The sequence below is a fragment of the Psychrobacillus soli genome (genome assembly GCF_006861775.1).
GTDB lineage: Bacteria > Bacillota > Bacilli > Bacillales_A > Planococcaceae > Psychrobacillus > Psychrobacillus soli.
This window is the reverse complement of record NZ_VDGG01000002.1, coordinates 1-57,671: the sequence shown is the minus strand read 5'-3', so window position 1 is coordinate 57,671 and position 57,671 is coordinate 1. Positions and strand designations below refer to the sequence as shown.

The window sequence follows — 57,671 nt, the reverse complement described above, 5'->3', positions numbered from 1 at the left end:
TCATTTATTTCCTAGCACGAGCAATAATATGTATGCAAAATTACATTTTTGGAGTGCTAATATAGGCCTACCATTAATGATGATAGCGCTTACAGTACTCGTTTTGAAAGGAGCAGAAGAGGCGACTGTATTTACTGCAATTGGTGGGGTCCTCGTCGTGTTTAGCGTAATAATACTCGCTATTAATGTGTTCAAGAACGTACGATCTACCAATTAATAAAATCGAATAAAATGCCGATCTGTTGTTCCATCGACGAATAGCGGAGCGGCTTTTTTGTATGTATGTATGTGTAAAATAGCTCTCAAGGCTTCCGTTAGAAAAAAAAAGAAGGCGTTCTATCATAAATGTATGCTTGATGGGCAAATATATCTAGAAAGAGGCATTCTCATGGAATCCATTTTTTCAAAAAGCTTTAAATGAAAATTATCGTTTCTGTTTATTCAGTATTAATAAAAGGAGAAAAATAGATAGAAATCCGTTTTGGGTATGTAGCCACTGCTATAGGTTTATGGGATGCAAGCCCTTCCAAAAATTTAACTTATGCTCGCTATTCAGCTCTTACTAAAAGTGAACGAATGGACAAGCTTATGTTGAAACTCATAGAAGAAATTGCTTCTATTAGGGGAGTCAAACGTACATCAGGCGGTGAGGTGGTGTGGTGAATGAGAGAATAACTAATTTGGAAAGAGGTGGAGAAAATGACGATAGTACGTCTCGGTTATGTAGCAATGAGCATGGAATTAAAAAATGCATCTCCCTCACAAACCATGACATTTACACAATTCCAGAAAATTGATGACAGAGAAGCTGCTATTCATAAATTGGAACGTATTTCGTTATCGAATTTAGAAAATACACTTAGAATTCTAAAGCATAATGCAGCATCTGATATCCATTTTTATCGTTTATCTTCTCGTCTAATTCCTCTGGCCAACCATGTAGACCTTTTTGATTGGAATTATCTGAAGCCTCTACATAATCTGCTGCGTGAGATTGGTGATTTTGCCAATAAACACGAAATAAGAATTGATTTTCATCCTGATCACTTTGTTCTCATTAATTCCATGAAAAAAGAAATTTTAGTAAATTCCATACAAACGTTGAAAATGCATTATTTATTATTAAAAAGGATGGGAATTGAGCCTACTCATCGGTGTGTCATGCATGTGGGAGGTAATTATAAGGAGACCGATGCATCGCTAGAACGTTTTATAGATAATTGGATGGTCGTCCCGAGATCGATTCAAAAAATGATTATGCTTGAAAATGACGATACTTCATTTACGCTAGAGGATACTCTTTATTTATGTGAAAAACTGGATATCCCTCTTGTATTCGATTACCATCATCATCTTGCTCACCATCGAAATGCTGAATGGGAAGTTCATTGGAACCGAATCATCCAAACGTGGAGGCATTCTCCTCTTCCTATAAAAATGCATATTTCCAGTCCAAAAAGCCAAAGTGCATTTCGCCATCATGCAGATTTTATTGATATAAATATGTTCTTTCAGTTTCTAAAAGAGATTAAGGGCAGCGTTTTGCAAATTGACTGCATGATTGAAGCGAAAAGTAAAGACGAAGCACTGTTTCATTTAATGGAGGAGATTAAAACTAGGGAAGATGTGGAAATCATTGATGGCTCTTCCTTTCATTTAAAATGATAGGAAGAGCTATCAATGATGTAATTTACTAATACTGTAACATTATGTACTCTTCATTGAACAAATCTAATCTAAGAGGTATCTTGCTGAAAAAGTTGAGTTGGGGGAAAACATGGGTCTGAGCGAAGAGAAGCTTGCTAAAAATACAGAGTTAGTTGCAAATTATCTCGCCAAACATGAAAATCCACGGAATAGAGAAGAGAAAATATTAATGGAACTTTGGAATTCCGGATCAAAAGAAGAACAACACGCACTATTTAGCAATCCCTTTAAATTCTTCAATAACCTTGTTAAATTTGGAGTGAGTTTCTGTAATCAGTTCTTGTAAATCATTAGTTATTTTACTAACTCTTTCTACTTCTCTTGTAATATTTTCAACATTAGAATTCACATTTTTAATAGCATCATCAACATTACCAGCCAATCTTCGTACTTCATCAGCTACAACTTTAAAACCTCGTCCTTGTTCTCCTACACGAGCTGCTTCGATAGCTGCGTTCAATGCAACCATATTCGTTTGCGAAGAAATGTTACGTATGCTTTTAGATGTCTCACTTATTAAATCAGTTTGTTTCTTTAATGATTCAACTGCTTGTAATTTTTCTCCAGAATTTTTAACAACCATATTCACTAATTCTAATGGCATATCTTTTAATTGATTAATAATTTTTGCTGTGTTCATTTCATGGTCTGTAATATCCATAATTTGTATGCTGATATCGTTTGTAGCAAAGTAGACCGTGAAGCTGGATTTACCATTTACTTAAAATGCCTCAATTCGTGCTTGCCTCATTGATCGAAGTTGATTGTTTATCATGTAAAAAAACCTAACCATTAATGTTAATGTGATTATGACATAACACAAAAAAGGTAAGATGGGCGAGTATTTGCCGCATATTTCGGAATAGCAAATGATAGGGATGGAAAAGCTTGTTGAAAACACATTAAAAAGTGACGGGAGTAGTGGTAAATGGAGAACAACCTTTCAAAATTAGATGAAATTAGTAATTCTTTAAATGCTAAGTTTTATGAGCGCGAAGCTGAGGTAGAAGCACTACTAATTGCGATATTATCACGACAACATATACTCATGATCGGTCCTTCAGGTACCGCGAAATCTGCACTAGCCGTGGAACTTGCAAAAATTATACAAGGCACTAAATATTTTCAATGGCTGCTAACGAGATTTAGTACACCTGAGGAGTTATTTGGTCCTTTATCGCTGAAGGCCCTGGAACAAGGCGTATACAAGCGGAATACAGAATCAAAAATGCCAGAAGTAAATTTAGTGTTTTTAGATGAAATTTTCAAGGCGAACAGTGCTATTCTAAACAGCTTACTAACCATCATTAATGAAAGAATTTTTTACAATAACGGGTCACCAGTACAAGTTCCTTTAATGTCTTTAATCGGAGCTTCAAATGAATATCCGGAAGAAGGTGAAGGACTTGAAGCGTTATTCGATCGTTTTTTACTTAGATATGAGGTTGAGTATATAGCAGATGATACGAATTTTATTTCTATGTTGAAAAATGCAGACCAACATGAGCAAATGCCAACCATGACAATGGAGGACTTGATACACTTTCAGTTCTTAACAGATATGGTAGTCATCCACGATGAAGTTTACAACGCCATTTCGAAGATTCGCAAAGATTTGCGTGATGAGGGAATTCGACCGTCAGATCGGAGGTTCAAACAGTCATTAAGTGTGCTGCAGGCGAGGGCGTTGATTCGCAAAAGACAAGTCGTGTTGGTAGAAGATATTGTAATTCTTGAAAATGCTCTTTGGGAAACGATTGATCAAAAAGATACAGTTTCATTCATTGTTCGTAGACATGCACAAGACACTACTATTCGGAAGCTCGATTCTATTCGAAATGAAGCAATTGAAGTGTTCAATTCAATAATGCAGGATAATTCGGTAGATTCTGGAATGGAAGCAACTCATAAAATGAAGGCTTTAGAGGCTGATTTGAATAAATTGAAAGGATGCTATGAAGGTTGTACTGTGGAAATCGATGCTTTACTTATTAAAGTGAAGTCGATGCATCAAGAAATTCTTAACGCTATTTTAGAACCGATGAATTTTGATGTGATAAATGACAAAAAGGAAAACGAGGAACCTTCCGGTATATTTTACAAAATGTGAAGGAAGTGCTCTAGTGAGAAGGAACAAAAACTACGAAGAATACTGTTCAGTATTAAATACAGATACATTTGATAAAAGGCGTTTTAAAGAAATTTTTGAAATGTCACAAGGGCTCCAAAAGCTCAGTGATAAGGCGGTATTACCTACGTTTGAACCTTTACTTTGTGATATTTGGGCTTCTATGTATAAGATGAAACCGGCAATAATAGCAAAGGATGTTGATAGCATCCTTTCGTTAAATAAATTACTTATAGAAGTCATCGTGGCGGATGAGAACTTTGCATCCTATCGAAATTTTACCCGATTAAATGATTTAGCATCTGCCATTAGTGCAATGAAGTACGGAGAAAAGACAAACCAATGGTTCGCCCAGCAACTAGAGAAAGATGAAGAACTTAAAGAACAGTCGCGGAAAATCCAACTAATACTAAGACAAACGCAAAAGCAAAAGCAGCAACTTCAAGAAGCTGATCGAAAAATCCATGAGAATACAATGATTGAATTGAATGGAAAATTACAGCAAATGATTCAAAGTAATAGCGAAAGCTTCTTGCAAGCCATGAACCAAGCCAGACAAGAATCTATGCAAGTGAGAGATGGGTTGAAATCATTGCTGGGAGGTATAAGTGCAGGAAATGCTGAGGCAGAATTAAAAAAAGTTCCTTTACGGGACAAAATTTTATTGGCAGAGAAAATTGCAACTTCTAAAAAGATGAAAGAAATAGCAGAATGGGCTGGGCGATTCAAAAAGATTGCTCGAAAAAAACAAAAGTCAAAACAGAGCCAGTCTGTTAGAAGAAATGGAGTTACAAATGGAAATGCCATTGAAAAATTGCTGCCAGTCGAGTTTATCTTCTATACACATCCGCTAACGAAAATAGATTTTCTACGTCGCTTTTCGGAAAGCCAAACTATGCAATTTGAACAGAAAAGGTCTGAGGTTTTGAAGAAGGGCCCAATTGTAATTTGTCTTGACCAATCGGATAGTATGAGCAGCCTTGACACCCAATCGAAAGGATTTACATTAGCCCTTATGTCCATTGCAAAGAAGCAGAGAAGAGATTTATGCTTAGTATTATTCTCTTCACATACTCAAGTTTTTAGATATGTAAAAGGGAAAATTGGAGCAACTGAAATGGTAAGGCTGTCACGGACCTTTTTAGGTGGAGGAACAAATTATGCACTTGCACTAGACGAAGCGGTGCATGTAATAAATGAAAGCCGTTTTAAACAAGCTGATATTATTTTTGTTACAGATGGCGAAAACCAAGTAACGGATTCGTTTCTAGAAGCATTCAATAAAAATAAACGAGAGAAAGCCTTCAATGTGCTTTCTCTCGTAATAGGTTGTAATAGAAATACAGTGGAACAGTTCACTGATAAGGTCATAGAAGTGATAGATTTTGATGACGAAGGGACTTTTACTGCATTCGAAGTGTAAGTACATTAAAAATACAAACTTAATGAGTCGATTCTAATTGTTGGTTTCTTCAAAAGTACTTTGGCAAGAGGAGACTGGTTATCAACCTGATGAAATTTCTATTTTTTTGGAAGGTATGACCACCTTCCTATTGTAAATACTTTATAGGGAATAACCCATAGGAGGAGATATCATGTTAAAATTGCAAACAGAATTAGAGGGACAAATAGCCTCTTTCGGCATTATGAACGATTGCATTCGAGACCTCGGTTATAATTTGGGAGGAAACTGGGATTATGATCGAGGGTGCTTTGATCACATCTTGTGCCAAGAAGGAGGAGAAACCATCTATATCCGCCTTCCTTTTTTCGTGATGGATGGCGAGCTGGACCATTATGAAGCAACCATTAAATTCGGAACACCTTACATTATCAAGCATGTTGTGCATGTCGGTCTGGATCGTGATGAAAACTCACTATTGGATGCAACTGGATTTAGTCAATTCCAGCAACCAATTGATACAGATGGAAAGATTATTGATAAAAATAGATGGATTCATGCAGGGGAAGTCGCCGTGGAGAATCTTTTGAACTGTATGCAGACGCAGCATTTGTTAAAAATCAGTTGAGTCATTTGGAAAAGTGGGTCCATAAATTTTTAAAAAAAGCAACCGACAAGAAAGTATCTTGTTAATTTTATGCTTAAGAATGGTATTTACTTTCATTTAACTAGAAACTAAATAGCCCTTCCTTGAGTTAACGGCTTATGGGATGGGTTATTTTTTCTATTCAATTTATAATAATGATATTATAAGCCTCAAGACTTAGATGTAATCACTGCTCCAGACCATTCCAATATTTTCTATGTACTATATAATAAGGTGCAACAAGTAATAGATTAAATGGAGGATGACTAGATGAGTTTCAAAAAGATTGCAATTATCTGTGTTTTTGTTTTACTAGCTGGAGCAGCAATAAATATTATTTTAAATGTCCAAGATACATTCGTAAACAAATCAGATGAAATTGCTGTGGAAAATACTAATTATTGCAATATTGGACTTTTAGCAGGTAATGCAGCTGTTGAATTACTGCCAACGAAAGAAAATAAAACGACAGTATCATTTACAGGTAAAATGAAGAAAAAATTGAACTATCATTTTAGTGCTGATGTTAAAGGGGATACCCTATATGTCGAGTTAAAAGAAAAGCGTTGGCAAATTATCCAGTTTGGTTTTTCTTCATTGAACAATAAAATCACTGTTCAAGTGCCTGAAAAGGAGTATGAAGAAATTAAAGCCGAAATCGATAATGGTCGAATAATTGTAAAAAACATGCAAGCTACAGTAGTGAATCTTGAATCAGATAATGGGCGGATAGATCTTACAGATGTTGCTGCCGAAAACGTACATGTTCAAACTGATAATGGAAAAATTCAACTTCATAACGTAGAGGGCTCTATAAACGCTGAGACAGATAATGGGCAAATATCATTAATAACGAACAACTTAGATCGAGCGATTACGTTAGAAACGAATAATGGACTTATTAGCATTCAAGCTGAACAGGAACCTACAAACGCAACGATTCATGCTAAAACAGACAATGGAAGAATAAGCATTTTTGGTAAATCAGCAGAGCAAACGACGTTTGGAAAAGGCAAAAATTTGATCAATCTATCAACGGATAACGGAATGATCACTGTAAAATAAGGTGATAATTTGTGAAGGATCAACAACTTCTATTGAATGGTATGATTTTCTTTGTTAAATTATTTCATATATCATTAGAAGAGAATATTCTTGTATATACAAGTAAACTCGTCCTAAATGGGCGAGTTTTTTTTGAAACAAATTGGAAGGGAGTATATGTATATGAAAAATTTAATCGTAATTGTGGGCTCCCTAATTATCGCCTTTGCATTTAATTTCTTTTTAGTCCCTCATGAAATACTAAGTAGTGGGGTAAGTGGGATTGCTATTTTACTTGGATTAATAACTCCATTTGATACCGGATTACTGAACTTCATCCTTAATTTACCTTTGCTTGTATTAGGTTATTTCAAGCTAGGGAAAAGAATTACGATGAATACACTCGTTTGTGTTATCTCCTTATCCGTTTTTTGTACTTCCTACCTGCACAATCCATCACAGACAATATATTGCTCTCATCTATATTAGGTGGAATAATAGGAGGCATCGGAATTGGGATTATTTTAAAATATTCAGGCACTTCAGGTGGAATGGATATTATTGCAATGATTATTTCTCGAAAAAGTAATATTCGTGTCGGTTTACTTTTAACAGGTATGAATGGAGTTATCGTACTCATTTCAGGAGCAGTATTTAACTGGGAAATTGCATTGTATACGTTGTTGTCCATCTACATGACTGGTAAAATGGTCGATACAATCCACACGAATCACGAAAAACTGACGATGCAAATTGTTACAACTTCTGGTGAAGAAATTCGGAAAGAACTACTTAGTTCGATTTACCGTGGATTGACCATTACAGATGGTTATGGTGGTTTTACTTTAGAAAAAAAGCAGATTTTAATGATGGTCGTTACCCGTTATGAAACGATGCAGATTAAACAAATCGTTCGTAAACATGATGAAAAAGCATTTATCAATATTTTTGAAACGGTTGAAGTCGTTGGTGAATTTTCTAAAAATTGAAAATTATTATTGTTTCTCATAAAATAGTCGATATTCCTATATTTAGGAATGCCGGCTTTTTTTCTTGATTTAAGGGATATTTTCGCATAATTTTGGACAAACTTAGTCAGTACTTACATAACTTTTAACAGTAAAAGAGGGATACTATGGGATTTTTTTATGAGAAAAAAAATAATCAGTTAAAATCCACAACTCCTTCCAAGAGTCAAAAGAAGGAGTCTAATAAAAAACAACCATTAAAAACTAGCCTTCAAGATAACATAAAAACCGTAAAGGATACGCTAGGTGAAAGCACGGATATTGTAATTCGAGAGATTCGAATCGGTAAAGGAGGAGTCCTTGAAGCAGCAATAATGTATACAGACGGTTTAAGCGATGCAGCATCTATACAAAATTTCATCATGGAATCGTTAATGCTAGATATTAAAGATAAAGAGGTAGAAAGCGAACTTACTCCAAATCCAAAACTAATGAGCACGTTAAAAGATTTTGTCATGACCGTAGGAGAAATAAAAGATGTGGACCTTTTTGAGGAGTTATTCACTGCCCTTTTATCAGGGGATGTAGTTCTTTTGATTGATGGGTATTCGGAAGGGTTTATCATTGGTAATAAGCGCTGGGCTGAACGTGGAGTTACAGAAAGTACGACCCAGACAGTAATAAGAGGTCCAAGGGAAGCATTCTCAGAAAATATACGTATAAATACCGCTTTGTTACGACGAAAAATAAAAGATCCGAAACTTTGGATGGAAAACAAAGTAATAGGAAAACGCACAAAAACGAACATAGCGGTAATGTATATCAAAGGCATTGCAAATGACGATATAGTGGAAGAACTTCGTTTGCGTTTGGATCGCATTGACATCGATGGAATACTCGAAAGTGGCAATATTGAGGAATTGATTCAAGATGCACAATTGTCCACTTTTCCAACTGTTTATAATTCGGAACGGCCTGATGTAGTAGCAGCTGCTCTCTTGGAAGGTAGAATAGCTATTATAATAGATGGTACACCATTTGTGTTAACCGTTCCTGCCTTATTTGTTGAATTCTTTCAATCTTCAGAAGACTATTATCAACGTGCTGATCTCACTAGTCTTGTTCGAATCCTTCGATTTTTTTCGTTTGTGATTGCATTACTTGCCCCTGCTTTATTTATTGCGGCTACTACTTTTCATCATGAAATGATACCGACTGCCCTCCTTATTAACCTGGCGGCCCAACGAGAGGGAGTCCCATTCCCTGCATTTATAGAGGCACTTATAATGGAGATCACCTTTGAAATTTTGCGAGAAGCTGGTTTAAGAATGCCAAGAGCTATCGGTTCAGCAATGTCCATAGTAGGGGCATTTGTTATTGGAACGGCAGCAGTAGAAGCAGGTATGATTTCTGCTGCGATGGTAATCGTCGTGTCTATTACAGCTATTGCTAGTTTTGTTTCTCCTACTTACGACATGGCGATGTCCGTCAGAATTTTGCGTTTTGTATTTATGGGACTTGCTGCTTCGTTTGGATTATTTGGAATCACTGTAGGTTTAATTGCGCTCATTTTGCATTTATGTAGTTTACGTTCGTTCGGCATTCCATATATGTACCCAATAGCCCCTTTTAATATTGATGGTCAAAAGGATACATTTATTCGTTTACCTATATGGAAAATGTTTACTCGGACTCATTTAATTAGTCAAGAAAATATAAAGAAACAGCAAAATCCAGCCTCTGCAAAGCCAGAGCCAGAAAAAGACCAATGAGATATAGTTAGGGGGATTAGTCAATGAAAAGAGGCATCTTCATATTACTAATTGTTAGCATCTTTCTCACGGGTTGTTGGAATCGAAGGGAATTAAACGAGCTAGCTATAACGCTGGCGATAGGAATTGATAAATCAGATGACGAATACTTAGTTTCAGCTCAAGTCGTAGTACCTTCAGAAGTCTCTATGAAAGGTGGTAAGGGAGGTTCTCCAGTAACCCTTATTCAAGGGCGAGGAGAAACAGTGTATGAAGCCATTCGAAAAATGACAAAGGGCTTGTCTAGAAAAATGTATCCTGGACATCTTCGGATGCTTGTAATAAGTGAATCATTAGCTAAAGAAGGAATTGGAGATCCCTTAGATTTGATATCAAGAGATTGGGAAATACGATCGGATTTCTACGTTGCTGTAGCTAAGGACACTACAGCAGAACAAATTTTGAACGTCCAAACTCCGTTAGAAACCATACCAGCCAATAAAATGTTTAGCACACTTAAAGTGTCGGAAGAAAACTGGGCAGCTACGGTAGGAGTTACATTAGATCAGCTGATAACAGATCTGCGAAGTGATGGAAAAGAAGCAGTGTTAACGGGGATTCTAGTGACAGGAAAGCCGGAAATAGGATCAAGCAAACAAAATGTGGAAACAATCACTCCAGCTGCAAGTATTAAGCTTGATGATTTAGCGGTATTTAAAGATGATAAACTAATTGGTTGGTTAACAGAAGATGAAAGTAGAGGCTATAATGGCATCATAAATCAAGTGAAAAACACGGTAGGTACAGTTTCATGCCCTGAAGGAGGAAAGGCAGATATAGAGGTCCTTCGTTTCAACACAAAAGTGAAAGGTAATGTTAAAAATGGAAGTCCGGAAGTGGCTGTCCAAGTTAAGATAGAGGCAAATATAGGTGCGATAGAATGTCCAATCGATATTACTAAACCTGAATCAATTGAAACTCTAGAGAAAGCTTACGAAAAAGCAGTGGAAGAGACGATTAACCATTCTATTAGCAACGTACAAGAAAAATATGAGACAGACATTTTTGGATTTGGTAATGCAATTCATCGATCAAATCCGAAAGAATGGAAAACGATGAAAAAGCATTGGGACCAGCAATTTACTGACTTGGTAGCAAACGTTAAAGTGGATGTAAAAATTCTGAAAACCGGTACAGTGAATAATTCTGTAGTAGAAAAAGGAAAGGACTAACTAATTATGCTGAAAAGCGTAGGAATACTCCTAGTAGCTGCTGTTATCCTATTTATTGAAGTTCCACCTCTATTGGAAAAAAAGTATAAAAAAGAGTTAATAGTGTTTTCGATCCTTCTTGCTTTTGGAGTTGGGTTAGGTATTGCTTATAGTTTTGGAAAATCTATTCCAAATCCAATTGATCTTCTAACTTTCATTTTTAAGCCATTACATGATGCAATAACTCGTTAGGTCAATTAGAACGTAAGGTGAGGTGGCATATTATAGGATGCAAAAAATTAAAATAAATTCGTACCAATTTCTAGTTTTAGTTATCTTTTTTACGGTTGGTACGAGCATCTTAATTGTACCATCAGCTTTAGCTAGCTTTGCGAAGCAGGACGCTTGGATTGCTGCAATAATTGGTACGGGCATTGGACTATTGATAGTATGGCTATTCACGAAAATAGGCCTTTGGTTTCCTAACCTCACCTTTATTCAAATGAATGAAACTCTTTTTGGAAAGTGGGTAGGTAAAGCTTTTTCTATTTTTTTTATTCATGACTCTTTTATTTACTGTTACTATTTTGCATCATTCTGGTTCATTTCTTACCACTCATGTGATGCCAAATACACAAATGGCAGCCACTAATATATTGATGGCGAGTATAGTGGTAATGGCAGTTCGTCTTGGAATAGAGACCATTGCTCGTTCTGCAGAAATTTTTATCGGCGTTTTCTTTCTACTTTTTATAATATTAGTGGTTTTTATAGCACCTGATATCGAATTCGAAAACATTCAACCTGTATTTGAGGCAGATATTAAAAGTTTAGCTCAATCATCGTTATCTTTGATCATTGTATCTTCCGTCAATGCTGTTAGTTTATTGATGATTTTCCCTGCATTTATTAACCAACCTAAATCTGCTAAGAAATCTTTTTTATTTGGAAATTTAATAGGGGGATTAGTTATGATTATCCTCACGTTTTTGTGTATTTCCGTATTAGGTGTTGATTTAACCGCAAGACAGGAGTTTCCTGGCTATGGTTTGGCCAAAATGATAAACATTGGGAATTTTATAAACCGAGTAGAGGCACTGATGGCTGCTCTTTGGATTATTTGTCTTTATTTTAAGATGGTTCTCTATTTCTACGCATCGGTCTATGGGTTAGCACAAATATTAAATTTGAAAGATTATCGTCCTTTAACGTATCCGTTAGGGATGATTGCCATTGTCCTATCACTCGTGGTTTTTCCTAACGTTATGGAACAACAAAAATTTGATACGACTATAAGTAAATACCTATCTTTAACGATTGGAATTCTTTTACCTCTTTTGATGGTAATTGTATATGCTATACGAAAAAAACAATGGAAAAAATCCTGATTACGCTTAGTTTAATTTGAGTAAATCTGAACGAACCAGAGTTGAGGTGGAGAAATTATATGTTGCCAACCGTTAAAATAAATTCGTACCAATTTTTAGTTTTAGTTATATTATTTACGATCGGTACTAGCATCTTAGTAATACCATCTGCTTTAGCTGCCAACGCGAAACAAGACGCTTGGATTGCCGCAATTCTTGGTATGGGGATTGGACTATTGATTGTATGGCTATTCACGAAAATAGGGCTCTGGTTCCCGAACCTTACTTATATTCAAGTGAATGAAACGCTTTTTGGAAAATGGATAGGTAACATCTTTTCTTTCTTATTTATCTTCATGACTTTTTTATATACTGCAATACTCTTGTATTATTCTGGTTCATTCCTGACGATCCATGTAATGCCAAATACGCCAATGGCAGCTACTAATATTCTTTTGGCTATCATATTAGTTATGGCGGTTCGACTGGGGCTTGAAACGGTTGCACGTTCTGCAGAAATATTTATTGTCATTTTCTTTATACTCTTTTTTATTTTGGTGGTTTTTATCGCCCCTGAAGTCGAATTTAAAAACATCCAGCCTGTTTTGGAGACAGATATAAATAAAATCTTTCAGTCATCGTTACCATTGATCGTTCTATCAGCTATGAATGCTATTAGTTTGTTAATGATTTTTCCAGCCTTTATTAACCGGCCTAGATCTGCTAAGAAATACTTTTTAATTGGAAATATAATTGGTGGACTAATTATCACTATTATCACCACCTTGTGTATTTTAGTATTGGGTAGTGATATGACCGCTTTCCAGAAGTTTCCGGGTTATGAACTGGCCAAAAAGATAAACATTGGAAATTTCGTAACACGTATAGAAGCAATGATGGCTGCACTTTGGATTATTTGTCTCTATTTTAAGATGGTTATTTATTTTTATGCAGCTGTAATTGGTTTGGCTCAAATGTTTCAATTGAAAGATTATCGTCCTCTAACATACCCGTTAGGCATGATTGTCGTCATCTTATCGCTCGTGATTTTCCCTAACATTTTAGAGCAAAGTGTTTATGACGCTACTATTGATATTTACTTTGCATTAACAGTTTGCCTTCTTTTACCTCTCTTAATGGTAGTTGTATATGCTATACGAAAAAAACAATTGAAAAAAAATTCTGATCACGCTTAAGTTAATTTAGATAAATATGGACTAGAGGTGAGGTGAAGAAATATATGTTGCCAACTGTTAAAATAAATTCGTATCAATTTCTAGTTTTAAGTATCTTATTTTCGATTGGTACGAGCATCTTAATTGTACCATCGGCTTTAGCTACCAACTCAAAGCAAGACGCTTGGATTGCTGCAATAATTGGAACAGGAATCGGACTGTTGATCGTATGGCTATACACGAAAATGGGTCTTTGGTTTCCTAACCTCACCTTTGTTCAGATGAATGAAACTCTTTTTGGAAAATGGGTAGGTAAAGCTTTTTCTTTCTTATTTGTATGTATGACTCTTCTATATACTGCTATTCTGTTGTATAATTCTGGGGCATTTCTTAACACGCATGGGATGTCAAGTACACCAATGGCAGCTACTAATATTTTGATGGCGATTATACTGGTAATGGCTGTTCGTCTTGGAATTGAGACGATCGCTCGTTCTGCAGAAATATTTATCGGCGTTTTCTTCCTACTTTTTATTATATTGGTAGTTTTTATTGCACCACAAATACAATTTGAAAATATTCAGCCGGTATTTGATGTAGATATTAAAAGTCTGGCACAATCATCATTAACATTGATCGTTGTTTCTTCTGTCAACGCTGTTAGTTTATTAATGATTTTCCCAGCCTTTATTAACAAACCTAAATCCGCTCAAAAATCCTTTTTCATTGGAAATTTAATAGCTGGACTAGTTATCATTATCATCACACTTTTGTGTATCCTCATATTAGGCGCTGATTTAACCGCCAGACAGATGTTTCCTGGCTATGGTTTGGCCAAAATGATAAACGTCGGAAATTTTATAAATCGAGTAGAAGCCATAATGGGAACACTATGGATTATTAGTCTCTATTTTAAGATGGTTCTTTATTTTTACGCATCCGTTTATGGGTTGGCGCAAATTTTGAATTTGAAAGATTATCGCCCTTTAACGTATCCGTTGGGAATGATTGTCATAGTCCTGTCGCTTGTGATCTATCCTAATGTAATGTATCAAAAAAAATTTGAGACTACGACAGGCCTTTATTTTTCATTAACGATCGGACTGCTTTTACCTCTTTTGATGGTGGGTGTATATGCTATAAGAAAAAAACAATTGAAAAAAGATGCTATTTCTTCGTAACTATTTATGAACTAAAAAACCCTGCCATTTTTAAAAGGGCAGGGTACATTTTTGTGCTTATTTCACTATTAATACAGGACAGTTGACTCTTTTCACTACTTTATGGCTTACGCTCCCAAGGACCATTTCTTGCAATGCATTCAATCCTCTCGAACCTATGACAACTAATTCAAAAGCATGCTCGTTTGCATATCTAATAATAGTTGGTCCAGGTTCACCTCGTAAAATGTTCGTGGTGTACGGAATATTTTTTGCCTGTAACAGTTCTTGTATTGGGATTAATTTTTGCCGACGTGAAAAATCGAGGGCTTCTTTTCCTTGCGTATGCAATATCTCATTCTTTGACTTAGCGAAATCTGCTACATATATAATATCTACTTTACATTCAGAATTCATAGAAGCAATTTTTATAGCTTCAACAGATGCACGGAGCGAGTTTTCCGAACCATCAGCTGCTAATAAGATCTTTTCATACATATTCAGCACCCCCAAAAAATTGACTAATTGGAAATTGTGTTCGTTTTTTTGTAAATAGCTAATTTTTCAACCATTTTTTCACTTGAAGAATCCAGTCCTTCAATTGTAACAATATTTTGACGTTCACGATACTTCAAAACTACCTTATCGATTGCACCGACTGCTGAATCGTCCCAAACATGTGATTCGGTGAAATCGATAATAATATTTCTATTTTCCACAGTATAGTTAAAAGCATCAATAAATTCTTCTACAGATGCGAAAAATAATTGACCTTCTATTACAAAATGGATAAAGTCATCACCCTGTTTTTCGATTACTCTAATTTTCGCTATTTTTGCAACGAAAAAGATAGTACTTAAAATTACTCCAGCAATTACGCCTTTCGATAAATCATGCGTTGCAACAACAATAATAACGGTAGTAAGCATTACAATTGCATCTGACCGGGGAGCTTTTCGTAAGTAAGAAAAAGACGACCAGTCAAATGTCCCAATGCATACCATGATCATAATACCAACTAATACTGGCATAGGAATTTGGACTACTAAATCTCCTAAAACGATGATTAAGAACATCAAAAGTAAACCTGCCACAAGTGTAGAAAGTCGTCCACGCCCACCTGATTTTACATTAATGACCGACTGACCAATCATCGCACAACCAGCCATTCCTCCAAAGAAACCAGTAATGATATTGGCAATACCTTGTCCTTTTGCTTCCTTATTCTTATTACTATCTGTCCCTGTCATATCATCCACGATAGATGCAGTTAGCAAGGATTCTAATAAACCAACAATTGCTAGGGCAATGGAGTAAGGGAAGATGATAGCGAGTGTTTCAAAAGTGAAGGGTATATTCGGAATAAAAAACTCAGGTAAAGATTTCGTGATTCCTCCTAAATCTCCAACGACTTTCATATCAATTCCGGCATACAAAGTAACTGCTGTAAGCGCAATAATTGCAATAAGTGGGGCAGGGATAGACTTTACAAATCGAGGAAGCACGTACACGATGACTAAAGTAATCGCTACAAAAATATATGTCACAGTGGACTCCCCTAGAATATGTGGAACTTGGGCTAAGAAAACTAAGATTGCTAAAGCATTTACAAAGCCAATCATGACAGCCCGAGGAATAAATTTCATCAGTTTCGCTATTTTAAAAACACCAAATAGGATTTGAATCACACCTGTTAACACAGTCGCTGCTAGTAAATAATCAAGTCCGTACTCCTTTACTAGTGGAACCATCAATAGAGCCATTGCTCCTGTTGCTGCAGAAATCATACCTGGACGGCCTCCAACAAATGCAATCGTAACTGCAATCAGAAACGAAGCATATAATCCGACCATCGGATCAACTCCGGCAATAATGGAGAAAGCAATTGCTTCTGGAATCAGTGCTAACGCAACTACAGCTCCAGCTAAGATGTCTGCTCTTACATTGGAAAACCATTCTTTCTTTATTTTTTCTAACACTAAATTGTTCACCTCATCTATCTTTCCATTTCATTTATTTTTATTCATCGTATCAGTTTAACATTGTTCCAACCAAAACAAAATATTTTTTGAAGGTAAAGGTGATACTGAACTGAAAAAACTTAACTTAGAATATAAATATATTGATAGGATTTGAAACGTGTACGATAATGAAATAAAATGAAATGCATTTAGATTAGGAACGTCTACTGAAAGCAACTGTCTCCATGTCCATGTTATATGCTTGTTGAGGAATAGAAGATAATGATTCTGATTGGGAAAATTCATATAGATGTGTACAGTTGCTTGAAGAGCAAAGAAGTCTTAATATATTGGATATTTGAGGGTTGAGCAATTGAAAGGATGGACAAGTAAATGAGTTTTACAGAACTTAATCATTTATCTGATTATGACAACGTGTTAGTTGTAGATGCGAATGGGATTACAACCTTTTATGATTTAGCTGATTTGCATATTTTAAAGCATATAGGTCTCAAGCCAGAAGAGTTTTTAAGAAAAAGTGTGACATCCTTTTATAAAAACTTATCGATAGAAGATAGTACTTTAATGACTGTATTAAGAACTGGTAAACCGTTATGGAATGCAGAGCAAGAACTAACATCTAATAATGGCTTCACATATACTTCAAGAAGTTCTACGTTTCCTATTCACAATGGAACTTCCATCGTAGGAGCTATAGAATTTTCAAAGCACTACTATCAAAAAGAAGATATACAATTACTCGATCAATTCGCAAGTCATAAAATGTATCGAAAAAATAATACCATTTATACAATTGACAATTTAATTTCACAAAGTTGTGTGATGGAAGAAATAAAGAATAAAATACGCAAAGTCTCTAGTACCGATTCGACTATCCTAATAAATGGTGAAACAGGAACCGGAAAAGAAATTGTTGCACAGTCCATTCATAATTTAAGTAATCGCTATACTCAACCATTTGTCTCGATAAATTGTGGGGAAATACCTTCCACTTTCATAGAACATATACTGTTCGGAACGGAGAAAGATACTTTAACAGCAACACCTGATATCCTTGGTATTTTAGAGCAAGCAAACGGAGGAACAATCTTTCTTGATGAAATTAGTGCTTTAGATATTAAGCTCCAAGCTAAATTATTGAAAGTAATTGAGGACAAACTCATCCGTCGTGTAGGTGGAAAACAGGATATTCACTTGAACATACGTGTAATAGCGGCTACCAACGAAAATCCTGATAAATTAATGAGAGAAAAACTATTACGTGAAGATTTGTATTACCGATTAAGTGTCTTTCAATTAGATTTACCACGATTATCTGACCGGAAAGAGGATATTACTGCACTTATTCATTATTTTATCGAATTTTATAATCGTCATATGCAAATCAAAATTGAAAGATTGGATAATCAGGTATTACTAGCTTTTCAACAATATAATTGGCCGGGTAATGTAAGAGAATTTAAGAATGCAATGGAAACCGCGTATAATAATGCAAGCTCAAAAGAGGTTAACATAAATGATATTCCAGCGAAAATAAGAAACTACTCAAGTGTGTTGGAGAAAACAACTTTTTCCGAAAATAACTTTAACCTAAAAGATAAAGTGGAGGAATATGAAAAAAATCTTATTGTGATAGAACTAAATAACACTGGAGGAAAACTTGCAGAAACCGCTAGAAGATTAGGTATTTCAAAACAATTATTAAAATATAAAATGGAAAAATACGACTTGAGGTAAAAATATTTTTACGAAGGGGGGTAAAAAATTTACCTCCTTTTTTTATTTGAAGATATTAATTAAGATAAAGGTAACTATTTGAAAATTAAAATATTGGCTTCTACATTTGGATGCATAGATAGTCATTTATTTTGTAAGGGTTTTCAATGGGGTATAGTTTGAGAAGAGGGGAACGAAATGAAAAAATCGATTCAACATAGCCTGATAGTGGGATTTGCATTATTTGCGATATTTTTTGGTGCTGGTAATTTAATATTCCCACCGTCCATTGGAAATGTTTCTGGAACTGAATGGGTATTCGCATTAATAGGCTTTTGTATCACGGGCATTGTTTTGCCACTTTTAGCAGTCATTGCAATTTTAAATGCAGGAGGAAAATTTGAAGATTTAACAAGACCGATTAGTCCATGGTTTTATAAAGTGTTTAATTTGTTATTAATGGTTGGCATTGGAATGTTCGTAACTATTCCACGTATGTCTGCAACAACGCATGAGTTAGGGGTTCACCAGCTGTTTCCGAAGGTTCCCTCCCTAGTCACGATTATTGTGTTTTTTGCCATTTGTTTTTATTTTGCTATGGATAAATCTAATGTAATAGACAAAATAGGTAAAATACTCACACCTGTGTTAGTAATTGCTCTTTTGCTTATTGTTGGAAAAGGTATTTTTGATCCAATCGGTGTACCAGTTGTTACAGAAATAAATAATGCTTTCTCCAATGCTTTTATAAGTGCTTATCAAACTGGAGATGTAGTAACTGGAATTTTTTGCGCACCTATCTTTATCGCTGCAATAGCTGCTTTTGGATATAAAGGAAGGCAAGCCCGTTCGATGGCTATAACCGGAACGCTTATCGCTGGTTTAGGGTTATTAGTTATATATGGGGGATTATTATTTCTTGGAGCTTCAGGTAGTGGTTTTTTCCAAGCTGGTATTGAAGACACTACTTTAGTATCCAACTTAATAGAATTATCACTTGGGAATTTTGGTTCTATTGCTCTAGCGGTAGCAATTGCATTAGCGTGTTTAACTTCCGCCATCGGAGTAATTGCTGTAATCGCTGAATTCTTGAATGACTTAACGAAAAACAAACTAAGCTATCGTTTATGGGTTGCTGTTGTCTGTATTGTTGGTATTGGAATAGGTTCTGCTGGCGTTGGAGCTATTGTCACTTTTGCAATGCCAATCTTCACAGCATTATATCCAGTGGCAATTGTATTAGTGATTTTAGGAACTTTCCGCAAATTCGTTCCAAATCCAGGATCTTACCAAGGAGCTATTTTATTGACGTTCATCGTAAGTCTGTTGGAAACTATAGCTTCATTAGGATTAACGATACCATTTTTGACTGACATTATTGCAAAACTACCTTTAAGTTCAGATGGTTTTAGTTGGTTAGTACCAGCAATTGTCGGATTTATTGTCGGAAGTATTCTTTATATATTTATTGGTCAAAAAAATAACCCTGCTGCTACTATTCATTCTGCAGAGGTTGAATAATCTCATTTTGAAATACAAAGGAGCTTTACATCATGGAAATGATAAGAGTAATGTTTATAAATGGTAAAATTTTTACGTCTAATATTGAAAAAAAAAATGCCAATGCGATGATTATTCAAAATGGTCATATTGAGTGGATAGGAAACCAAGAGGAAATTCAAGATTTTGAAGGAGTAGCCATTGATTTAAAAGGTCGCCGAGTTCTACCCGGGATTATTGACGCACATATGCATCCTTTACTACTGGCCAATTTTTCCAAACAAATTGCTTGTACTCCTCCGGTAGTATATTCCATAGTGGATATGATTCGTGAATTAACTACAATGGTTGAGGAAGATTGGATTGAAGGCTGGGGCTATGACGAAGGTAAGCTGAAAGAGGGTCGTGCACCAAATAGACAAGATTTAGATCAGGTTTCTATTGATAAGCCAATTGTCGTTACTCGTACATGTGGGCATATCATTTCTGTGAATAGTAAAGCACTTTCAATCGCTGGAATTAACAAAGATACACCTGACCCTGCTGGAGGAAAAATTGACCGAGATAAGAATGGCGAACCAACTGGTGTATTACGAGAAAGTGCTAGATTATTAGTGTTAAATAGAATGCCACAGATTTCTATGGAAGAGAATGCTTCTCGACTTGCCGAGCTGACAAAATCTCTATATGCACACGGTATTACATCGATCACGGATCTTATGGCTAGCCATAAACCGATGGATTATGTAGATGTTTATACACTAGCAAGAGAAAAAGGGTTGACGCAAAATGTTGTTCTATATTATATGTGGCATGATTTAAAAATGAATCCTATTTTAAATGCCGAAAACACGGATCGTAAAAATCCTATTCATATTGGTGGAGTGAAACTATTTGCAGATGGAAGTGTATCAGGAAGAACAGCTTGGGTCAATCCACCATTTCTAGGTGATGAAGATAACTACGGTATTTCAACTACATCAGAAAATGAACTGTTAGAAGCGGCTGAGTATGCCAAAAAACATGGAGTGCAATTGGTGGTCCATGCAATGGGCGAACAGGCGATTGATTTAATCGTGAACACATTTTATGGGAAAGAAGCTTGGCTTCAAGATGGTCCGTCCATTCGTATCGAACACGCTGCTATGCCTACACTGCAGGCTATCGAACGTGCTGCAGAAATAGGTATAGCTTTTGTTCCGCAACCTATTTTCTTATATGCTGAAATTGAAAGTTATCTGAATAATTTAGGTTCTGATCGAACGAAGACAACCTATCCGGTTAAAACAATGTTAAATTCGGGTATCCCAGTAGCATTTTCTTCTGATGCTCCTGCCACTGCATGGGCAGATCCAGTAAATCCTTTTGTTGGTATCAAATCTGCTGTAACTCGTGCAGCATATGATGGTACGAATACAGGTGATACTGAAAAAATTGATATCGAAACAGCAATTGAACTCTATACAAGAGGGGCTCAATACATTACTCGCCTACCATACGTTGGCCAGTTAAAAGAAGGTTATCGTGCAGACTTTATAGTATTAAACAAAGATATATTAGAAATATCTTCCGAAGAAATTGACAAAATATCTGTCGAAGCAACCTTTTTGAAAGGAGAATTAGTGTATCTAAAAGAAGGAGTTTCTTCTATTTAAATATATGCACTGAAATCTAAAATTGCAGATGCTGGGCTAACAAGTTGAGAACCGCAAAGTTATTAATACTAGTGTAGAATGATTGAAGTATTACAAAAAGTCACAGATAATTTAAAGGATATAACCACATATTCAAAAAGTAATAGTTGAATTTCATTGCAAACAGACCGGAAGATGCACTGTTCGGTCTGTTTGTGTATTCGGATTTGATTATGTGGACATGTACAAAGAAGCTGACTTCGGGAGCGAAATTCCTGTCCGTGCGGTACGGCTAATGAGTTTAAAGCATTCATAGAAGAAGCAGCTATAAATCGTTCATCTCTTTTTTACAAAACTTAATTTTAAAGCCGTTTACCTACAAGAACACACAAAAGAAAAGATAAACGCCTCTAAGAGTGAATTTGAAGCACCCTAATATTTGGAATTAACTGATCAATAAAAGGCTTTTTTACGATAAAATTTATTAATTTTCAATAAGGTTCCCAAATACATATTTGGGAACCTTATTTTGTGATAAAATGGGAGTATAAGAGGTGATTAATTTGCAGCAAGAAATACCGAAAATAGTAAAAGACTTTTTAGTATATTTAACAACGATAAAGGGAAAATCTCTTAGAACAAGAAAAGAATATGAATATGATATCGTTTTGTTATTACGATTTTTAAAAGCTGTCGAAAATGATATCGAACCAGAAAAAATGGACGAAATTTGTATTAAAGACATTACGATCGACTTTATTCGCGAAATATCATTAGAAGATATTTACTTGTTTCTAGAATTTTGCGAAAGGAAGCGAGGTAATAGTGCAGCAACGAGAGCGCGAAAAGCAGCAACAATCAAATCATTTTTCAAATATTTAAAAGGAAAAAGAAGATTAATCGAATATAATGCTGCAGATGAGCTAGAGGCACCTAAAATTGGAAAGAAAAAGCCTATATATATGAATCAAGAAGACGCGGAAATATTCATTAAAGGAATAAAAAGAACTAATCACTATTATCGAAATTACACGATGATAATGTTCTTTTTAAACTTAGGTCTTCGTGTGTCGGAATTATGTAGCTTAAATCTGACTTCGATCCAGGACAAGGTGTTGCGTGTAGTAGGGAAGGGAGATAAAGAGCGAACAGTTTTCTTGAACAATGTGTGCATCCAATCTCTCGAGGTATATATGCAGAAGGAACGTCAGTACATACAAGGTGCTAGTACGAATGAAGCACTGTTCTTATCACAAAAAGGTACGAGATTAACTAGGCAAACGGTCGCAAAAATTGTCAAACAAATAAACGCTGATTCTGGTTTAAACAAAGAAAAACTAACGCCACATAAACTAAGACATACATCAGCAACTATTATGTACAAAAATGGAGCAGACATTAGAAGTTTGCAGCATATTCTAGGGCACACGAGTGTTTCTACAACACAAATATATACGCATGTGGAAGACAAAGAAATACAACAAGTAATTGAAAACAATCCGTTCAACCATTTAGGTTAATATAATTATATTATGTAAACTAAATGATGAATTAGAAATAAATGAATCAAATTAAAAAAGAGACATGACTTTCATTTATCTATGTTTAGCGAATAAAAAGTGGAGATTTTAAGGGAAGTCCTTAGAAGCACTCCACTTTTTTTTGTAGATTTGAATAACTAATGCAATGGATGGAATATAATACGATATACGCATGGTGTACTTGGAGTTTAAAAGGAGCGGATGCACTTGAAGATGTCTGAAATCTATAAAAAATATTTAAATGGCGAGAAATTTAAAAGCATTAGTGAGATAAACCTAGGAAGCTTACCAGTAAAACATCCGGCTGATTTAGTTGGATCATCGCCAATTATGCAGGTATTAGCTGAAAAACACTCAAAAAATTTAAGATTAAACAAAAAAAGACCCACTTTTTAAAAAGTGGGTTACTGTTAATTAGTCTTTTGATAGTTCGTCATTCGTCTTACTAAAGGTTCTGATTTATTGACGTGGATTGGCTTTACCATATCACCGGTTATAACATCTTTAGTGCTTCTTCTGGCACTAAAGCGATTTAATTTTCTTGCTGCACGCTCTTTAACATCATTGGTATTGATTGGAGTTTTGACACTTACCATATTAATCACTCCTTTTCTATATAGTACATGATGATTTATTGTTAGGTCAAGAAAGATAGAATTATTCTACAATTGTATTTACATCTGAGTTTGTCAATGCTACCATATACTCGATGTTTTCTAAATTTTTACCAATAGTTTTATGTAATAGTTCGAAAAGATACTTGTCTAAAATATCGAAAGAGTATGTATAGCTTTCAATTACGGTAATATACTCAGTGCTATTGTAAACGAAATAGAAAACAAGGTAGCTTTTCTTCCATAAATTATCCTCATTGACTTTGTTGCTAACAACAGATTCCCCAGATTCTTTAGATTCTTCTACTAAATCATTTAGTTTTTCAGGAGCTGTACTAGTGTAAATTTGATATGTAAATGCACCATTGATTGGATTATTTTTATATCCCATTTGAGTTTCGGCCAGGAAGTATTCTAACACTTCCCTATAGTCTATAGACGATTCAGATAAAAACCCTAAAGTCCTTCCAGAAGCATCATCTCCTGAAAAATATGCCATTAATTTCGCTTTAGTCCCACTGATCTCAACCGTTTCAATTGCAGCTTGTTCAATATTATCTACTTCAAATTCCAAATTTAAAAATCTAAATCTCTTTAATCGTTTAAAGGCGACAGGGATAGTTAAAAATAATAGCAGCCAGATTAAGAGTAAAAAGAGCCCTCTAAAGATTATTTGATTAAAATTAGATTCTACAAAAGGTTTAACAATTATAGCAAATGCTGTTTCTTTTTCTTGTATATCTGTAATGATAGTATCTGGATCGGGTTGAAGAAAAAAAGTCTTTGGATTCTCAGTTAATGTTGCTATACCTATAAGGATCGATGCAGAAATCATCCAAATTAGTATGAGAATAATTCCTGTAGTATATATATACGGAATCAGAAAGTTAATCCATTGGAAAAAAGTTCTTTTATCTTTTGTTGAATCAATTTGTTGTATTTTTCTCACCTCATTCTCTTAATATATTGAGTTTATAGAAGTCCCGACAATCTGGCAATAGAGAACTCTAAATCAAGTATTTTCACCTCTAATTTCCATAGCACCTATTAAGCATTTAGATTTAAATAATAATATTATGTAAACTATTTACGGGTTTATTATTGCTCTATATAAATATTTCTAATAGTGGTATAATTCAATAATATTTTTCTGTTATCAAAAATGCTCTGCTTTTAGAGAAAATAAAGCTAAAATGCTCAATTTACGGGGTTGAGAACATTTGTTTGGTTATTTTCGAACGAGATTGAATGAAACGTTGAAATAAAGGTTCAAAACATTGATAACACTAGGTTTGTTTCAGATATTCAACGTTTTCTCCAATACATAAAAATGATTCAATATAATAATATTATGTTAACTAATAGGGGGAAATCACATGTTTACACACATGATTAATGAAAAAACAAAGCTAAAAATGCTCGATTTACGGGACTCAGAACAATTGTTCGGTTTGACGATTGGTTCGAAAGAAACGTTGAGAGAATGGCTGCAATTCATCGATTACACTAAATCTGTTGTTGATACACAAAGCTTTATTCAGTCGACGATGAAACAATTTAGTGAAAATAATGGCTTTCAAGCCGGCATTTGGTATGAAGGAAATCTTGCCGGGGTCATTGGTTTTCATAAAATTGATTGGAATAATAAGTCCACAAGTATTGGCTACTGGCTTGGGAATGATTACGTTGGGTTAGGATTGATGACGGCATCCGTGAAAGCTTTTGTTGATTATGCATTAAAAGAGTTGATGTTGAATAGAGTGGAAATTCGTGCAGCAGTAGAGAATAAGAAGAGTAGAGCGATACCAGAGAGATTAGGTTTTACGGAAGAAGGTTGTGTAAGGCAAGCAGAATGGCTGTATGATCATTTTGTGGATCATGTTGTGTATGGAATACTTAGCGGTGATTGGGATGAGAATATGTCGAATTAATTTCATGCAATTATTATAAAAGTCGAATGAGGTCAAGCTCTAATAACATATGATATTAGGGAACAAACATTAATCCAACAACTTTAGGGGGGCCAAATTTGACGAATAAACAACATCCTGCTCCGTTTGAAAAAATGATGGTTGTTCGGACGGTCGTTCTCTTAATAGCATGGTTAAATCAATTTCTAGTTATGAAGGGCTACAGTCCAATTGAATTTAGTAACGAAGAAGTAGAGCTTGGAGTGACATTTGGATTTGCTTTTTTTGCATCGATTTGGGCATGGTGGAAAAATAACGATGTGCGTTACAAGGCTCGTCGCAATACGCAATATTTGAGAGACAAAGGACTTAAATAGATTTAATTACTGAAAATCATCAATCTAAAACGAGCCCCTGATTTCCTCAATTATGAGGAAATCAGGTTTTTTTAGATAAAGAAATAAGTTAATCGTATATATAGTAATCTTGTGCATGCACTACTATAAATCCGATTGATTCATAAAGTCCAAGTGCATGTGTATTTTTAGTTTCTACTTCTAGATGAACAGTATGTCCCGAGGCGGATTGTTCCTTGACTACTTTTTGCAATACTATTCGTCCTATGCCTTTTCCTTGGTATTCGAGTAGGATTGCGAAACCATAAATCCATGCTTCGCCATTTTCTTGTTTTATTCTAATGTTTCCTATTGTTCCTTCGTTCACATCTATCATATACATGATGTTATCTACATCGCCGTTTATTCTACTTTCTGTAGCCCTTGCATCTTCTTCTGTTAAACCAAATGCCTCCATCGACAAACGTACACGCATGTCTGAATCAGCTTTTGTTGCTTGTCGCAACGTAAAACCATCTACTTCTTCTAAAATCCGTTCCTGCCATTGCATTTGATGTTCTGAAAATCCGTAGGTAGCTCCTTGTTTTGCTAAAAAAGCGTTGGCAGCAGTAGAACTCGCTGGAGCATTTAACAAGATCCTCTTGAAGGAGTTCTCTTTTGCCGAAACCATTCCAAGTTGAAACAATCTAGAGAAATGTCCTTTTCGACGTTCTCTTGGTTTTACCATTCCGCATACTTCTACGGTTGACCCAAATGGATATAAACCTAAAAAAGCAATGAGTTCATCATTTTCATAATGCAGGAAATCGAGTTGATCTGACTCCCGATTTCGAAGCATTTCCCAGTTTAATTTTAATTGAATATAATCATATGCCGCACATTCTTTTTGAAGTTTTTCAATATCTTGTAGTTGTTTTGTACTTAACATGTATTTCTCCTTTGTTGTGATCGGAATGATGAGAAAATTCCTCCTTTTCAGTTTACCTCAGCTTAATAACAAAGCCTACTATATTATTTATAAAAAAATTGATCGGCTGGCTTGTCGTAGAAATGAAAAGTATCACTAAAAAGAGTTTCGTCAATTAGTTTGTTCAAGACACCAGAATAGTAACCTGCCATATTATGAATGGTCTTCTGTTTCGTTTTTTGGACTGTAATATGAAGCGCTCGTAGAGCTAATTCGTCAAACAGCTCTTCTTTATCCGAATAGATAGAGAACATTAACAATTTCAAGGAATGATAACGGTGGATACCAAATAGTTTTCGTGCTAGAGCGACATCACCTATTGTGGATGAAAGTATAGACTTCATTCTTTCAAAAAGCGTAAGTGGCATCTTCTCCGCAGGATACGTTTCTTTAAGATCTTTATTATTAGATTTTATAAATAACGGTTCGTCTGCAGAATTATTTGCTTGGTTCTTCCCGTCGTTTGCTTCCTCGGCTTTAGACGGGGTATTCATTTCCGCCTGTTCATTTATAGGTAAAATAGAATAAACATTCGCTCCAAGCCCACTTAATACAGGACGGACGTAGGGAATACGCTCAATAATAGAAAGTTTTTCTAGCTTTCGAATGGCACGTCGTACTGTAGATTCGGATTTCTTAATAGCTTTTCCAATGGTTTCTGCTTTTAAATGTGCTGATCCGTATTTTACTGAATATCGGCGAATTGTATCGAGAACAGTTCGATCAGTAGAGTTAAGGTGATTATAGTTCTTCGCGATATGTAAATTGGTTGCTGCATCTAGTTCCTCTTTAGTAGAAAAATGAGTGTAGTTTTTTAAGTAAGTATACATCGTAGAAAACCTCTTTATTTTTTATATAGAATAAAGAGGGGAAGAAGGATACATTTAATTATGCGTGATTAATTTTTCTTCCGCCTTCAAGGGCATTAATACCTCTACGTAAATGCTTCACTCAAAAACCCCATCTCTAAGTATGTCAAACTCAACCTTTATATTCACCTTCATATTTTTATACATTTCATGCCATTTTTCTTTCGTCAGATTAGAGTTTCTTACTGAGCTTCTATATTTTTCGCCAAATCCAAAGATATCCGATTGGACATTTTGACTATGGGCAATTACCCTTGATATCTCTCTTGATAAGTTTTTACTTACCGCATTTTCAATTCCTTCGACTACTTTTGGATCTCCTAGGTTCACATCTGGATATACTTCTAACAATCTTGCTTTTAGTTTAAGCTGCAAATCAAACTCTGGAGTGGTCGGATCAACTAATTTCAACACTCTTTTCGAGCGAATAGCATCAAATGCTACTGGCATATCGCTAGCCGTGCCAGTCATCAAATTGGGAGGAATATCCTCTTTTTGAATGATTGTTTCAAATATTCCTGACGTAAAACTATCTCTCACAAGCTTTACATAAAAGCTATCCTCCACTGGAAGTGTACTTACCATTTTGCCACCGCTAAATAGGGCAATGCCTGTTAATTCGATTAAATCATCCTCCCTTTTAATAATTGGCATCGCACTATCTTTGCCTTCCATATAAAAATCGTGTGCAATTTCATGCAAGCTAGATGAAATCATGTGTTCCTGCTTAACATTTTGTTCTATTAGCCTATATATATGTTGACCTATATCATCTATATTTTTATATTCGTATTGGAGAAGAGGTGCTGTTTCTCCTTCTACTACTGCCAAATACAGACTATTACTTATACTAGCATTTTCTAAATGTGTATCAATGTAAAAATGAAGATCATCTTTTGCCAATTCTTCACCGAACAAAATGACTCTCATCTGACCGACCATAATTTTTTTGGATAATTTTCGATTGGCTTTCATCCTATTTCCTTTGCTCGTTTCGTTTTCCGTCGTAACCACTTCCACATTACTTTGAAATTCTGGGTTTACTTCTCTAATAACGGCAGTAGTGGCTATTTTTTCTTCGGTTCCGGCATCATACCCGACTAAAGTGGTTAATCCGACCCGATCCAATATATTTGTCTCTACACAACCGCTTAAGATACCAGGAAGAAAAAGAAGAATGAAATAGAACTTAAATATCTTCATTATTTTTGCTCCTTCTGTGATGTATATTTCTTTTTCAGCATTGTTACGAACAATAAGAAAATAGGATAGACAAATATAATATAAAAAGCTATATGTCCAAATTGAGTATTAATCGTATTTATTTGCGTTCTAGATTGAACGAATAATGTGCCTATAAATATAAGAAGGGAGAAAATCCACACAAATTTCTTTCCGCTTATTTTAACTACTCGTTTTGCACCTCGACAAGCTGCCCATAAATAAAGACATAGATTAGGTAAAATAATTAACATCCAAAAACAAACCGCTACGAATTCGAATCGCTCCATAAAAGGAAAACTAATAAAACTGAACAAAGATAACGTCGCCCATATCGTTTTGGTTAATTTTCCTTCGCTATAATAAGTAAGTGAGACGAACATAATGAACAGATAAACAAATGTAGTAAATAACAAGCCTAAATGCACATGCTTTCGCACATTTTCCTTGTCTTTAACAAAAGGATAAATGATTTGAAGTATTTCAAAGCCAATAATCGTAAACGTCATAGATTGTGCACCTTTTAATATAGAGCCAACATTTGTCTCTAAAATAGGGAAAAGGCTATCTATTGATGAAAATTTTAAAGGAACAAATAACAAAGGGAGGATCCATAGAGCGAGTACGATACTAAAAAAAGAAACGCCAACAATTACTCGAAGACCACCTGTAAAGGCATATATAGTAATTAAAATTAGTGTAGCAGAAAGAAACCACGTAGCTAAGTCCGGAAAAATCCATGTTTGAATTACTTCTATATAATTTCGCAAAACGGAAAAAAAAGCGACAAAACAATACAATATATATACTATATTGAAGAAATTTCCAATCCGCTTTCCGTAAACATCTTGATGGATTCCGTAAAGGTCATTGGAACCGTATATTTCCAATGTTTTAATCATACAAAAAGCGATAATATGAGTTGCAAGACCTGCCAGCAGAACGGAAATCCAAGCATCATGTTTTGCATCTTGGTAAATGACACGCTGAAATCCATGAATACCTACCCCAACTTGAGCGCCGTGAATCACAAAAAAGAGCAAATAAGCATTAATCATATCTTTTGGGCTAAGTTGTATAGAATTTTTCATTCATTTCACCTTCAGTTCAACTTTTTTTCGGGTGTTCAACCTCTGGATTGTATTTTTCTTGATCAGTAGCTCGGACAGAGGATGGTCTTTTTGCTGTGTATGGTAAAGGCAATCTTATAAGACTATCTCTCATATCCTGGAATCTAGGTGGATAGAAAGGGGCCATATACGGTGCACCCAAACTAGATTGACGTAATAGATGAACGAGTATAAAACAAAAGGCGAGCATAATGCCATAAAATCCCCAAAATCCTGCGAGTATGATGATTGGGAAACGTATGAGGCGGATAACATTTCCCATTATATAACTTGGTGTAGTAAAGGACGCTAAGGCGCTTAAAGCGACAATAATGAGTAAAATATTACTTGTAATTCCTGCTTGTACAGCCGCAGTTCCAATTACAATCCCCCCTACAATCCCAATCGTTTGGCCAATCTTTGTTGGTAATCTTGCCCCAGCTTCTCTCAGTAATTCTATGATAAATTCGAGTAATAATGCTTCAAATACAGGTGGGAAAGGGACTAACGCCCTCGATTCACTCAGTGGAACTAAGAATGCCTGAGGAATTACTTCGTAGTGAAATGTCAACGCGCCTACATATATGGGAGTCAAAAAAACGGATAAAAAAATGGCAGAAAATCTTAATAGCCGGACGAAAGTGGCAACTTGCCATCGTAGATTTTGATCTTCTCTACTTTCAAAGAATTCAATAAAAGATTGAGGGCAAACAATTGCCATGGAACTACCGTCGACAATAACTCCTAATTTTCCATTTAATAAACCATCGCAAAACCTGTCTGGTCTTTCGGTTAAAAGCATTTGGGGAAATGGCGATAATGTATTATCGTCAATCATCTCCACAAGTACCGCACTGTCTAGTAAAGCATCCACATCCAAATCATTAATCCTTTGGCGAAGTGTATTCACCATTTGATCTGACGCAATACCGTTCATATATAAAATGTTTAAGGAGGTTTTTGTACGTGTTCCAACTTTTATTTCTTCATTACATAAATCGGGACTCATAATATAGCGGCGCACTAATGAAATATTAGTCGATAGACTTTCATTAAACCCAACCTGTGCCCCGATTACTTGTGATTCATTTTCAGGAGTAGTTAAACTTCGCGATTCTCTCGTAGAAACATTTGCCAAGACGACTTGTGAGTATCCTTCCATATGGATAAGAACATTCCCGTTTATGATGGCAGTAATAGCTTCCTCTAGTTGACTAGAAATATTTACCTCAGCTATCGCAATAATTTGTTTGATCGTAGCTGGCGTCTCCATTGTTGCGTTTTGTAAGTTAGTAATAATATGATCATTTAAATTCTTATCATTTACTAAATTATTTATATAAATAAGAGTAAGGTTGGGAAGCATGGATTTAACCATAAGGTCAGCAGGACTATGAGTAGCATCTTTAATCGATCGTATAAAGTCAATCTTCGAGGGAGATAATATTTCTTTATTGTTATGACTAGTATTTACTATTGGCTTTTGTTTTTTTTTGAAAGGTAGTTTAAACTTCATCTAGAATATTGGCTCCTCTCATTTCTTACTTAGTGTATAGAATGGACTTTTTAAGGATTATCTATACTTAATTCTGGCATTTCTCTTATCGCTTAATAAAAATATTGGAAGCATCCTAACATTGTTGACAATTTTCTAAAAAATTGAACTTGACTTAATAGTTTATACTTTATAAAATATATTGCATATACATAGAAAATTCGTGCTTCAATACACGTACTAGAGGGGAATTATTATTCATGTTGGCTTTGTTAGGTTTTTTGATGATTGTTACATTCTTATTTTTAGTAATTACTAAGAGACTCTCCGTAGTAGCGGCTTTTATTGGTGTGGCAGTTGTGTTTGCGTTAATCGGTGGATTTTACGCGGATATGGGTCAGATGATGATGGATGGTATCATTAAAGTGACACCAACCGCGGTAATGATCGTTTTTGCTATCTTGTATTTTGGTTTAATGATCGATGTTGGCCTATTTGATCCGATGATTAATCGAATTTTAGCGCTAGTTAAAGGGGATCCTTTAAAAGTAGTTTTAGCTACTGCTGTTATTACAATATTAGTAGGCTTAGATGGAGATGGTTCTTCCACGTTTATGGTGTCGGTTACTGCAATGTTACCTTTATACATACGACTTGGGATGAGTCGATTAGTGTTAGCATGTGTAGTAGCTTTAGCAGCAGGTGTGATGAATATTATTCCATGGGGTGGACCGCTCGTTCGAGCAGCAGCGAGTCTTCAAGTAGAAGTGTCTGATTTATTTATCCCGTTAATTCCAGTTATGATTGCAGGGTTATTATGGACATTATTTTCAGCTTATTTGTTAGGGAAGAAGGAAAGAGCAAGACTTGGGGTAGTTATATTAGAAGAGCCAACACCAACAGTTGCAGAGCTAGCAGCAACGACTGTTGAAAAAAGAGGCGTTTCTAAAATTTACTGGTTTAATCTTTTCTTAACGATTGTTTTAATGGCCTTACTTGTAATGGATGTATTGCCGATTGCTATTTTATTTGCTACAGCATTTGCTATTGCATTAGTAGTTAACTTCCCAAATGTACAAAAACAACAAGATCAGATTTTACGACATGCGAATAATTTTGTTATGATCAGTACTATGGTTTTTGCAGCAGGAATTTTTACAGGTATTTTCAGTGGAACAGGAATGATGGATGCGATGGCAGCAACTTTAGTTTCTGTAATTCCTGAATCATTAGGAAGCCATATGCCGGTTATAGTGGCACTTACTAGTATTCCTATGGGACTTGTATTTTCACCTGATGCCTATTACTTTGGTATTCTACCAATTTTGAGTGAAACAGCAGCTGGTTTTGGAATTGATCCTGTTGAAATTGGGAGAGCTGCATTACTTGGGCATTCAACCGCAGGGTTCCCATTATCACCATTAGTTCCAGCGACATTTATCTTAATCGGTTTAGTCGGGGTAAGTTTTGGTGAACATCAGAAATTCTTATTTAAATGGGCTTTTGGAACTTGCGTTGTCATGACGATAGCAGCCGTATTGACTGGTGCGATTACATTATAAATGAATACAACTGTTAAAAGGCTACTGCACAAAAATGCAGTAGCCTTTTATTAAAGGTGGAGCGAGTCATTCTTTTCTATATATATTAATGCTTGACTTGGACATGTTGCGATCACTCTTTTCACATCTTCTCTAAGTGCTGCATCCGGTAGTATCCATGGTTTTCTACTCATATTAAATGTAGAAGGTAAATACTTGAGGCAATTAGCTGCATGCGTACATTTCTTCGGATGAAAAAAAACATCTACTTCATGGCCGTTATACTTCTTATATCCCGCATTTATTAAATATTGCTCATAAAAATCTTCCATATAGATCCTCCAGGTGATGTTAGACTTCTATCATGATTGGAAGAATCATTGGCTTTCGTTTTGTACGTGAATATAAATGTTTTTCCACTGATTTTTTTATGTTTTGTTTTAACACACGTTGATTTCGACTATTATCTTTCATTTTATCGATAGTTGTTCTTACGAGTTGATTCACTTCGTTTATAAGTTCTCCCGATTCTGGACCGTACATAAAACCTCTTGAAATTGTATCCGGACCAGAAATAATTTTCCCTTGAGATTTACTAACTGTCGTGACGATCACTAACATGCCGTCCTCCGAAAGTAATTTACGATCCCGCAAAATGATTTCGCCAACATCTCCTATACCGAAGCCATCAACGAAAACATTGCCAGCATCTACACTACGCGTTTGAGTGGCTTCGCTGTTCACTATATCAACGACATCCCCATTATTCACAATGAAAATATTTTCTGTTTGGACTCCAACAGATTCTGCTAATATGCGATGTTGATGGAGCATTCGATATTCCCCGTGAATGGGGATAAAGTACTTTGGTTTCATCAAGGTAAGCATAAGTTTCAATTCTTCCTGACATGCGTGTCCAGAAACATGAAGTCCAGTAACACTACCTGAACCATATATGACCCGAGCACCTAATAGAAATAAATTATCGATTATTCGCGAAACACTACGTTCGTTCCCCGGTATAGGGCTTGCTGCTAGAATGACCGTGTCTTCAGGGAGCACTTCTACTTGCCTAAAGTTTGAACTTGATAAACGGGATAACGCAGCCATTGGTTCCCCTTGACTACCTGTACAAAGAACAACTACTTTTTCCGGATCCATCGAGTTGACTTCACTAGCTTCTATTAGCATTCCGTCTGGCACTTCTAAGTATCCACGCTCCATCGCAACAGATACAACATTGACCATACTACGCCCCAGTAGAGCGAGTTTGCGATTTGTCTTTATAGCCGCGTTTACAATTTGTTGAACTCGATGGACATTGGAAGCGAATGTAGAGATGAAAACTTTCCGAGGTGCATGACGAAAAGCTTCTTCAATATGATCACCTACAAGGCGTTCGGACGGGGTAGAGCCAGGTCTTTCCGCATTTGTACTTTCAGACAGGAGCAGCAGCACACCATTTTCACCTAGTGCCGCCATTTTATGAATGTCGGGTCCGTGTTCATCAACGGGAGTCCAATCAAATTTAAAATCTCCAGTATGCACAATTGTACCTTGTGAAGTATGGAAGGCTATTCCTAAACAGTCAGGAATGCTATGACTAGTTTTGAAAAATGTCGTTCTAATCGAACCAAATGTCAGCTCTGATTCGCTGTCAATCATAAATAGTTTTGTTTGTCTTAGCAGGCCATGCTCTTTTAATTTTATTTCTATTAGCCCTAATGTTAAATTTGTCGCATAGATTGGGACATTTAGTTGTTTTAAGAAATAAGGGATACCTCCAATATGATCTTCGTGTCCATGTGTAACAATCAAAGCACGAAGCTTATCCTTATTTTCTTGTAAAAACGAAATATCTTGGATAATCAAGTCAATACCTAACAGAGTTTCATCTGGAAACTTAGCACCGCAGTCGATTACCACAATGTCATCTTCTGCTTGTATTACATACATATTTTTACCAATTTCATTAACGCCTCCAAGGGCAAAAATTGATAGTTTTTGATTGGTTGTAGTCAAAATATCTTTCCTCCACTTCGAGTTCATAAATAAAGTATTGCCTTATATAGGTGATTATATAAGTAAAACTTTCTGTCGAAATAGAGAGAAATACTGTTGCAATATATCTTGATTGTCGTAATCTAGATTAATAACCGTCTAATGCATTGTTATTTTCAACTGTCGTTATACTTTTTGCGGTTGTTTGGAATTATGTTATGCCAGAAGGTGTGTTTACACTAATTACAAGTATTTCTACCGTATGCATTATCTATATATGGGGAATTACGGTCATTTGTCATTTGAAATATCGAAAAACAAGACCAAATTTAGCGAAGATAACAAATTCAAGATGCCGTTTTATCCATTTGCTAATTACTTAATCCTTGTTTTTCTAGCGTTCGTTCTTGTCGTATTAGCACTTGCAGAAGATACTCGTGTTGCGTTGTTTGTAACGCCTGTTTGGTTTATTTTGCTGATTGTGATTTATATGATGCGTGGAACAAAGAACGAGCATAAAAAGCCGAGCTATAGCACTCGTGCATAAAGATGTAGAAATTCTTCTTTAGTATGTGAAAAACTATTTCCCTTGTCTCTTTGTTTGAGGCATGGGATTTTCTTTTTACAAATTGAAAAAAGTAAATGCTTTTTGAAAAACGATTGTAAATTTTAAGAATATTTGATATGTTTAAATAGAAAATTGAATAAGTGTAGAAATAGGTGCAGAAATAGCAAATGACTATTCTGCTTAAAAGGGAAGTTCGGTTAGAGTCCGACGCTGTCCCGCAACTGTATATGAGAGCGATTCGAAAAAGCCACTGTTTTCTTCAAAAGAAAATGGGAAGGTTCGAAAAGCGATGACCATAAGCCAGGAGACCTGCCTATTTTAGCATGCATCAATACCTACGAGGATAGGGGGTGTTAAGTGCGAGAGTAATGAACGTGTTTTCTTATTAAACATGTTTATTTAAGTATTCCTTCGTGTCTTAACAACTTCTTAAAAGAAGTTGTTTTTTTATTGTTTATTTTTATAAACAATCGACTTGAAAATGGGGATTACTTTCTTTCGCAAGCATAATTGTTGATGAATGATGGAGAAATTTAAGCATGACAAGTGCTTGTTTCATCTTTTGTAAGGGCTTTCAATTGTGCTGATGAATGCAAATTTGGATAGGAGGAAAAGAAATGGAAACGGAACAAAAGTTTTATCCGGGCCTCGATGGTGTAGTGGCGGCAGAAACAAAAATTTCCTTTCTCGATACGCTACAAGGGGAAATCGTTATTCAAGGATATGACCTAATTGAGTTATCGAAAACAAAAGAGTATCTAGATATTGTTCACCTTTTACTAGCAGGAGAACTTCCAAGTATAGAAGAGAAAGCAGCTTTGGAAGAAGTATTAAAAGGAGAATATGATGTGCCAAAGGAAATACTAGATATCTTTAAGCTTCTACCTAGTAATACACACCCGATGGATGCTTTACGCACGGGGCTTTCTTCGCTTGCAGGATTTGATCAACAAATCGACGATAGCACAGTAGAAGCAAATAGGAAAAAGGCATTCAAACTATTAGGAAAGGTTCCTAATCTCGTTGCAAATAGCTATAGAGTCATCCATCAGCAAGATGTAGTAGCGCCACTTCCAGAATTATCGTATAGTGCAAACTTTTTTTATATGATTACGGGTAAAAAACCGACCCCGTTAGAAGAAAAGATATTTGATCGTTCCCTTGTTTTATATAGTGAGCATGAAATGCCAAACTCTACGTTTACTGCGAGAGTAATAGCTTCTACAAAATCTGATATGTATGGTGCACTCACTGGAGCAGTAGCTTCCCTAAAAGGAAATTTGCATGGTGGGGCAAACGAAGCAGTTATGTATATGCTGTTGGAAGCAAAAACGGTTGCAGAATTTGAAAAAGTTCTGCAAACAAAATTGGCTAATAACGATCGAATTATGGGATTTGGTCATCGTGTTTATATGAAGAAAATCGATCCTAGGGCGACAATTATGAAGGATGCTTTACGTCAATTGTGTGAGATACAAGGAGACGATCTCCTTTATCAAATGTGTGAAGCTGGGGAGAAAATAATGGAGCGAGAAAAGGGTATTTACCCAAATCTTGACTATTATGCAGCACCTGTATATTGGATGCTTGGCATTCCAATTCCTTTATATACACCGATTTTCTATAGTTCAAGAACAGTAGGATTATGCGCGCATGTGATGGAGCAGCATGCAAATAACCGATTATTTCGTCCAAGAGTACATTATACAGGCGAGCGACGCGCCATTATTATCAACCAATAGACAAATAGTAGCTTAAAGCACGCCCGCCAAATGGATGTTCTGCAAAACACCCATTACAATTTTAAACTAATATCATTCGAAAGGAAAGATTAACTTGTTATCTATAAACGAGCGAACAAAGACAGATATTTTACTAGAGGAAATAGCAGATTATGTGTTGCATAAAGACATAGTGAGCGAGGAAGCTTTTCAAACAGCTCAATACGTATTATTAGACACACTAGGATGCGGTATTCTTGCACTCAATTACCCGGAATGTACAAAGCTATTAGGTCCTGTTGTGCCGGGCACAGTTGTTCCTAACGGATCTAGAGTACCTGGTACTTCCTTTGTACTCGATCCAGTAAAAGGCGCTTTTAATATCGGTTGTATGATTAGATGGCTAGATTTCAATGATACGTGGTTAGCTGCGGAGTGGGGACATCCATCAGACAATCTCGGGGGAATCCTTGCTGTTGCCGATTATTTATCGCGAAAAAATGTGGCGGGAGGAAAAGAGCCATTAACGGTACAATACGTTTTAGAAATGATGATCAAAGCACATGAAATCCAAGGCGTGCTTGCGCTAGAAAACAGTCTAAATCGAGTTGGGCTTGACCATGTGTTATACGTCAAAATTGCTACTACGGCTGTTGTAACTAAAATGCTCGGAGGTTCAAAAGAAGAAATCGTTAACGCTTTATCTAATGCATGGCTTGATAATTCTAGCTTGCGAACGTATAGACATGCTCCAAATACCGGCTCTCGTAAATCATGGGCTGCAGGAGATGCAACTAGTCGCGGAGTACATTTAGCGATGATGGCACTAAAAGGAGAAATGGGATATCCAACAGCTCTATCAGCACCTGGTTGGGGTTTTCAAGACGTCTTATTTAATAAGCAAGAGTTGAAGCTTGGTAGAAATCTAGATTCCTATGTAATGGAAAATGTCTTGTTTAAAGTTTCTTACCCTGCGGAGTTCCACGCACAGACAGCAGCTGAATGTGCTGTTAAGCTTTACCCGCTTGTGAAGGAACGCTTGCATGAAATAGAACGGATTACGATTACGACACATGAGTCTGCTATCCGTATTATCGACAAAACTGGACCACTTCATAATCCGGCTGACCGAGACCATTGTTTACAATATATTACCGCAATTGGTCTTAGTAAAGGGACAATTACGGCGGAGCATTATGAAGAAGAAACGGCTTCAGATCCTTTAATCGATCAACTTAGAAGTAAGATGGTAGTAGTGGAAAATAAACAATACACACATGATTATCTCGATCCGAGCAAGCGCTCAATCGCCAATTCTGTTCAAATTCTTTTCAAGGATGGAACATTAACGGAAAAGGTAGAATGTGAGTATCCTTTAGGACATCGCTTTCGTAGAGAAGAAGCCATTCCAAAAATTAAAGAAAAGTTCTCACTCAATATCCAGTCGCACTATCCAAAAAAACAGCAACAAAAGCTAGAAGAAACTTGCTATGACTATAAAACATTAGCACAAATGAACGTAAATGAATTTATGGAGTTGTTTCTACTTTAAAAGGAGGAATTGAAAATGGCTTGGATAGTAGATCAAGACTCTACACAAAAAGAACTCGCTGAACAATTTCGTGCTTTAATAGCTTCTGAGCATATTTTGCAAATTCCTGGTAGTCATGATGCGATGGCTGGGCTAATAGCAAAAGAAGTAGGGTTTTCTGCATTATATTTATCTGGAGCGGCTTACACAGCTAGTAAAGGACTGCCCGATTTAGGGATAGTTACATCTACGGAAGTGGCTGAGCGTGCCAAAGATATTATCCGTGCAACTAATCTTCCTATGTTAGTAGATATTGATACGGGATTTGGTGGAATATTGAATGCTGCGAGAACTGCCAAAGAGATGATAGAAGCTAGAGTCGCTGCCGTTCAAATAGAAGACCAACAACTCCCTAAAAAATGTGGGCATTTAAATGGGAAACAGCTTACTTCTACTGAAGAGATGGTACAGAAGATTCAAGTGATAAAAGAAGTTGCTCCTTCTTTAGTAATCGTTGCTCGGACAGATGCACGAGGAGTGGAAGGGTTAGATGCTGCCATTGAACGAGCAGCGGCATATGTGGTGGCTGGAGCAGATGCCCTATTCCCAGAAGCACTCAAATCAGAGGACGAATTCCGTCAGTTTGCTAGTAAAATCTCTGTTCCATTGCTCGCAAACATGACAGAGTTCGGTCAAACTCCTTATTATACAGCGGAACAGTTTGAGGAAATGGGCTATAAAATGGTCATCTATCCGGTTACATCTCTTAGAGTAGCAGCAAAAGCTTATGAAACCATTTTTCAATTAATCAAAGAACGAGGCTCTCAAAAAGAAGGATTGTCGGATATGCAAACAAGAAGCGAATTGTATGAAACGATTTCGTATTATAAATTTGAAGAATTAGATAAGGCTATATCTAAAACAGTATTAACCAATCAACAATAGAGACAAGGATAAAGCTGTTCCGGCAGCTTTATCCTCATAAAGTTAGGAGGCTAAGGATGGAAAAACAATTGGTCCATGTGCAGAACCTCTTTTCTCTGGAAAAAGAAACGTCTACTACTATATTCACTCCAGAAGATTTCACAGAAGAAGATCAGCTCATAGCAAAAACGACTGAGTCATTTATTCAACAAGATATTATTCCTCAATTATCGCAATTTGAACAGCATAACTATGCTATAACAAGCAAGTTGTTTAAAAAAGCAGGTGAGTTAGGATTACTAAGTATCGAAACACCAGAAGCTTATGGTGGCTTGTCATTAAGCAAAAAAACAGCGGGATTAGTCGCAGAAAAAATGGGACAAAGCGGTTCTTTTAGCGTTTCGTTTAATATTCATGTAGGAGTTGGAACTCTTCCATATGTCTATTTTGGAACTGCACAACAAAAGGAAACGTATTTGCCAAGGCTTGCTTCAGGAGAATGGATTGGAGCCTATGCGTTAACGGAGCCAAATGCAGGTTCTGATGCTTTAAACTTAAAAACGACAGCTGTTTTGCAAGAGGATGGTACATGGTTATTAAATGGAGAGAAACAATGGATAACGAATGCAAAAGTGGCAGATGTCTTCGTTGTATTTGCGAAAACAGTAGATGGTGTCACTGCTTTTATCGTAGAAAACTCCTTTCATGGTGTATCAACAGGACCAGAAGAAAAGAAAATGGGTATTAAAGGTTCATCCACCGCTACCCTTATTTTAGATAATGTAACTGTTCCAGGTGAAAATATGCTCGGTGTTGGTGGAAAAGGTCATCAAGTGGCACTCAACATATTAAATATGGCACGACTAAAACTCGCTTTTGCGAATATCGGTACTGCAAAGCAAGCGACCCAGCTCTCTATCCAGTATGTAAATGAACGAAAGCAATTCAACAAACATTTGTCTAACTTTACAATGATCCAAGAAAAAATAGCCAATATGGTCATCTCTATATATGGAGCAGAGAGCGCTGCTTATCGGACAGCCCACTGTATAGATGAAACGTTAGAAGCAATCGAAAGTGATCAAGAGATTACGGCAGTATTAGCCAATTATGCCATTGAATGTGCGCTAAATAAGATTAATAGTTCCGAAATATTGGATGAAATTGTAGATGAAGCGGTACAAATTCACGGTGGCAATGGCTTTATGCAAGAATATGAAGTCGAAAGCCTATATCGAGATGCAAGAATTAGCCGCATTTTTGAAGGGACAAACGAAATAAATCGTTTAACTATTTCCAAAATTATGCTAAAAAAACAAGAAGAACTTATTTCAACTGTTCCATTAGTAAGAAGTGAATCTCCGTCCATACCAAATAGAAATTTCCAATATATTATACTATCACTAGAGCTACTGCACAAAGTTCTGAAAGCATTTTCCGACACTTCCTTAAACTTAGAGCAGGAACAAGAATATTTACGACTTCTAGCTGATGTTATAAAGGACATATATATAATGGAATCTTCCTATTTACGGTTAGAAAAATATTTAAATAAGAATGGCAGAAATAACGAAGAGACAATTCACCAATTGGTTACCGCTGTCATTTGTGAGGAAGGTTATCGGAAAATAGAGACGGCTTCAATTACGATACTATCCTCATTAGAAATAGATGAGCAATTGAGAGAGGTTATGCTACAAGACATGAAGCAACTGCCCGTACCTCTATTTAGCAATCTGTTTATAAAGAAACGGAAAATTGCAGAAGTAATGATAGACCATGGTCGCTATTTCATATGAATAGGAGTGTTCCAATGAAGAAGATAGGCTTTATAGGACTTGGAAATATGGGGTTACCTATGTCTCACAATTTGATCACATCTAATTTTGACGTGTATGGAGCTGATTTGAATAAAGAGGCATTACTTCATTTTGAGAAAAATGGCGGAAAAGTAGGCTATTCTATTACACAATTGGCAAGTACATGTGATGTTATTTTTACAAGTCTCCCGTCTAATGGGGCTGTGGAAGCAATCTACTTAGGTGAACAGGGACTGATCGAGCATGCGAATACAAACATCCTATTAATCGATACAAGCACAGTATCTCCTGAACTCAATATAAGAATAGAACAAAGCGCTAAGCTAAAAGGCGTGGATTTTCTTGCAGCGCCTGTTAGTGGCGGTGTGATTGGGGCTATTAACAAAACGCTTACTTTTATGATTGGCGGTTCAAAGGAAGTTTTTGAAAGAGCATTGCCGGTCCTTCATGTATTAGGAGAAAATATATTCCATGTCAGTGAAAAGATTGATAGCGGTACTGCTACAAAACTGATTAATAACTTGCTAATTGGCTTCTACACGGCTGGAGTGAGCGAGGCGCTTACCCTTGCCAAAGAAAGTCAACTAGACTTAGATAAACTGTTTGATATGTTAAATGTCAGCTATGGTCAAAGCCGAATATATGAACGAAATTATAAGAGCTTTATAGCAAATGATGATTATGCACCTGGTTTTGCTCTCAATCTATTAAAAAAGGATATGGGTTTTGCATTAGAGCTTGCGGATAAAAATCATGTAGATTTACCGATAAGTAAAATACTTTACGGGATGTATGAAGAAGCCGATAAAAGTGGTCTTGGGGAACAGGATATGTCTGTTCTCTATAAAAAAGTTAGTACGCAAACACCATCTATTTTATGAAAAGGAGAATCTGTCATGATTACTACAACGATAAAAAGAATGCAGAACAATATTCATGGTAAATGGGTTGACTCTAGAGGAACAGAAGTAGAATCTATTCCGAACCCAGCAACTGGAGAAACAATCGCATATGTTCCTATCTCTACAAAAGAGGATGTGGATCTAGCAGTACAAGCGGCTAGTACAGCTTTTGACGAGTGGTCATTGGTTCCTGTACCAAATAGAGCACGCTATTTGTATAAATACCACCAATTACTACTTGAAAACAAAGACGAATTGGCGGCGATTATTACAGCGGAAAACGGAAAAACGTTAAAAGATGCTAGTGGGGAAGTACAACGTGGTATCGAGGTTGTGGAACTAGCTACTTCGACACCAAGTATGATGATGGGCGATGCACTTCCGAATATTGCTGAAGGAATTGATGGATCGATTTGGCGATATCCGATTGGTGTTGTAGCAGGAATCACGCCATTTAACTTCCCAATGATGGTTCCCCTTTGGATGTTTCCACTGGCAATTGCATGTGGGAATACGTTTGTCTTAAAAGTTTCGGAACGCACGCCTATTTTAGCGGAAAAGCTGGTCGATTTGTTCTATGAGGCAGGGTTTCCGAACGGTGTGCTCAATTTAGTACATGGCAGTAAAGATGTCGTTAATGGTTTGTTAGAACATCCTTCTATTAAAGCAATATCGTTTGTTGGTTCGGAGCCTGTTGCAAAGTATGTATATGAAACGGGTTCTGCAAATGGTAAACGGGTGCAAGCACTTGCCGGGGCAAAAAACCACGGAATTGTTTTAGCTGATTGTCATTTGGAAAAAACAGTACAAGGTGTAATAGGAGCCGCTTTTGGTAGTAGCGGTGAACGCTGTATGGCATGCTCTGTTGTAGCAGTTGAAGAGGATATTGCAGAGGAGTTTATCAACTTACTTGTCGCAGAAACTCGCAAGCTAAAAGTCGGAGATGGTCGCTATGAAGAAAACTTTGTAGGTCCATTGATCCGCGAAGTACACAAAGATCGTGTGTTAAATTATATTAACATCGGAGTAGAAGAAGGCGCACAACTATTAGTGGACGGTAGACAGCCAGAAAACCAGAAAGGTTACTATGTGGGAGCTACCATTTTTGACCATGTGAAACCAGACATGAAAATTTGGCAAGATGAGATTTTTGCTCCTGTTTTAAGCGTGGTGCGAGTAAAAAATCTACAAGAAGGAATCGATTTGACGAACCAATCTAAATTTGCGAATGGAGCAGTAATTTATACTTCGAGTGGAAAAAACGCACAAATCTTCCGTGAAAAAATAGACGCAGGTATGATAGGTGTGAATGTAAATGTCCCTGCCCCAATGGCATTTTTCTCTTTTGCAGGAAACAAAGCATCCTTTTACGGTGATCTTGGAACAAACGGAAAAGACGGTGTGCAATTTTATACACGTAAAAAAGTTGTAACAGAACGCTGGTTTTAAGCGCATCTAAAACCTAATTTTACACATTCTTAAAGGGGGACATTATGACAAACGAAGTTCTATTTTCAACTAATGATAATGGGGTAGCCACCATCACACTTAACCGCCCAAAAGCATTAAATTCCTTGTCTTACGAAATGGTGAAACAAATAGGGCAAAAATTGGAAGAGTGGCAAACAGACGATAACATACATGTTGTCATTTTAAATGGGGCTGGAGAAAAAGGCTTTTGTGCCGGTGGAGATATAAAAGCACTCTATGAATCGAATACTAGCGAAGCAGCATTACAAGAAGCAAAACAGTTTTTTAAGGTAGAATATGAAGTAGATAGACTCATATATACTTTTCCGAAACCGATTATCGCTTGTTTAAATGGAATTGTGATGGGTGGGGGAGTTGGGCTATCCTACGGTGCAAGTCATAAAATTGTGACAGAGCGTACAAAATGGGCCATGCCTGAAATGAATATTGCATTTTTCCCAGATGTGGGAGCTGCTTATTTTCTAAATAAAGCACCTGGCTACTTAGGACGATATTTAGCTTTAACAGCATCTGTTATTACGGCAGCGGATATTTTATATATAAAAGCTGGGGATATATATATGACCCAGGAGGCGCTTGGCGAGTTTATTTTAGCTGTTAATGAAACAAATTGGCATGGACGATCTATTCAAAATACGCTTCAAGATTTAATCGAGAATTATGCAAGTTCTCCTAAAGAGGAAAGCGAGCTTCAAATTCGAGAAGAAAGTATAAATGAGCATTTTGCTTTCGATACAATAGAAGGTATTATATCGTCGTTAGAAGATAAAGACGATGCCTTTACCAAGGAAACGAAGAAAACAATCCTCTCCAAATCTCCTTTTTCTTTAAAGATAACGTTAAAGCAATTAATAGATGGACAAAACAAAACAATAGAGGAATGCCTGGCAACGGATTTAACACTAGCAACAAACTTTATGAAACATCATGATTTTTTTGAAGGAGTCCGAACTGTTTTGATCGATAAAGGGCAAATACCGCAATATACGTACAAAAAATTGTCTGATGTATCCGAAAAAGTAGTGAATGATTTTTTCAAAACTATTTAAGTGATGCATAAAAGTAAATCAACTGGGAAAAGTTTATCATTTTCTCAGTTGATTTTTTTGATTTTTAGAACATTCGTTTGTATAATAGTTGTAAAGCTATTCTGGAGGGACAGAATTATGCCTAGAAAACGAGGAATAACGGATGAAATGATTATAGACATGTATAAAAGCGGTATGACATATAAAGAAATGGAGTTAGTAGTAGGGCTAACTTCTGTAGCAATACTGAATGTAATACACAAACACAATGTTCCTGTTAACAGGAAAAAATACTCTGGTAGACCGAGAATAAACAAAGTGAATGAACATTTCTTTAAGGTTTGGTCCCATGAAATGGCTTGGGTTTAGGAATGTTAGTAACGGATGGTCATGTGAATAAAAAATTCCATAGTGTATATTTCTCTCAAAAAGATGAACGAATATTGCAGTTAATAGCAAAATATTTGGAGGCTGATTATGTGTTAGCGTCTTATGGAAAAACAAAGACAACACCTACATTAATTATCAATTCAAAGATTATGAAAGAAGATCTTGCTATACTAGGAATCACTCCAAATAAATCATTAACGGTTCCTTTTCCAAACATCCCAGAGGAATATTTATTTTCATTTGTTAGGGGGGTGATTGATGGGGATGGGTGGGTACAAAACAAAGGTTATGTAATGAATGTAACAACGGGAAGTGAAGATTTTGCTAAAGGACTTTTAGCTCTCTATAAATCGTGGAAATTAAGAGCTGAAATAACAACAGAATGCAGCCAAAAAGGAAGTATGATATACCGTGTTTGGGTAAAAGGAAAAGATGATCTCCCAAAGCTGGCAAAAATCATTTATGAACATGCAGGAGATAACTATAATTATTGTAAAAAAGAAAGACTAACCCAAAGAGTGAAGGAAAAGGAGACGATCTATTATGTGGAAATTAGTTAATGGAAGATTAATACAAACTATTGATCAAACAAGAAGTGAATATAAGACAAGAATTAGTTCAAAACTAATTAAAGAACTTAAAAAAATGGCAGAAGAAAATAACACACATATCGGATATTTACTTGAAAACGGCTTTGAAAATATGATGAAAAAAGATGAAATTATATTTGATAAGAAAAATCGTCCTAAGGATCGTGTAGAGTTCAGAACTACTTGCGATAAAGAAGTGATCACAAATCTAAGATTATTTGCCAAGAAAAATCATCTTAATTTAAATGACGTAATAGAGGCTAGTTTTGCTTCTATTGATACAAATCACGTAAAAAGTGCTAACTGGAGATATAGAAAGGAAGTTGATTAAAAAAGTAGCGATAAATAGTTGATTATAAATAGGGATGTGGTCATAATATATATTATACAAAGCTGCGTTTCATTGAATAAGTATACTTGAAACAGTGAGATATTTTATAGAAATTGTGTTAAAGGACAGCAAAGTTAGGACAATCAGGACACCAACGTTAGGAAAATGAATTGCTCTTTCTATTAAGTAAATAAGAATTCTGAATTTGATTTCCAATTATTTTTACTTTTATGCAGATTATATGCATTTATTAGCTTATATAACTCCAAGTTGTTCGTTTTAGTTTTCTGATAATTCGCTAGTTTATAAAATAAAAAAATATATTACTTCTCGTCCTTGCTTATTAGTTGATCTATATGTTTTGTATAAAAATCTCGCTCTATAAATTGTTGAGATTTCTGTTTCCCGTTTGGTTTAAAATAGTGAGTAATAAACGCATAAGCTAATAAGATATGTCTCCCCCGTATAATGTCCCACTGTAAGGTTCTTGACTAATCCATTATTTTCTCAGGTAAACGTTGCACATGAAAAACATCAAATAGGGCATTTACTCACATTAACATTCGGATCCTCATAATCTATAAAGCATCCGGGGGGTGGGAATTAAATGAGAACAGCATGCAAAAACATATAGAAAAAGTAGTTAGTACAGAAAGTCTTTTAAAAGTAATTATTTGAAAACAGCTTTAAAAGGAACACCATAATAAAGCCTTAAGGTAATCACCTTGAGGTCATAAATTAATAATTCAAAAAATTATTTTATCTATTTCTTTTTCATAATTAGCTATTGTGTTATTTATTTCTATTATTAATGTATCTTCATCTGCTGGTTCGTAACCAATAATCACTGATGGAATATCATAATTTTTCTTCAAATTAACTAGATATTCTAATAGCTTTTTCAAGCTTATCTTATTTTCATGCATATTATCTTTTAATATTTCGCTTTCAGGAAAGTTGAATACAATATCACCATATTCTTCATCAAATGAGAAAACTATTACTACGTTTTTTAATGAAATTCCTAACTCCAATTCTTCAAGAAATATATTTCCTGTGCCTTTTGGTGATAAAATCTCTTCTAAGTTTTTTACTTGAGCAAAACCCATGTCTTTTTTTAAAATATTATCATAAAAATGTGATGATTTAACTTTTAATGTAGATAATTTAAGTTCATTGTAAATTAAATTATTAACTTTTCTCTTATTGATATCAGTTAATATAATCTCTAAATTTTCCACTTACTTCCCTCCTTTTTATTAGTCAATAAACCCTTTAAAAGTTCCATCAAGGTTTAATCTTACTCCTCGTCCATCTGGTAGTCTTTTTCTCCAAAAATTGTATACCTTTAGTTTTAACTTTGACAAATCCTCCAGGTGCATTCATTATTTCTTTAAGGTGTTTTAATGCAGTTTGATTTATTTGGTCTGATCCACCTTTTACTTTACCCCAAGTTTGCGGATTTCTTCCTGCATGCTTCTGTAAAGCATGACCTACGACAGTCTCTCCACCCTTTTTAGGGGCAGTTGCAGTATTTATTATAGTTTTCTTATTAACATAAACAAAATGACCAGCACCTTTACCAGTCGAAGCAATTTTGAATGCCTTTTTCGCATAATCCCTAACTAGTATTCCCGTAACCGCAATGTAACTAGAACCCTGAAGAATCTTTACATTGTCCTAACTTTGGTGTCCTTCTACAAGAAATCCTAAATATTTTAAGCTTTCCTAGAATTATTGTTTTATAATGGTTAAAAACTAAATCAAATATCACTGAATTTAAATGATTATTATTTATATACTTTTGCATCTGTTATGCTCTTCCAAATTCAGTTCCCTTAGCAACTCCACCGGAATTTCATCTATCATTTGCATCTATCCATCACTATGCATGTATTCTCAAGTACACACCATACACTTGTTCATCCTTATCTCCTTTTTATATAATTGCGCAAATCATTAATTTTTTGAATTTTTGTATAGTTAACAGAAAATTATTGCATTTAAAACCATTTGTCTTTTTGTTACAAATAATATAATCTATATCTTGAAACAACTAAATGAATGAGGAGTGATTTACATGGCAAAATCAGCTGCCAAACGAAAAAGAACACATCTACTACGTAATACAGGAAAAGACGTCACAAAATTACGTAATGATATCGACTTTAGTACCCATGTACGAATGACGAAAACAAAAAAGGAAAAATTACAACGCTATGAAAACAAATATAAAAAGCATTTCCAACAAGGTCAATATCCCCATGGAAATGCTTTTTATATTTGTTTATACAACTTGCACGCTCAAAAGTAACGCTAAATATGCAGAAATGACAAATAGAATGCTCATGATGAACGAAAATAATGGCGGCATTTTTTTGAAAAAAGATAAAATACTTACTGCAAAGAAGCAAATAGATACGATCCCTATCAATATACCATCCAATTTAGGCGTAAATTGTACGTTTAAACTAGGTTGAATAACTCCGTCATAGAATAATCCAAATAAAGGAGAAACCCCTTCAGAACTCAATATTTGCGCTAAATTACTTGGTGGAGATTGTTGACTCAATGCTCCAGTTGCGACGAAAATAAGCAAAATGACAAAAAATTCAACTTTTGCCCACGGTCTCGGATCAAAATTTACTTCTTTTTGCAGTTTACGCTTCATCCCAATACCATTAATAAATGCATATCCAATCAATGGAATAATGAGCAAATGTTTAATGAGCAAGCTTTGACCGTAAGAAAGCATCCATGAATCTGGATAAGTACTCCATTCCATCGAGAAACTCATTAAAGAAAGACCTGTAATAATCACAATCGCAAAACAATACAAGGCCATTACATGAAACCACTTCAAAAAATTTGTCCAATTGTCCGTGTTACGAGAAAACCAACTGACAATCATTAGAATGCCAACCCAAACAACGACGGAAGCAAAATGAGTGAAATGGGTTATAAAACCTTTAACAGGAGAAATGGAGGTCGCATGACTTGCCCATCCAAGCCCTGCAATTAAGACAAAAATCAGTAATATACCAATGACAGAATAAATAGCAGCTGTTTTCTTATCAAAGAAGAAAATATATAACCCTAAAATGATGGACAATATAGCTAAAAATAACCATGACTTCCCTACTTCAAACGTGAAAATAATGGATATTAGCGTTTGCCATAAGCCATAATCTTCATATAAAAAAGTGACTAGACTTAGTAATGGTGCAAAAGAAAAAATAGCGATCCCGGCAACTGCAATAAGCTTCACTTTTCGTGAGACTACTATTTTAGGCTTTAAATCAGATGGAAATAACGAAAAAATATAATTCCCCATTAACAAGGCGAAGCACGTATATAAAAGTGCCTCGCTAATTGTTGTTAGAAGAAAAATCATTTATTTTTTCTCCGCGTCATGAACCATACTGCTGCAGCAAGTACTACAACAATAGCAATAATAAGGCCTGTGTTGCTTCCCTTATCTTCTTCTACTTCTGCTGATGTAGTTTCTTCAACAACTGGTTCTTCTTCTGTAACTTCCGGTTCTTCCACTGTTTCTGTAGCTGTGTCTTCCTTTACCTCTTCTACAATTGGTGCATTTAATACGAAGTCTACTTCCCCTTCAATTGGGTGTCCATCAATACCGACAATTTTCCAAACGATTTTGTAAGGACCGTTTTTTAGGTTTGTTTCAACTGTTCCTGTCATGACATTATCATTTACAGATAAATTTGTTACATCCATTGATTCGTCTGAAGCATTCACTAATTTGAATGAGCTTGTTTCTTCAATTTTAGTCATATAAGTTAATGTAATTTCATTCACAGCTTCTATTATTGTACTCCCTTGAGCCGGATTTGAACTTTCTAATCCAGTGTGTGCAAATGCTTGTGTACTAAATAATAATAAACAAGCGATTGTCATTAAAATTATTTTTTTCATGCTGTACCTCCAAATTTTATATGTATTAGCTTTCCGCCTATATACTTATACCATATAGTTATGAAGAAAGAATGAAATGATCCTTTTTTGTAAAATTCAATTTAATAGTAACACCAAAAACAATAAAGAGAGCGACATCCTATAATAATTAGGACATCGCACTTTTTATTGCTGGATCTCAAATATAACATATGGCATACAAAAATTTACTAAGCGCCAAGTCTGTGAATGGAAAGCGATGCATTGAGGACGCCGTGGCCATCATCAATTCCTATTAGAGTATCAGCAGTATTACCAACATTTCTTAATAGAAGTGTTGAGTTAGCTGGAACACTTATAATTGCAGAACCAGTCAATGTTTGATTGGTACCTGCTGGACTTGTAGCACCATAACGAGTAGCAGAGTTAGGAACTTCTACACCATTAAGAATCAATGCATACGCGGACATCTGTGGTCCATCGACAGCGATGGTATATTCTACTAAATAGTCTCCCGCTCTAGGAATCAAAATAGGTGCAGTACCTGGAGTATGGCTAATATTAACTAATGGCCCGTTACCGCTAAAGTTTACATCACCACCAGAAGCTACTGTTTGGACTGGAAAGTTAAAAACATATCCATAAGCTGGTCTATTGGTAGAGACAATTATGGGACTAATGAGATGACATCCACAATTTGAATTATTAATACACATATTATCACCTCCTTTCTCTTCTATTCTATTCATAAAATTGAAGGGCAGACGGGGTTTTAAACTATATCTTTAGAGATGTTTAAAACTATTTCATATTTATACTTAAATAGACTTATTTTTTAAAGTATTGAGAAATTCGCGAAGAATATTTGGAGCTACTCTATTTAAAGATTCTTCTAACTTAGAATCGAACTTTCCAACATGTTGCATTCAAAACACAAAAAGCATTTCACAAAAGGTATAGTACCTGATGGAAATGCTTTTTATTATGCTTTTACTGATTGTACTTGAATTGGGCCTTCCTTTTATTAAATTTGAAAATACCTCTTCCAAGTAACAGTTCACTACCACCCTACATTTAATACATAATAAATAGCCCCTTTTCATTATTGAAATGAAAGGGGCTAACACAAAGAAAGTTGTTCAGTAAACATCGGTTTAATTTTTGTTACTGCAGCGACCGCTGATTACTCGATGGTTATTCCTGCAGATACGGAACCCGTAAGTGCAACAATGTTAAGAGGTCCTGTTTGAGTTGTTGAAATCATCATTACTAAACGATCTCCAACCGCTAATGGTACCGGTGGGAAAGTATCCGATGATCCTTCACTTGGGACAAGTACACTTAATAAACCTGATAGGGACGGAGCTAAATCTACAAATGCGCTTGTTGGACTGTAGACATTAGTTCCTGCAGGTGCTCTCCAGATTTGTGCCCTTACCGTTACAGTTGATCCTGTCGTAAGAGTTATACCTGCTGCAGCAATGAATGATGCTGAAATTGAAGTTATAGTACCTACTCGAGGAACAGAAAAAGCTTCGTTTAGGACACTTGTCAATGTTATTGTGTTGGATAAAATTGTTGGACTTAGAACGGAACTACCAAATCCGATTAAAGCAGGAGTACTTGCTCCTGATGTTACTGTTAACAAAGCAACAGGACCACCAGAAGAAAATGGGATAATCCCAGCGGAACGGAGTAATGATGGAGCTGGCGGAATATTGCAGTCCGCATCAACAGCTAAAAATGGTCCGAGATTTCGGCAACGACTTAGATGACATCCACAACTTGAATTATTAATACACATATAATCACCTCCTTTCTCTGCTATTCTATTCATGGAATAACAGGGCGGACGGGGGTTTTAACTATATCTTTAGGGAAGTTTTTAAAATATTTTTATTTAGAGGTAGGAGGTAGTAAGATTCTTACTTTAAGGTATTAGAAGATTCGGGAAGGATAATTGAAGCTACTCGATTTGTAGATTGTTCAGACCTAGATTTTAACTTTCCAATAAGTTTGGCCAACTGCATACCAAATACAAAAAGCATTTCACAGAAGGTATAGTACCTAATGGAAATGCTTTTTGTATTTGAATAGTAATACCGCTTTTTTATCAGTTAAAGGAATAAGCCGGACAAAAGATATACTAATTAATCCAAAAATAATCACCCTATACTGTCTTATTACTTCGGTTTATAGCAATATTACTTGTAATGAAATACGATTTAACATATTTCAAAATGAAGTTTTGTAGGAGAGGAACCACGGTTCAAATTGTGTGAGAACCTGGCACCCGTTATAATTCGTTAATATAACAGCAAACATTTTATGTGGATTTGTTTTTAGCTCTCGAAGTGTCACAATCCCTTGTTTAGCACGTGTGCCGGATTCGATTTCTTTCAATGCCATTTTCTTTAATACACCACGATAAGTCACTAATGTAATATCATAATTTAATTGTATGAGAACATGTTATCACAATAGTAAAATTCAAACCAATTACGCTTCAGCGTAGTCATACATATAATTTGAAACAAAAAACCCTTGCATTGGTTAAATGAAAGGAGCTTACACGAATTAGTTGTTTTGTATATTTCTAGCTTGAACTTTGTGAGTACTGTTCAGATTTTTACGAAATAGTTATACTTGCACTCCCGGTACCGGCAACAGCGGAGACAGTTCCGGTTGTAGTTGCTGAATACACCAAAAGTACACTTTCTTCAACTGCGATTGGTACAGGTGTGACAAGATTCAGCGATCCAACACTTACCGTGTTAGCTCCTACATCAATGTTTGTTTGAATTATATTTACAGATGCACCTGTTGGAATGAAGGTATTACTTCCTGATGGTGCTTTGTAGATTTGTGCGTTGACAATTAAAGATGATGCTGCGCCGACTGTTATCAATGTGTCATTAACGAAATTTGCAGCTATAGCTGTTATGTTACCTGGTTGTGATACTACAAATGATTCGTTAAGTCCTGTCAAGTTTATCGTACCATTAGCATCTATTGTTGCTGGCGCGAAAAAATCAAATGCAACTTGTTGAGGAGTATTTGTAGGTTCTGGAGCATCAGGATCAAACAAGAGCATTCCAAAAGCAGAAGCATACGGAATCATGAAACCAAATCTCTGACGAGGGTTAAGTTCCGGAATCATACAATCTCTATCTTCAGCTGAAAATGGCCCAAGATTTCGACAACGATTTAGATGACATCTACAACTTGAATTATTAATACACATATAATCACCTCCTTTCTCTGCTATTCTATTCATGGAATTGTAGGGCGGACGGGTTTTTAACTATATGTTTAGGGAAGTAATTAAAATATCTCATATTTAGTGGTAGTAAGACTTTAACTTTATTGTATTAGAAGATTCGGGAAGAATAATTGGAGCTACTCAATTAGTAAATTGTTTGACTTAGGTCTGAATTTTCCAATAGGCTTTGCCGACTGGATTCTAAATAAAAAAGCACTTCACAAAAGGTATAGTACCTAATGGAAATGCTTTTTGTTTAGATTCTAAGTCAAGTTACTTTACTCTTTTTGATCAATCGTTTGTTTCCACACACGAACGAGTTGACCGTCTTTGCCTGTGTCAACGATGAGCGATCCATTTGAATAGCGATCTACTGGACGAAGTGTGTTCAGTTGAACAACTTCTTGAATTCCTTTTTCTGTTTCTAAAACAAGTTCTTCTTTTTTATTCGTTAATAGAACTGCAAACACTTTATGTGGATTTGTTTTTAGCTCTCGAAGTGTGACAATGCCTCGTTTAGCACGTGTGCCTGATTCAATTTCTTTCAACGCCATTTTCTTCACTGCACCACGATGTGTAACTAATATAATGTCATCATGACTATTTAGAGGTACGACGTTGACACTTACAACATAGTCATCCTCTTTTAAACTAACACCTTTCACGCCACCTGTTTTCACTCCTGTAATCGGTACTTCATCTAAGGAGAATCTTACAGAATAACTTAAATGCGTCGTAAACAGTACTTCATCGGAAGGAGCTACTAGCTGTGCTAGGATCATCTCATCATTTGCCTTCAAATTAATCGTTTTTATTGGACGAGCATATCGTTGTACAACATAATCCGATAATAATGACCGCTTAATTTGCCCATCCTTCGTTGCAGTAAGGACACATAAATCCAGATCAAACGAATCAATACCAATTACATTAATAAGGGATTCATTGGCGTCTAACGGCACAATACTTGAAATATGCTGGCCTAAGTCTTTCCAACGAATATCCGGTAATTCATGCACCGGTTGGTATATATAATTCCCTTTAGACGTAAATAAAAGTAAATGATGCTGCGTATTAATCGATTCTTGGTACAGCAAGTAATCTGATTCTTTAATAGCAAAATCTTGCCCATTAGAAGCGGTAAAGGACCTTACACTCGTACGTTTAATATAGCCATCTTTCGTAACAGTGACAATAACCTCTTCGCTTGGAATAAGGACATCTAAAGTTACTTTAATTTCTTCAATTTCATCTTCGATTGTGGATTTACGTGGTTCTGCAAATTTTTTGCGGACAACTAATAGTTCTTTTTTGATCACTTTCATCAGAACCGATTCTTTTGCAAGAATACTTTCTAACTCTTTTACTAGTGCATTTAGTGTTTCTTCTTCCTTTTGCAGTTCCGTAATATCGGTGTTTGTTAATCGATATAATTGTAAGGAGACAATTGCTTCTGCTTGGGCTTCAGAGAATGCAAAAGCAGCTATTAAATTATTTTTGGCATCTCGTTTATCTTTAGAAGCACGGATTGTCCGAATGACTTCATCTAAAATCGATAAAGCTTTCATCAGACCAGCTACGATATGTAAGCGTTCCTTTGCTTTTGCCAAATCAAATGACGTTCGACGGGTAACGACTTCTTTTTGGTGATCAATGTATGAATCTAATAATAATGGCAACGTCATCATCGTTGGTCTGCGATTATGAATCGCAATCATATTGAAGTTATATGTTACTTGTAAGTCAGTATTTTTAAACAGAAATTGCAAAATTCCGTATGCATCTACTTCTTTTTTCATCTCTATAACGATTCGTAAACCAGTACGGTCCGATTCATCTCGAACGTCTGCAATGCCGTCTAAACGCTTATCATGACGCTGTTCATCAATTTTTTTGATCAAATTCGCTTTATTCACTTCGAAAGGAATTTCCGTAATAACGATTTGTTCTTTGCCGCCTTTAATCGTTTCGATTTCGGTTCTAGAACGAACGACAATTTTACCTTTACCTGTTTCATACGCTTTTTTGATGCCATCTACGCCTTGAATAATGCCACCAGTTGGGAAATCAGGGCCTTTGATCACGGTCATAAGCTCTTCTATCGTCGCTGCTGGGTTTTCCATACGCATTAACACGGCGTCCAGTGCTTCATGTAGTGCATGTGGTGGAATATCTGTTGCATAACCAGCGGAAATCCCTGTCGAACCGTTAACGATTAAATTTGGAAAGCCTGCAGGTAATACGACTGGTTCTGAATCCGAATCATCAAAGTTTGGTATAAATTCTACCGTGTTTTTATTTATATCACGTAATAACTCTTGTGAAATTGCAGAAAGACGGGCTTCCGTGTAACGCATTGCTGCTGGTGGATCTCCATCAACCGAACCATTGTTTCCTTGCATTTCTACAAGCATATGGAGAAGTTTCCAGTCTTGACTCATACGTACCATTGCCTCATAAACAGAACTATCACCATGTGGATGATAGTTCCCGATTACATTTCCGACTGTTTTAGCCGATTTGCGGAAAGGCTTGTCATTCGTATTACCCTCATGCAACATCGCAAATAATATACGACGCTGAACGGGTTTTAACCCGTCTCTTGCATCTGGAAGTGCACGGTCTTGAATGATGTATTTACTATAACGCCCAAACCGGTCGCCGATCACTTCTTCTAGTGGTAAATCTTGATAACGTTCGGGTTGTGTCATACTAACTCATCCTCCGTGTGTATTCTTTCATTTTCTAAAATATTGGAATCGTCTTCTAAACTAAAGTTGACGTTTGCTTCAATCCATTTCCGACGTGGCTCTACCTTATCGCCCATTAAAGTCGTTACATGTCTTTCCGCTCTTGCACCGTCCTCGATTGTTACTCGAATGAGTGTACGCGTTTCTGGATTCATCGTTGTATCCCATAGTTGGTCCGCATTCATCTCTCCAAGCCCTTTATACCGCTGGAGCAAGTAGCCTTTTCCAATCTTTTTCGAAGCTGCGTCCAATTCTTTTTCCGTCCATGCATATTCGAACACTTCTTTTTTACCAAGCCCTTTAAACACTTTATAAAGTGGTGGCAGCGCAATGTAAATTTTTCCATGCTCGATCAATGGTTTCATATAGCGATAGAAAAACGTTAATAAAAGCACTTGAATATGTGCCCCATCTGTATCTGCATCAGTCATAATAACAATTTTATCGTACGCGATATCTGCTATTTGGAAATCGGCACCAACTCCACCACCAATTGCGTGGATAATCGTGGCAATTTCCTCGTTTTTCATAATATCCGCAAGTTTTGCTTTTTCCGTATTAATAACTTTCCCTCGTAAAGGCAAAATTGCTTGGAACGTGCGATCACGACCTTGTTTTGCTGAGCCTCCAGCTGAATCTCCTTCGACAAGGTATAATTCATTTTTAGCTGCATTCCGCGACTGAGCAGGCGTTAACTTGCCTGAAAGAAGCGTATCCGAACGTTTCCGCTTTTTCCCGTTACGTGCATCTTCTCGCGCTTTACGTGCAGCTTCCCTAGCTTGTTGTGCTCGAATTGCTTTTCGTATTAAAGAAGCAGTTAACTCCGCATTTTCTTCCAAAATATACTGCAGTTTTTCGGAAATTACCCCATCTACAGCACCTCTTGCTTCACTAGTTCCCAGTTTTCCTTTTGTTTGACCTTCAAATTGTAAAATATTTTCAGGAATTCGAACGGAAACAATGGCGGATATACCTTCCCGAATATCAGAACCATCTAAGTTTTTGTCTTTTTCTTTTAATAAACTCGTTTTCCGCGCATATTCATTAAAAACTCTAGTCAAAGCAGCTTTTGCACCTGTTTCATGTGTTCCACCGTCTCTTGTTCGCACATTATTAACAAAAGATAAAATGGTTTCCGAGTAGCCATCATTAAATTGAAATGCGAACTCTACTTCGATTTCATCTTGTGCGCCTTCCGTATAGAAAACGGGATGAAGTACATCTTTTTCTTCATTCAAATAAGAAACAAAGGCTTGAATGCCCGTTTCATAGTAGAAAATATCATGAGCATCTGTACGTTCATCTTGTAATTCAATTTTAAGGCCTTTCAGTAGAAAAGCGGATTCTCTCAGTCTTTCGCATAATGTTTCGTAATTATATTTCACCGTAGAGAAGATTGTATTATCAGGTAAAAAGTGTACAGATGTACC

General features: G+C 35.9%; 52 protein-coding genes, 3 pseudogenes and 1 riboswitch (1 of these 56 running past the window's edge). Of the genes and pseudogenes, 34 read left to right on the top strand and 21 right to left on the bottom strand.

Annotated elements, in window-relative coordinates:
* From FG383_RS01225 to FG383_RS01210, 3 genes are all read left to right on the top strand, one after another.
* Positions 1–217: the 3' portion of a cytochrome-c oxidase gene (locus FG383_RS01225; RefSeq protein ID WP_142605025.1), read on the top strand. 158 nt of this gene lie to the left of the window's left edge; only the last 217 of its 375 coding nucleotides appear in the window; the start codon falls outside the window, past its left edge; it ends in the stop codon at positions 215–217.
* Positions 218–699: 482 nt separating this feature from the next.
* A complete protein-coding gene (gene uvsE, locus FG383_RS01215; RefSeq protein ID WP_142605024.1) occupies positions 700–1,665 on the top strand; it encodes a UV DNA damage repair endonuclease UvsE in 966 nt (321 codons plus the stop codon).
* Between the two features lie 112 nt (positions 1,666–1,777).
* Positions 1,778–1,993, top strand: a complete 216-nt coding sequence (locus FG383_RS01210) for a DUF3243 family protein (RefSeq protein WP_142605023.1) — start codon at positions 1,778–1,780, stop codon at positions 1,991–1,993.
* On the opposite strand, the gene FG383_RS21435 is transcribed toward FG383_RS01210, so the two are convergent.
* Complete coding sequence (locus tag FG383_RS21435; protein WP_142605022.1) at positions 1,919–2,368, bottom strand: methyl-accepting chemotaxis protein; 450 nt, start codon at positions 2,366–2,368, stop codon at positions 1,919–1,921. The genes FG383_RS01210 and FG383_RS21435 overlap by 75 nt on opposite strands.
* Positions 2,369–2,635: 267 nt before the next feature.
* Here FG383_RS21435 and FG383_RS01200 point away from each other — a divergent pair, with 267 nt between their 5' ends.
* The 11 genes and pseudogenes from FG383_RS01200 to FG383_RS01150 all read left to right on the top strand — a co-directional run bounded on the left by FG383_RS01200 (position 2,636) and on the right by FG383_RS01150 (position 14,580).
* Positions 2,636–3,817 (top strand): AAA family ATPase, encoded by a 1,182-nt coding sequence (locus tag FG383_RS01200; protein ID WP_142605021.1) that lies wholly within the window; start codon positions 2,636–2,638, stop codon positions 3,815–3,817.
* 13 nt (positions 3,818–3,830) lie between these two features.
* Entirely contained in the window at positions 3,831–5,258 is a 1,428-nt protein-coding gene (locus FG383_RS01195; RefSeq protein WP_246096798.1) for a VWA domain-containing protein, read from the top strand.
* A gap of 172 nt (positions 5,259–5,430) precedes the next feature.
* Complete coding sequence (locus tag FG383_RS01190) at positions 5,431–5,865, top strand: YugN family protein (protein ID WP_142605019.1); 435 nt, start codon at positions 5,431–5,433, stop codon at positions 5,863–5,865.
* A 288-nt stretch (positions 5,866–6,153) separates the two neighbouring features.
* Entirely contained in the window at positions 6,154–6,948 is a 795-nt protein-coding gene (locus tag FG383_RS01185) for a DUF4097 family beta strand repeat-containing protein (protein WP_142605018.1), read from the top strand.
* Positions 6,949–7,110: 162 nt separating this feature from the next.
* Positions 7,111–7,916 (top strand): annotated as a pseudogene (locus tag FG383_RS01180) (YitT family protein).
* Between the two features lie 146 nt (positions 7,917–8,062).
* Entirely contained in the window at positions 8,063–9,667 is a 1,605-nt protein-coding gene (locus tag FG383_RS01175; protein ID WP_142605017.1) for a spore germination protein, read from the top strand.
* A gap of 23 nt (positions 9,668–9,690) precedes the next feature.
* Positions 9,691–10,878 carry a Ger(x)C family spore germination protein gene (locus FG383_RS01170; RefSeq protein ID WP_142605016.1) on the top strand — a complete coding sequence of 396 codons (1,188 nt, stop codon included), beginning with the start codon at positions 9,691–9,693 and terminating at the stop codon, positions 10,876–10,878.
* Between the two features lie 6 nt (positions 10,879–10,884).
* Positions 10,885–11,109, top strand: coding sequence for a hypothetical protein (locus FG383_RS01165; protein ID WP_142605015.1), 225 nt, complete (start codon positions 10,885–10,887; stop codon positions 11,107–11,109).
* Between the two features lie 37 nt (positions 11,110–11,146).
* Positions 11,147–12,245: pseudogene (locus tag FG383_RS01160) on the top strand (GerAB/ArcD/ProY family transporter).
* A gap of 59 nt (positions 12,246–12,304) precedes the next feature.
* Positions 12,305–13,420 carry a GerAB/ArcD/ProY family transporter gene (locus tag FG383_RS01155; RefSeq protein ID WP_142605014.1) on the top strand — a complete coding sequence of 372 codons (1,116 nt, stop codon included), beginning with the start codon at positions 12,305–12,307 and terminating at the stop codon, positions 13,418–13,420.
* Between the two features lie 32 nt (positions 13,421–13,452).
* The gene (locus tag FG383_RS01150) at positions 13,453–14,580 is read left to right on the top strand and encodes a GerAB/ArcD/ProY family transporter (protein WP_246096789.1); all 1,128 of its coding nucleotides are present in this window, start codon (positions 13,453–13,455) and stop codon (positions 14,578–14,580) included.
* Positions 14,581–14,637: 57 nt separating this feature from the next.
* On the opposite strand, the gene FG383_RS01145 is transcribed toward FG383_RS01150, so the two are convergent.
* Positions 14,638–15,057: a universal stress protein gene (locus tag FG383_RS01145; protein ID WP_142605013.1), complete on the bottom strand. Its 420-nt coding sequence runs from the start codon at positions 15,055–15,057 to the stop codon at positions 14,638–14,640.
* Between the two features lie 23 nt (positions 15,058–15,080).
* Positions 15,081–16,538, bottom strand: coding sequence for a SulP family inorganic anion transporter (locus FG383_RS01140; protein ID WP_142605012.1), 1,458 nt, complete (start codon positions 16,536–16,538; stop codon positions 15,081–15,083).
* A gap of 375 nt (positions 16,539–16,913) precedes the next feature.
* Between FG383_RS01140 and FG383_RS01135 the strand changes: the two genes are divergently transcribed.
* From FG383_RS01135 to FG383_RS01115, 5 genes are all read left to right on the top strand, one after another.
* A complete protein-coding gene (locus tag FG383_RS01135; protein ID WP_142605011.1) occupies positions 16,914–18,278 on the top strand; it encodes a sigma-54 interaction domain-containing protein in 1,365 nt (454 codons plus the stop codon).
* 177 nt (positions 18,279–18,455) lie between these two features.
* On the top strand, positions 18,456–19,778 hold the full coding sequence (gene brnQ, locus FG383_RS01130; RefSeq protein WP_142605010.1) for a branched-chain amino acid transport system II carrier protein: 1,323 nt from the start codon (positions 18,456–18,458) through the stop codon (positions 19,776–19,778).
* A gap of 32 nt (positions 19,779–19,810) precedes the next feature.
* Complete coding sequence (locus FG383_RS01125) at positions 19,811–21,412, top strand: amidohydrolase (RefSeq protein ID WP_246096788.1); 1,602 nt, start codon at positions 19,811–19,813, stop codon at positions 21,410–21,412.
* A gap of 533 nt (positions 21,413–21,945) precedes the next feature.
* On the top strand, positions 21,946–22,911 hold the full coding sequence (locus tag FG383_RS01120; protein ID WP_342782118.1) for a tyrosine-type recombinase/integrase: 966 nt from the start codon (positions 21,946–21,948) through the stop codon (positions 22,909–22,911).
* A 228-nt stretch (positions 22,912–23,139) separates the two neighbouring features.
* Positions 23,140–23,328 (top strand): hypothetical protein, encoded by a 189-nt coding sequence (locus tag FG383_RS01115; RefSeq protein WP_142605009.1) that lies wholly within the window; start codon positions 23,140–23,142, stop codon positions 23,326–23,328.
* Positions 23,329–23,342: 14 nt separating this feature from the next.
* On the opposite strand, the gene FG383_RS01110 is transcribed toward FG383_RS01115, so the two are convergent.
* Complete coding sequence (locus FG383_RS01110; protein WP_142605008.1) at positions 23,343–23,528, bottom strand: hypothetical protein; 186 nt, start codon at positions 23,526–23,528, stop codon at positions 23,343–23,345.
* A gap of 61 nt (positions 23,529–23,589) precedes the next feature.
* Positions 23,590–24,495, bottom strand: a complete 906-nt coding sequence (locus FG383_RS01105) for a hypothetical protein (RefSeq protein ID WP_142605007.1) — start codon at positions 24,493–24,495, stop codon at positions 23,590–23,592.
* Positions 24,496–24,922: 427 nt separating this feature from the next.
* Here FG383_RS01105 and FG383_RS01100 point away from each other — a divergent pair, with 427 nt between their 5' ends.
* Positions 24,923–25,477 carry a GNAT family N-acetyltransferase gene (locus FG383_RS01100; protein ID WP_142605006.1) on the top strand — a complete coding sequence of 185 codons (555 nt, stop codon included), beginning with the start codon at positions 24,923–24,925 and terminating at the stop codon, positions 25,475–25,477.
* Between the two features lie 98 nt (positions 25,478–25,575).
* Positions 25,576–25,833 (top strand): phage holin, encoded by a 258-nt coding sequence (locus FG383_RS01095; RefSeq protein WP_142605005.1) that lies wholly within the window; start codon positions 25,576–25,578, stop codon positions 25,831–25,833.
* Positions 25,834–25,921: 88 nt separating this feature from the next.
* On the opposite strand, the gene FG383_RS01090 is transcribed toward FG383_RS01095, so the two are convergent.
* The 5 genes from FG383_RS01090 to FG383_RS01070 all read right to left on the bottom strand — a co-directional run bounded on the left by FG383_RS01090 (position 25,922) and on the right by FG383_RS01070 (position 31,494).
* Complete coding sequence (locus FG383_RS01090; RefSeq protein WP_142605004.1) at positions 25,922–26,740, bottom strand: GNAT family N-acetyltransferase; 819 nt, start codon at positions 26,738–26,740, stop codon at positions 25,922–25,924.
* 83 nt (positions 26,741–26,823) lie between these two features.
* Entirely contained in the window at positions 26,824–27,609 is a 786-nt protein-coding gene (locus tag FG383_RS01085; protein WP_142605003.1) for a helix-turn-helix domain-containing protein, read from the bottom strand.
* A 117-nt stretch (positions 27,610–27,726) separates the two neighbouring features.
* A complete protein-coding gene (locus FG383_RS01080) occupies positions 27,727–28,851 on the bottom strand; it encodes a Ger(x)C family spore germination protein (protein WP_142605002.1) in 1,125 nt (374 codons plus the stop codon).
* A complete protein-coding gene (locus FG383_RS01075; protein WP_142605001.1) occupies positions 28,851–29,960 on the bottom strand; it encodes a GerAB/ArcD/ProY family transporter in 1,110 nt (369 codons plus the stop codon). Before FG383_RS01075 ends, FG383_RS01080 begins: the two co-directional genes overlap by 1 nt.
* Before the next feature lie 16 nt (positions 29,961–29,976).
* Positions 29,977–31,494, bottom strand: coding sequence for a spore germination protein (locus FG383_RS01070; protein WP_142605000.1), 1,518 nt, complete (start codon positions 31,492–31,494; stop codon positions 29,977–29,979).
* A 239-nt stretch (positions 31,495–31,733) separates the two neighbouring features.
* On the opposite strand from FG383_RS01070, the gene FG383_RS01065 reads away from it, so the two are divergent.
* Positions 31,734–33,035, top strand: a complete 1,302-nt coding sequence (locus tag FG383_RS01065; protein ID WP_142604999.1) for a CitMHS family transporter — start codon at positions 31,734–31,736, stop codon at positions 33,033–33,035.
* A 50-nt stretch (positions 33,036–33,085) separates the two neighbouring features.
* Here FG383_RS01065 and FG383_RS01060 read toward each other — a convergent pair whose 3' ends face one another.
* The gene (locus tag FG383_RS01060; RefSeq protein ID WP_142604998.1) at positions 33,086–33,346 is read right to left on the bottom strand and encodes a (4Fe-4S)-binding protein; all 261 of its coding nucleotides are present in this window, start codon (positions 33,344–33,346) and stop codon (positions 33,086–33,088) included.
* Between the two features lie 19 nt (positions 33,347–33,365).
* Entirely contained in the window at positions 33,366–35,036 is a 1,671-nt protein-coding gene (locus FG383_RS01055; protein ID WP_425467608.1) for a ribonuclease J, read from the bottom strand.
* Between the two features lie 134 nt (positions 35,037–35,170).
* Here FG383_RS01055 and FG383_RS01050 point away from each other — a divergent pair.
* From FG383_RS01050 to FG383_RS01000, 11 genes and pseudogenes are all read left to right on the top strand, one after another.
* Positions 35,171–35,562, top strand: a pseudogene (locus tag FG383_RS01050) (amino acid permease); the annotation flags it as partial.
* A gap of 154 nt (positions 35,563–35,716) precedes the next feature.
* A riboswitch (cobalamin riboswitch) is annotated at positions 35,717–35,914 on the top strand.
* 286 nt (positions 35,915–36,200) lie between these two features.
* Positions 36,201–37,325 (top strand): citrate synthase, encoded by a 1,125-nt coding sequence (gene mmgD, locus FG383_RS01045; RefSeq protein ID WP_142604996.1) that lies wholly within the window; start codon positions 36,201–36,203, stop codon positions 37,323–37,325.
* 94 nt (positions 37,326–37,419) lie between these two features.
* Positions 37,420–38,856 carry a 2-methylcitrate dehydratase gene (gene prpD, locus FG383_RS01040; RefSeq protein ID WP_142604995.1) on the top strand — a complete coding sequence of 479 codons (1,437 nt, stop codon included), beginning with the start codon at positions 37,420–37,422 and terminating at the stop codon, positions 38,854–38,856.
* Between the two features lie 15 nt (positions 38,857–38,871).
* Complete coding sequence (gene prpB, locus FG383_RS01035) at positions 38,872–39,780, top strand: methylisocitrate lyase (RefSeq protein ID WP_142604994.1); 909 nt, start codon at positions 38,872–38,874, stop codon at positions 39,778–39,780.
* Between the two features lie 56 nt (positions 39,781–39,836).
* Entirely contained in the window at positions 39,837–41,558 is a 1,722-nt protein-coding gene (locus FG383_RS01030) for an acyl-CoA dehydrogenase family protein (protein ID WP_142604993.1), read from the top strand.
* 14 nt (positions 41,559–41,572) lie between these two features.
* A complete protein-coding gene (locus tag FG383_RS01025) occupies positions 41,573–42,460 on the top strand; it encodes an NAD(P)-dependent oxidoreductase (protein ID WP_142604992.1) in 888 nt (295 codons plus the stop codon).
* Positions 42,461–42,475: 15 nt separating this feature from the next.
* Entirely contained in the window at positions 42,476–43,930 is a 1,455-nt protein-coding gene (locus FG383_RS01020) for a CoA-acylating methylmalonate-semialdehyde dehydrogenase (RefSeq protein ID WP_142604991.1), read from the top strand.
* A gap of 44 nt (positions 43,931–43,974) precedes the next feature.
* Positions 43,975–45,021, top strand: a complete 1,047-nt coding sequence (locus FG383_RS01015; protein WP_142604990.1) for an enoyl-CoA hydratase/isomerase family protein — start codon at positions 43,975–43,977, stop codon at positions 45,019–45,021.
* Positions 45,022–45,138: 117 nt separating this feature from the next.
* Entirely contained in the window at positions 45,139–45,369 is a 231-nt protein-coding gene (locus FG383_RS01010) for a hypothetical protein (protein ID WP_142604989.1), read from the top strand.
* Positions 45,370–45,371: 2 nt separating this feature from the next.
* On the top strand, positions 45,372–45,950 hold the full coding sequence (locus FG383_RS01005) for an LAGLIDADG family homing endonuclease (protein WP_142604988.1): 579 nt from the start codon (positions 45,372–45,374) through the stop codon (positions 45,948–45,950).
* On the top strand, positions 45,934–46,311 hold the full coding sequence (locus tag FG383_RS01000) for an rRNA methyltransferase (protein WP_142604987.1): 378 nt from the start codon (positions 45,934–45,936) through the stop codon (positions 46,309–46,311). Before FG383_RS01005 ends, FG383_RS01000 begins: the two co-directional genes overlap by 17 nt.
* A gap of 746 nt (positions 46,312–47,057) precedes the next feature.
* Here FG383_RS01000 and FG383_RS00995 read toward each other — a convergent pair.
* Entirely contained in the window at positions 47,058–47,552 is a 495-nt protein-coding gene (locus tag FG383_RS00995) for a hypothetical protein (protein ID WP_142604986.1), read from the bottom strand.
* 839 nt (positions 47,553–48,391) lie between these two features.
* On the opposite strand from FG383_RS00995, the gene FG383_RS00990 reads away from it, so the two are divergent.
* Positions 48,392–48,625, top strand: coding sequence for a hypothetical protein (locus FG383_RS00990; RefSeq protein ID WP_142604985.1), 234 nt, complete (start codon positions 48,392–48,394; stop codon positions 48,623–48,625).
* Here FG383_RS00990 and FG383_RS00985 read toward each other — a convergent pair.
* The 8 genes from FG383_RS00985 to FG383_RS00950 all read right to left on the bottom strand — a co-directional run.
* Positions 48,599–49,705 (bottom strand): copper resistance D family protein, encoded by a 1,107-nt coding sequence (locus FG383_RS00985; protein ID WP_142604984.1) that lies wholly within the window; start codon positions 49,703–49,705, stop codon positions 48,599–48,601. The two genes, FG383_RS00990 and FG383_RS00985, sit on opposite strands and share 27 nt — an antisense overlap.
* Positions 49,702–50,250 (bottom strand): copper resistance CopC family protein, encoded by a 549-nt coding sequence (locus tag FG383_RS00980; protein WP_142604983.1) that lies wholly within the window; start codon positions 50,248–50,250, stop codon positions 49,702–49,704. Before FG383_RS00980 ends, FG383_RS00985 begins: the two co-directional genes overlap by 4 nt.
* A 209-nt stretch (positions 50,251–50,459) precedes the next feature.
* Positions 50,460–50,945, bottom strand: coding sequence for a BclA C-terminal domain-containing protein (locus FG383_RS00975; RefSeq protein ID WP_142604982.1), 486 nt, complete (start codon positions 50,943–50,945; stop codon positions 50,460–50,462).
* 467 nt (positions 50,946–51,412) lie between these two features.
* Positions 51,413–52,033: an exosporium glycoprotein BclB-related protein gene (locus tag FG383_RS00970; protein WP_142604981.1), complete on the bottom strand. Its 621-nt coding sequence runs from the start codon at positions 52,031–52,033 to the stop codon at positions 51,413–51,415.
* A 431-nt stretch (positions 52,034–52,464) separates the two neighbouring features.
* Positions 52,465–52,665, bottom strand: coding sequence for a hypothetical protein (locus FG383_RS00965; RefSeq protein ID WP_142604980.1), 201 nt, complete (start codon positions 52,663–52,665; stop codon positions 52,465–52,467).
* 193 nt (positions 52,666–52,858) lie between these two features.
* A complete protein-coding gene (locus FG383_RS00960; RefSeq protein WP_142604979.1) occupies positions 52,859–53,473 on the bottom strand; it encodes a hypothetical protein in 615 nt (204 codons plus the stop codon).
* Between the two features lie 296 nt (positions 53,474–53,769).
* A complete protein-coding gene (parC, locus tag FG383_RS00955; protein WP_142604978.1) occupies positions 53,770–56,202 on the bottom strand; it encodes a DNA topoisomerase IV subunit A in 2,433 nt (810 codons plus the stop codon).
* Positions 56,199–57,671: DNA gyrase/topoisomerase IV subunit B (locus tag FG383_RS00950; protein WP_142604977.1), on the bottom strand; the 1,473-nt coding region annotated here is incomplete at its 5' end. The genes parC and FG383_RS00950, both read right to left, overlap by 4 nt.

What these genes read in the sequence shown, in the direction of transcription:
- FG383_RS01175 (WP_142605017.1), top strand. Translation starts at nt 8,063, where the DNA reads ATGGGATTTTTTTATGAGAAAAAAAATAATCAGTTAAAATCCACAACT.
- FG383_RS21435 (WP_142605022.1), bottom strand. Translation starts at nt 2,368, where the DNA reads ATGGATATTACAGACCATGAAATGAACACAGCAAAAATTATTAATCAA.
- FG383_RS01080 (WP_142605002.1), bottom strand. Translation starts at nt 28,851, where the DNA reads ATGAAGATATTTAAGTTCTATTTCATTCTTCTTTTTCTTCCTGGTATC.
- FG383_RS01185 (WP_142605018.1), top strand. Translation starts at nt 6,154, where the DNA reads ATGAGTTTCAAAAAGATTGCAATTATCTGTGTTTTTGTTTTACTAGCT.
- FG383_RS01190 (WP_142605019.1), top strand. Translation starts at nt 5,431, where the DNA reads ATGTTAAAATTGCAAACAGAATTAGAGGGACAAATAGCCTCTTTCGGC.
- FG383_RS00960 (WP_142604979.1), bottom strand. Translation starts at nt 53,473, where the DNA reads ATGTGTATTAATAATTCAAGTTGTAGATGTCATCTAAATCGTTGTCGA.
- FG383_RS01200 (WP_142605021.1), top strand. Translation starts at nt 2,636, where the DNA reads ATGGAGAACAACCTTTCAAAATTAGATGAAATTAGTAATTCTTTAAAT.
- FG383_RS01010 (WP_142604989.1), top strand. Translation starts at nt 45,139, where the DNA reads ATGCCTAGAAAACGAGGAATAACGGATGAAATGATTATAGACATGTAT.
- mmgD (WP_142604996.1), top strand. Translation starts at nt 36,201, where the DNA reads ATGGAAACGGAACAAAAGTTTTATCCGGGCCTCGATGGTGTAGTGGCG.
- FG383_RS01005 (WP_142604988.1), top strand. Translation starts at nt 45,372, where the DNA reads ATGTTAGTAACGGATGGTCATGTGAATAAAAAATTCCATAGTGTATAT.
- FG383_RS01110 (WP_142605008.1), bottom strand. Translation starts at nt 23,528, where the DNA reads ATGGTAAGTGTCAAAACTCCAATCAATACCAATGATGTTAAAGAGCGT.
- FG383_RS01155 (WP_142605014.1), top strand. Translation starts at nt 12,305, where the DNA reads ATGTTGCCAACCGTTAAAATAAATTCGTACCAATTTTTAGTTTTAGTT.
- FG383_RS01210 (WP_142605023.1), top strand. Translation starts at nt 1,778, where the DNA reads ATGGGTCTGAGCGAAGAGAAGCTTGCTAAAAATACAGAGTTAGTTGCA.
- FG383_RS01025 (WP_142604992.1), top strand. Translation starts at nt 41,573, where the DNA reads ATGAAGAAGATAGGCTTTATAGGACTTGGAAATATGGGGTTACCTATG.
- FG383_RS01015 (WP_142604990.1), top strand. Translation starts at nt 43,975, where the DNA reads ATGACAAACGAAGTTCTATTTTCAACTAATGATAATGGGGTAGCCACC.
- parC (WP_142604978.1), bottom strand. Translation starts at nt 56,202, where the DNA reads ATGACACAACCCGAACGTTATCAAGATTTACCACTAGAAGAAGTGATC.
- FG383_RS00975 (WP_142604982.1), bottom strand. Translation starts at nt 50,945, where the DNA reads ATGTGTATTAATAATTCAAATTGTGGATGTCATCTCATTAGTCCCATA.
- FG383_RS01000 (WP_142604987.1), top strand. Translation starts at nt 45,934, where the DNA reads ATGTGGAAATTAGTTAATGGAAGATTAATACAAACTATTGATCAAACA.
- uvsE (WP_142605024.1), top strand. Translation starts at nt 700, where the DNA reads ATGACGATAGTACGTCTCGGTTATGTAGCAATGAGCATGGAATTAAAA.
- FG383_RS01165 (WP_142605015.1), top strand. Translation starts at nt 10,885, where the DNA reads ATGCTGAAAAGCGTAGGAATACTCCTAGTAGCTGCTGTTATCCTATTT.
- FG383_RS01135 (WP_142605011.1), top strand. Translation starts at nt 16,914, where the DNA reads ATGAGTTTTACAGAACTTAATCATTTATCTGATTATGACAACGTGTTA.
- FG383_RS01060 (WP_142604998.1), bottom strand. Translation starts at nt 33,346, where the DNA reads ATGGAAGATTTTTATGAGCAATATTTAATAAATGCGGGATATAAGAAG.
- FG383_RS00985 (WP_142604984.1), bottom strand. Translation starts at nt 49,705, where the DNA reads ATGATTTTTCTTCTAACAACAATTAGCGAGGCACTTTTATATACGTGC.
- FG383_RS01065 (WP_142604999.1), top strand. Translation starts at nt 31,734, where the DNA reads ATGTTGGCTTTGTTAGGTTTTTTGATGATTGTTACATTCTTATTTTTA.
- FG383_RS01085 (WP_142605003.1), bottom strand. Translation starts at nt 27,609, where the DNA reads ATGTATACTTACTTAAAAAACTACACTCATTTTTCTACTAAAGAGGAA.
- FG383_RS01100 (WP_142605006.1), top strand. Translation starts at nt 24,923, where the DNA reads ATGTTTACACACATGATTAATGAAAAAACAAAGCTAAAAATGCTCGAT.
- FG383_RS01030 (WP_142604993.1), top strand. Translation starts at nt 39,837, where the DNA reads ATGGAAAAACAATTGGTCCATGTGCAGAACCTCTTTTCTCTGGAAAAA.
- FG383_RS01075 (WP_142605001.1), bottom strand. Translation starts at nt 29,960, where the DNA reads ATGAAAAATTCTATACAACTTAGCCCAAAAGATATGATTAATGCTTAT.
- FG383_RS01170 (WP_142605016.1), top strand. Translation starts at nt 9,691, where the DNA reads ATGAAAAGAGGCATCTTCATATTACTAATTGTTAGCATCTTTCTCACG.
- prpB (WP_142604994.1), top strand. Translation starts at nt 38,872, where the DNA reads ATGGCTTGGATAGTAGATCAAGACTCTACACAAAAAGAACTCGCTGAA.
- FG383_RS00990 (WP_142604985.1), top strand. Translation starts at nt 48,392, where the DNA reads ATGGCAAAATCAGCTGCCAAACGAAAAAGAACACATCTACTACGTAAT.
- FG383_RS01145 (WP_142605013.1), bottom strand. Translation starts at nt 15,057, where the DNA reads ATGTATGAAAAGATCTTATTAGCAGCTGATGGTTCGGAAAACTCGCTC.
- FG383_RS01020 (WP_142604991.1), top strand. Translation starts at nt 42,476, where the DNA reads ATGATTACTACAACGATAAAAAGAATGCAGAACAATATTCATGGTAAA.
- FG383_RS01090 (WP_142605004.1), bottom strand. Translation starts at nt 26,740, where the DNA reads ATGTTAAGTACAAAACAACTACAAGATATTGAAAAACTTCAAAAAGAA.
- FG383_RS01125 (WP_246096788.1), top strand. Translation starts at nt 19,811, where the DNA reads ATGGAAATGATAAGAGTAATGTTTATAAATGGTAAAATTTTTACGTCT.
- FG383_RS00970 (WP_142604981.1), bottom strand. Translation starts at nt 52,033, where the DNA reads ATGTGTATTAATAATTCAAGTTGTGGATGTCATCTAAGTCGTTGCCGA.
- brnQ (WP_142605010.1), top strand. Translation starts at nt 18,456, where the DNA reads ATGAAAAAATCGATTCAACATAGCCTGATAGTGGGATTTGCATTATTT.
- FG383_RS01070 (WP_142605000.1), bottom strand. Translation starts at nt 31,494, where the DNA reads ATGAAGTTTAAACTACCTTTCAAAAAAAAACAAAAGCCAATAGTAAAT.
- FG383_RS00980 (WP_142604983.1), bottom strand. Translation starts at nt 50,250, where the DNA reads ATGAAAAAAATAATTTTAATGACAATCGCTTGTTTATTATTATTTAGT.